A 57,671-nucleotide genomic window follows, 5' to 3' on the forward strand; every position below is an offset into this window, starting at 1 on the left:
GACCCAAATCCTTGTTTTGCCATAATTTCACTTAATACTATTGTAGGAATTACGGTACCGAACAAATTTATATCAACTACTTTTTGGGTATCGCCAAGTTCAATATCGTAAATGGTTTGATCTGGTTTCAAAGTGGCTCCGGGAATGTTACCTCCTGCCAAATTAACCAAACCGTCCAATCTCTTAAACTGAGTGATTATAGTGTTCTTCAATTCGGTTAATTGCTTTTCATTCATTACATCCAAAACGAACAAATGAGCACTATTAGGACGAATTTCATTTAATTCCTTGCATTTTTCTTCCAGCTTGTCCAAAGATCTGCCCAAGAGCAATACCTCAGCTCCATTTTCTACAAGATATTTGGCAATTGACCCTCCTAAAGTTCCAGTTGCCCCGGATAAGGCATAAATTTTATTTTCAATCGAAAAAAGTTTACTCATCAATTCTATTTTTTATAATTCTATTTTATCAAAACCCAAATATAACATAAGGGCACAATAATAAACATAATATCCAATATTTACCCTCGGCCACTTACTCAAAGGTTTACAAAACTCACCCCCCCCTAGGTCCTATTGAAAATGCAGGGTCTCACTTTTTCGCCATGTTTAAACCTTCTATGGTCGTGTAATATTTGGTAATCATATTGGGTATCTCCCAATTTGGCAATTTACCTTCTTCCAAATACCGTAAATAATTTTGGGTTACTTGGGCAAAATGTGCCTCATGCCCAATTTTAAATTCATCGGGAATATTAATTTTCCACACATCCTCCGATACTTTCTCAGCTTTCGTTCCTGGAAATTTAGGGCTTATAGTCTGCTCAAGCGCATTGGAAATAAGATTATCAAAATTTTCAACGTCCTTGGATTTAATATATAAGGTGGGCTTATAATTTTCTTCCTTACCCTGTTTAATAATAAGATCACTTTTTGTACCCCTCATTATGCTATAATGGGTATCCCCGGTACCCTCGGGAGCTTCATAATTCCATATCACAGATACCTTGGCGTACTTACCCTTAATTTTATAAAGCATTTCCCCATTGCAATACACCTTAAGCTTATCACCATCGATGTCCTTTTTAAGATAATCGGGAAAACTATCCAATCCTGTTACCCTTCTAAATTCATCCAGAGTCAAAACTGTTGGCCAACGCTTGGCTTTAACCATCTCTATGTCTGTACGATCAATAATCTGATCCGGAAAAAGTTCCCATTGCACCAAATCCACCAAGTGGGTGGTTACATCCACAATTCCTTCACCTTCTTCATTCACATCAAAAAACCACGCCGGTCTTACCAATGGCTGGCCAGAAACATACTTAAAGAAGTGATGTACACTTTCTTTAATTATGGCAGGCTCCTCAGGACTTCCTTCCACAACTTGGCCAAATACTTCGGGCAACATGGAAAACTGTCTTTGCATACCGGTAGTAACTTCAAAACGCTCGGTCATTATATCATAAATCATGACCCCATTTTCTTCAGCTATTTTGAAGGCCTCTTCCAGTTTCTGGAACCCTTCCGAATTAATTACCAATGGCTTGTCCGCATAAACGTTCAATCCAGCTTTTACTGCGGCCAAAATATAATCAATCTTTTTAGAGTTTTTCCCTGCCACCACCATGACGTTACCGGGTTTATTGGCAATCATTTTTTCCAAATAATCATCCCCAAAATAACTATTCACTTTCCAATGGGTGGGGCTTTCCGACCTTGAATTATAGGCTTCAATTTTACTCAAAAAATCGCTTACCTCCGGCCCTTCGGGCGCAAAAACATAAATGGTGGAATCTACCGCATTATACATTGTTTTTTGAACTAGGGCGGCATGAAAATGCCCTGGATCCAATGTCATTAAACTTACTTTCTCGGCAGCACTATCAGCAGTTGCTTTCACTTCTTCTTTTTTTTGACCACAGCTAAGAAATAATACCAAAAGAAAGGTCGAAATACTATACTTCATTTGTTGATTTTTTTGTGAATAATTACAAATCCTACCCTGGCTAAAGGTCTTTTGACCAAAGGAAGGATGATTTTTTTGCATCATTAAATATATAACATGTTTCCTAAACTTTCACAAAGTCGGTCCCATAAGGTTTTCTTTGGTTCCTGTACAACATGGCATTGGCTTTGTCATCATTAATAAACATTTCTTTCTCGTTGTCCCATTCCAATTTTCCATCGAATTGCATGGCAATATCACTGATCAGACAGGTTACACATGCCTTGTGCCCTTTTTCAATAGGTGAAATTGGGGCTTTTCTTGTTTTAATGCAGTCCAACCAGTTCCCGTGCTGATCATCGATCTTCTCCAATTGGGTTTCGTTCTCACCAATTACCGATTCCAATATTTTTGGATCGGAAGCATTAAGAGCCTTACTGCTCTTTTCCTGATCCACGGGGTCGGAGGCTGAAGCCTGATAATCCCCTCGGGACACAAATATCCATCCGTCCGTACCCTCATAACGTATTCCGTTGGTATAACCGCCACTGGTGTAGACCGTAATTCCGTTGTCATATTCATGTTTTACAAAGAAATCTCCATGCACATTCCACAGTCCGGATTTCGGGAATTCCGCCAAAGCCTCTACAGATTTCGGCCCAGTTAATTCGGTATCCATTCCCCATGCCGCGGAATCGTAATGGTGTTGTCCCCAACCCGTGATCATTCCTGCACCGTAACTCCTTAGGCGAAGCCAACCCGGCCTACTGTAATCGTTCTGCGGGTGAACGCCAATTTCAGTGTACGGAACCTCTGGTGTTGACCCCAACCACATATCAAAATTCAAATTTTTGGGCACTGGCATTGCAGGTGCATCCGGTCCGGCCGGATCACCGGGAAGACCTATCTTAACGGTATGTATTTTACCAATGCGCCCATTTCTGACCAACTCGGCAGCGACCCTGAATTGGGGCATTGCCCTTTGCTGTGTTCCTACCTGAAGTATAACTCCCGTTTTTTGAACGGCATCACGTAACTGCTGCCCTTCCCTTACCGTAAGCGATGTTGGTTTTTGAAGGTATATATCCTTTCCAGCTAAAGCCGCTTCCATGGCAGGCTGGGAATGCCAGTGGTCCGGAGTACTGATTACCACGGCATCTATGTCCTTATTTAGTAACATTTCGCGATAGTCATCATAGATTTTAGTATTCATGTATTTTTCCTTCCCCGTTTTCTCCTTGTAGAATTTGTCTACCAAAACCTTTGCATCGGCAGCCCTTTTGGAATCCAGGTCACAGACCGCGACATATCGGGATTGATCAAACCTAATAGTATCGTGAATATCATGGTCACGGGCAATACGTCCACAACCAATTTGCCCAATATTAATCTTGTTGCTAGGTGCATTTTTGCCAAATACACTTGCAGGAACTATGGTCGGAAATCCAACTACGGCCGCAGTGGTCAATAAAGAGTTATTAATGAATTTTCTTCTTTGCATCTTTTTTGATTTTAAATTAATTCACAAATTATTTAGTTGAAAACATGGGTATCCCCCCTGCCCCTTTGTTTAATTATTAACAATTTTGGGCATTTCCGCAAAACTCTTCCAATAAGATTCCGCTTCCTCAACTGTAAGTTTGCCATCGAAAACCACCATCCTATATTTTAGACTATAATCTTTATTGGGCTCAATTTTCCATTCCTCGTGACGTATCGGGCAAAACTCAAAAAACATATCCCCCCTGCCCCCATTTCCATCAATGGGCCATATACCCATTGGTTCTGGGTGGGACCTATTTTCCGGATAACTTAAAAACAGGACACCATTGGTCCCCGCACCATCCACGGATTCCCCTGTTACCATACACCAGCGGGCGTTGGTGCCATCTGCAGTTAGGCGATCGTTGCCTTCCGAAGTAAGCACCGTACAATTATCCTTATGCCAGCGCTCTGTAAACCTCATCCCTAAACCTCCTCCATATCGATAGGCTTCAAATAGAATACCATTTCCTAAAGGGGAATTAAAATTAGATGTGTAATCTACCATATATCTATCTGGGCGACCCAAGTCCCAAACCTTAACGTCCAAATCTTCGTTCAAGGCTATTCGTTTATCCGCGGAAGCTTTTAGGTTAATATGTTCTTGACGGGCGTTGAAACCCCCATACACGGCCCCGGAATATGTATCATTAAAATCCTTAAAAAGCACCGTTCCTTGTCGCTCCACCAAATTCCAAAAATCGACCCGCTCCCCTTCAATCTGGGTATGCGTCCACGGCCCCCATATGCCATAATGATGGTAATGGTCTGGAGGTTGAATTCGGCTAAGGGTATCTCCCGAGGGAGCAAGCAAAGGATGGAGGTATCCGGATTTCCGAAAGATGGAATCCACACCTTCTGGAGGATAGGTCATTCCATATCTATACGTTAGCAAGGGTATGGAGCCTTTTGACAATTGTAGGTTTCCATTGCTTTTATTCAATGTTATTCCAGCAGAATCCGCTGTATTACCATCGGCTTTTTCAAGTTTATAATCGGCAATATTTTCAGGGGCATGTAAAAACCAAAGGGATTTCCCATTTTGATCAATTTGGAAAGGAACTTTACTACCTTCATAGGTCAAAGCCATACTATTCAAATCACCCCAGTCAAAATTGTTCAGGCTATCCAGCTCTAAGGAGACTGGCGAGGTTTGCGAAACCCCGTCATTAATCACCATTCTAAATCCATTCTCGGTCTCACTGTTACATGATAGCAGCAAAATTATACAACATCCGAAGAATATACGTTTCATTATTATGGTTTTAAGGATGGAAATTACAAAATCAAATTAACTCATATCAATTAGATATTGCGGAAAGGACTTTGGGTGAACCCGACTTCCTGAAACCCCATTTCAATTTCCGGTTATACATCTTAAATATACTTTGGTTTTAATCGCATATAAAGCCCTAATCCAACCTGCTCCCTATTTTCCAATACAGCAATTTCCGAAATTGGCTGTACATTTTATCATAGCAATAAGCGGTAAACCGATACCATGGTTCCAATTCCAACAAATCTAAATAATAGCAAGTTATTACGCAACCGATTGCATAAATATAATGATGCTTTTTAACGAAAAAAATAAATTATGTTCAACTTTTTTCTTTTAATATCTATTATTGCACATAATATTATTCCAATTTCTTCCAAGTGATTTGATAACTATATTTTATTCGTATTATTGTTGCGATTTAGGGCAACAATTAATGCTATGGATAAAAGAATAACCATTTACGATTTGGCCAAAACACTGGGTGTTTCAGCCGGAACCGTAAGCAGGAGTCTTAACGACCATCCATCCATAAGTAAAAAAACCAAGGATCGTGTAATTTCCAAGGCGAATGAACTGGGCTACAAAACCAATAAATTTGCAGTTAACCTGAGCAAACAAAAGTCGAACACCATCGGGGTCATAGTCCCCAAACTCAATTCCATCTTCATGTCGACCGTACTGGCAGGAATCGAAAAAATAGCCAATGAGGCCGGCTATAATCTGATTATCAGTCAGTCTTTGGAGTCTATGGAAAAAGAGAAATTAAATGCAAAAACGCTCTACGACAGTGGAGTTGATGCCCTTTTGGTATCCTTGGCCTACGACACTACCGACTTTGATCATTTTACAAACTACATTAGAAACAAAATACCGCTAATCTTCATTGATAGGGTACACAATTTGCCCAATTGTTCCACTATAATAATCGATAACAGATTGGCAGGATTTGAGGCCACCGAGCATTTGATAACACAGGGCTGCAAAAATCTCCTGTATATTAGCGGAAACCTTAAGCAAAATGTTTATTCAGAGCGATTGAAAGGGTTTCAGGAAGCGATGGCCAAGCACAATTTAGCATTTAACGATAACAATTTACTGGAATCTGACCTTAGTCTAGATAGTGTTAAACATGCTATGGCTCATATCAACGATCTCAACGTACCATTTGATGGCCTGTTCGTGGCAAACGATTCCTTTGCGGCACACTGTTTAAAGGAGTTAAGAAAAGAAAAATATAAAATCCCACAGGACATAAAAGTAATCGGTTTTAATAACGATCCTATTTCGGAACTTGTTACCCCAACTTTAACAACCATTAATTACCCAGGTTACGAAATGGGAATCTTGGCTGGACAAAGTGTAATAAGTCAGTTGAATGGAAGTATCGACTTACAGGCTGCCAATTCCATTACCCTTAGACATAAATTGATAATAAGAGAATCTACACTTTAATAAATATCTAAAATGAACAAAACAGTTTACTCCTTAATTACATTCCTTTTTGTTGGAACGATCTTCGCCCAAAGCCCAGAAGAATTGCCAATAGATGACCAATGGCTCGCCAAAATTGAATCACTTGCCCCTTCTGCACCCAGAGTTGCAGCGGAAACAAAAAAAATATTGGTTTTTTCGCAGCATACTGGATTCTACCATTGGACCATTCCACACAACGACGAAATACTGAAAATCCTAGCAAGGAAATCGGGAGCATTTGAGATTACTATTGCCCATGACGTAGATAGTTTTGATAAAAAAAATCTAAAGCAATACGATGCCATCATTTTAAACAATTCCAATCCCGCCGGACCTAAACGGGATTTGTTCTGGGATCTACTAAAAAAGAACACCACCTTAAACGACATCACCATTGCCAAAATGGCGGCCGAATACGAAAAGAATTTAATGGATTACGTGGCCAAGGGCGGTGGCTTAATGATCATGCACGGTGCAATCACCGTACAGAACAATTCCAAGGAATTCAGTAAAATGACAGGAGGTAGCTTTGACTACCACCCTAAACAACAGGAAATGCACCTTAAAGAGGTTGACCCCAATCATCCCATGGTTCAGGCCTTTAAAGGGAAGGGATTTACCCACGTGGATGAACCTTATTTTTTCAATAATGCTTATTCCGACTACAACTTTAGACCTTTACTGTATATAGAAGCTGACAAATTGGAAGGTTTACGCAAAGAAGTTACCAACAACACTATCTACGTGTCCTGGATAAAAAGACATGGCAAAGGCAAGGTGTTTTACAGCTCCCCTTCCCATAACGCCCAGAGCATGGATAATCCGGAATTGCTTCAATTCTTTTTAGACGGCATGCAATACGTGGTGGGCGATTTAAAATGTGATGATAGCCCTATAGGAAAACCTTGACCCAATCCCTTATCACTCAATAATATCATTAAAAAATGCGCACTCTAAAGGGGTGCGCATTTTTTATTTCGTGCTCTAAGCAGTCGCCCTATATGACCACTATTAAAAAGTACTATTTATTAAAATCGAAAAAGTTTTTGGCGTTATAATAGGAGATATCCGATACGATTCTTCCCAGCAATTTTTCATCGGCAGGCAATTCTCCATTTACTACATCTTTACCTATTAGATTACATAAGATTCTTCTAAAATATTCGTGTCTTGGAAAAGACAAAAAGCTTCTGGAATCGGTCAACATTCCTACAAAACAACTTAGAAGTCCCATATTGGAAAGCACATTCATTTGTTTTTCCATTCCGTCTTTCTGATCTAAAAACCACCATCCTGAGCCAAACTGCACCTTTCCCCTAACACTGCCGTCATTAAAATTACCAACCATGGTAGCTATAACTTCATTATCGGAGGGGTTAAGATTGTAGATTATAGTTTTGGCCAATTGATCTGTTCCGTCCAATTCATTTAAGAAACCGCTCAATGCACTAGCCTGTGAATAATCCCCAATAGAATCGAAACCGGTATCCGGCCCCAATTTGGACAATAGCCTTTTATTATTGTCCCGGATGGCTCCTATATGGAATTGTTGCACCCATCCTTTTTTATGATAAGTCCTTCCTAAAAATAGTAACACCTGAGCCTTAAAATATTGTACTTCATCTACAGTTAGCGCCTTACCATCCATAACTTTTTTAAATAGACTTCCTGCATCATAAGTCCCTTCCTTGAAATGATACAATTGCTCCAAACCATGGTCGGCCAGTCTTCCGCCCTGTTCATGGAAGTAATTAATTCTATTTTCCAAAGCAGCCAATAAATCATTGAAAGTTGTAATGTTGATATTGGAAGCCTCTCCCAATTTCTCCATATAGGCAACATATGAAGCTCCCTGCTCTATGGCAAATGTCTTATCTGGACGGAAGGTTGGAAAAACTTTTGGCGTAATTCCTTTTTTCTTTATGCTCTTATGAAATTGAAGGGAGTCTATAGATTCATCCGTAGTACACAATGACTCCACTTTTTGCTGCTGCAAAAGCCCAATGGTATTGTGGGAAGGTTGCTGCAACATGGCAGATGCTTTCTCATAAATTTCCTCGGCATTATCCGGCCCCAACAACTCTTGAATCCCAAAATAACGCTGCAATTCAAGATGTGTCCAATGGTATAAAGGATTCCTTACCGTATAGGGCACTGTCTCCGCCCATTTGAGAAACTTTTCCTTATCTGTGGCATCTCCTGTTATGTAGCGTTCGTTTATCCCAAAAGCACGCATAGCACGCCATTTATAATGATCACCTGCCAACCAAGCCTGACTTATATTTCCAAAAACCCGGTTATTGTCAATTTCTTGTGGAGGAAGATGATTGTGATAATCTATAATGGGCAACTCTTTTGCATAATTGTGGTATAAAGTTTTAGCAAAGTCGCTTTGCAAAAGAAAATCATCATTTATAAAAGTCTTCATCTTTATCCGGATTTAATTTTATTTCTTAATCTACGATCTTTTTCACTAAATGTCGCTCTACCCTTTAAGGCTATTTTCCAATGTGCTCATACAATTCCTCTGCTGTATACTCCATCCCGTCTTTAGACTTGACATCGCGAAGTTCCTTTATTTTTTCAGGCTTTAAACCCTTAGGGTTAACAGAGAATGCATTGGTCACATAGGATATTATATCCGATATATCCTTATCGGAAAGATTCTTATTGTACTTAAGGCCTGGCATTTGATGGTTCTCATCATATAATTCCCCTCTAATTTTGAGGGGACCTTTTAGACCATGTAGAATAATAAGCCCCAATTGTTCCAAATGCGTAGAAATATACTCTGACCCTACCAGTGGTGGTGCCAATCCGTTGATACCCTCCCCACTGGACGAATGACAGGAAGCACATATTTGACGGAACAGGATGGCTCCATTAGTCCTGGAATCGGCTCTTGCAATTTTTGTTGAATAAATATAATTAGGTTTGTCGTTTCCTTTTCGTTCCACGCTTTCGGTTGTTAGACTGGCGAGGTCCGAATCCTTAAGCTTATTAAATTGCCCGAGTTGGGAGTCAAGGGCAGTAAGAACATCTTCCGACCCACTGACAATTGCCTCCTGATAAATTTTCTTATCACTGTATTTATTCGCCAAATCGTAAATTATGGGAAAAAATACTTCCTGATCGTATTTGGCCCAAATCCCTAGTGTTGTTGAAAGGTACAGATCCAACATGGGGTCATTCCTTTTCAATAGTTCGGCAAAAAGAACTTTAGCTTTGGGAACATTTTTGTCAGAGGCATACTCTTCCATTAGGACTATGGCATGTGATGCAGCTTCGGGACCACCACTTTGAGCTAACTCTTGCAGGAAGTCGAAAGAAAGTGCATTAAGTCCCTTTAACACATAAAGGGCGTGCAGTTGGGACAATGGACTATTATTGCCCAAAGCCATTTCTCTTAGTTCTGGGAGGGTTTCCTTATTATTTTTATGTATCAGATATTGTTGGGCACGATCACGTACCCACCCATTGGTATCCTTAAGTGATGCAACCAACTTGGATCCCGAAAAAGTCGCAAGATCGGGAATGCTCCTGGCTGGTATATTTTTGCTTCGTACCCTTAAGATCCGACCATAATCCAGTATGGTATCCAATTTTTTCTGGGCCGATATCTTTTTTAAGTAAGGGCTCAAAAATGCATAATGCTGAATTACACCGCGGTGCATATCTACCACATACATATTCCCATCTGGGCCAGTGGCCAGATTTACAGGGCGGAACCCTTCATCCGTAGAAGCCAAAAACTCCTTTCCCTGCCACGCTTGCTTGGCCTCAACCCTATCCCCGTAAAAAGATAGAATATTTCTTTTGATCAAATTGACTTCGGGCACACATACAAAAACATTCTGGTCGTAATCTTCAGGAAACATCCCTCCCCTATATACCAATGGACCACAAGCAGCCGTAACATTAACCAATAGACTATCCTGGTCCAAAACTCCTTCTTCGTATCCCCGGTTTACAGAGGCGGCATGAAGGGGATAAACACGTTGATCTTTGGTCAAGGTCTCATCCACGCCTTTTTTGGGAACAAAATATTTATTACGGACCAATCTATTGGGCAGTATATGATCGCCCAATAATTGAGTGGAATTGTTATTGTAATAAAGTCGCCCAAAATTATCATGGGAAATACCCCATTGCCCTCTCTGGGTAGTAGGTTCCTTTTTCCACACTCCATTCTTACGCTGATATCTGAAATTAGATTTGGCATTGTAGATCCAGTTGTCCAAATTCATCATTAAACCATTGGGCTGGTGTTCCGGATTACCCACGGTAGCATAAAGTGAATCTACAAGAACCCGGTTTACCGGTTTATCATTCTCAATTTCCACAAACCACAGGTTAGGGGATTCTGCATACAAAAGTCCCCCGTACACCAAGGCCAAAGCTCTAGGCATTACCAAACTATCCAAAAATACCTTGGCATGGTCCATTATCCCATCCTCGTCAAGATCCTCAAGAATTTTAATAGATCCACTTGGCAAATCTTCCCCATCACCCTCTAAATTGACCATAAACCCAGCCATTTCGGCTACCCAAATCCGTCCCTTAGAATCGAAATCTATGGCAACGGGTGCTGTCAAAAGAGGTTCGGACGCCACCATTTCCAACTCAAAACCTTCTTCCACCGTATAATCCTCCAGTGAAATGCGAGGTTCATCATAGGAAGGTTTACATGAAATAATGGTAAATGAAAGGGAAAGAAAAAAACAAAATAATAACCTCATTAATTAAGTAGTTTGTAGTCTGTATGTATACTTGAAAAGGCCACTAAAATAATGCAGTGGCAATTAAAATACTAATGGATTAATATATATTTGGCAAAATGCAGACAAATAGGAGCTATATGCTCTTAATTTGGCTTTTATCCATTAATAATTAGCACTTTTCCCAAGGAAAGTTTTCCTTCAACATACTATGACAAAGCTGTTTTAGCCCTGTATTTTTTTAATCAACTCACTTATTTTGCTATCCGTTAAGGGCTTGGCAATAAAATCATTGACTATACCATATTGTTTGGCCTTCTCAATATCCCTGGAATCTATGGATGAACTTAAAATATAGACTTTAATGTTCTGCACATTGGAAAGTTTACTGAATTCATCCAAAAACTCCCATCCGTCCATTATGGGCATATTAAGGTCTAAAAAAATAACCTCAGGCAAACCCTCGTCAGATTCGAGCATAGTCACTATCATGTCCAAGGCTTCTTTCCCATTTTGAAAGACAATTATATTTGAAGCGAAACCATTATTCTTCAATAAAACTTTTGAGCCAAAAACAAAAATAGGATCATCATCAATGATACAGGTAGTATTAATTCCCATTCACTTTATAAATTATTATATTTTTTTCAATTCAAAAAAACCCATAGTCTTTTTAATCTATAGAATATGTTGGTTACCAATATCAGTAATATTTATTCATTTGGACATTAAGCACTTATTAAATAATTGTTAAAATATCAAACGGAATAATTTCCGGACATTTTCAAAAGTATTGCGAACATTATCCAGGGCTGTGATACCCAATTAAAGAATTTTAAAATATGTTGTGAATTTTGTCCCCTTATCCAATTCACTTTCCACCTCAATTTTACCACCCATAGCTTCAATTTGATTTTTACTGATAAAAAGCCCTATGCCACGAGCTTCTGGATGACTATGAAATGTTTTGTACATCCCAAAAAGCTTGGATCCATGTCGGTCCAAATCGATCCCAAGACCATTATCGGAAATACTTAAAAAAGCATAATCCCCAGCGCTTCCACTGTTTATATTTAGCACGACCGGCCGATCTGGAGATTGATATTTTATGGCGTTGGTAATTAGATTAAGTATAATACTCTCCAAATAGGCATGTACGGCGAGTACATTAATATCCTCATCAACCTCCAATTCTATTTGTGCATTGTTTTTCTTAATTAAGGAATCAACCGTTTTTAAGGCTTTCTTAACATTTTCCAATAAATTTTGGGTGGTTAAAGTCGAGCTTACCTTGGAATTTATTTCAACAATCTCATTCAGCTGGTAAATGGTCTCGTTCATGTTATCCGAAACTACCTTAATATTACGGTAGTATTCATTTTTATTTATTTTGGGATCATCTTGAACGGCCAAATCCAACAACATGGAAATATTGCTGGTATGTGATCTTAAATTATGAGAAACGATATGGGCAAAATTGGTGAGGCGGTTATTGTGCTCGGTAAGATTTTCGGTCAATTGCTTTTTATCCGAAATATCCTGTATCTGGGCCACCAAATGGGTAAATCTGCCTGCATCGTTCTTAACGGCAGATATAGCAGCATTTACCCAAACATAACTCCCATTTTTATGCACACAACGTTTCTCAAATTTAAACACCCCTTTGCCCCCACTTTCAATTTCTTTCAACATAGCTTCCAGCACCTCCATATCCTCTGGATGTGCCAAATCGAATATTGTTTTTCTAAGTACTTCGGCTTGGTTATATCCAAGTATTTCACATATTCTAGGGTTAACCTCTCGTAGCCTTCCCTGCAAATCTATGACCAACATTCCAATCGCTGCATGCTCAAAAGTTGTCCTAAATATTTCTTCACTAAATGAAAGCTCCAATTTCAATCTCTTTTCATGGTCAATATCTTGCATAAGCCCAGATATCCGAATGCATTTCCCATCTTTAAATTCTGGTACTCCTATATGACGAGCCCAAAACATTCCTTTTGACTTAGTTAATATTTCAACTTCAAAATCGAAACTTTTTCCATCCACTACAGCCGAATTTAAAATTTCGGCAATACGGGCCTGATCCTTTTTTCGCGCGTAATTGGCAATCGAGAATTCTAGCTTATGTGGTTCATAGTCATAGGCCTCTAGCATTCTTATTAGATTTTCACTCCAGACCACCTTATTCTCCACGGGTAAATATACCCATGAGCCAATTTTACCAATTTCATGGGATTGCTCCAGGAGGTTTTTATTTTCTATAAGGAGTAATTCGTTTTTCTTACGATCGGTAATGTCCTCTACCTGCGACAATAGGTGCATATACTCTCCCTTATCGTTTTTAATAGCTGACAAAGAGTGATTTACCCAAATAATATCACCATTTTTATGAATGAACCGCTTTTCCACTTTATAAGAATCCCTTTTTTGATCCATTACTTCGGACAATAAGGCCTGAGATTTTGCATAATCGTCGGGGTAAGTAATATTTACTAAGGATAATTTACGTAATTCTACCCTAGAGTAGCCAATAATACGACTGAGATTGTGGTTGGATTTCTGTAGATTTCCTTTTAAATCGATAAAGGCCATACCGTGCTGGGTATGTTCAAAGGTTTGCCTCAATTCCTCTTCCTTGACCGCTAAATCCCTCGTTGCCCTTGTCTTTTCATCTATATCCTGAAAAAACCCATATAACCTGGTACATACTCCATCCACCATTTCCGCAATTCCAATCGTTCTGGACCAAAATGACGTTTGGTCAGCTGTAACTACCTGTAGATCAATATCAAAGCCTTCTCCTTCTTCAGTGGCTGTTTTTATGGCCTGGATTAGGACCGCTCTGTGCTCTCCTTCCTGAAAAAAGAGATATACTTCTTCTAAGGTTGGGACATAATCCTCAGACACCTTTACCATTTTTTTAATTGTTGGGCTCCAATAAACTGTATTGGTTACAAAATCCAACTCCCAAATACCAATTTTCGCTGCTTCATTGATACGCTTCATTATGTCCGTGTTATGGGCCAATAGAAGTTCATTCTTTTTGCGTTCTGTTATATCTTGTACTTGGGACACAAAATGTATAAGGTCTCCCTGATCATTATGTATTGCGGACATGGATATATTAGCCCAAATAACAGATCCGTCCTTGTGTATAAACCTATGCTCTAACCTTATATATTTATGCTTACCATGAAACAATTCTTCTATAAAAGTTCGATTTATTTTTAAGTCGTCCGGATATGCAATTCGCTCCAGATCCATCTGCTGTAATTCAGCCTCGGTATAACCGAAAATATGGCAAAATCTTTTGTTGGCTTTTATCAATATATTTTGACCATCTATCAAAGCCATTCCCACGGACGAATGGTTAAAGGTTTGCCTAAATTGCTCCTCCCTAAACCTAATTTCCAATTGCACCTTTTTAATTTCATCAATGTCCTGAATAAGTCCATATAACTTAACACACTTATTTTCACTGTGTTCGGAGGCACCTATTACCCTTACCCATTTCAAATTTCCGTTCTGTGTTTTTAGCTGCAATTGCTCGTCAAACTCCATAGGTTTTAACAGGGACTGGGAAACAACCTTCTTTATACGTTCACGATTTTCACCTTCCAAATAAAAATCCAAGCCTGCTTCCAAGGTAGGGGAATAATCTTCCGACACCTCGTGTATTTGCTTATTGACTTTACTCCAGAAAATATTATTTTCCTCTTGATCAACTTCCCAATAACCGATTTTTGCAGCTTCACTGGAACGTTCAAAAAGATTCTTATACTTTTCCAACAAGATTTCATTGGTTTTACGACTATTTATGTCGTAATGAATCCCAGATACAATTTCGGGAAGGCCATCTTCACCGTATTTGGTAATCTCTCCACGGCTTAAGACCCATACCCAATGCCCCATTTTATGTAGCATTCTAAATTCTACCTCGTAAATACCATTTTCTTTAACATGATTTTCCAAGGAAATATCAATAGCCTCAATATCCTCTGGGTGAACCAGCTGTATAAAAGTGCCGTAGGTTAATGGTTCCAGCTCGGTTAAGGTATATCCGAACATTTCTGCCCATCTTTCATTACAGACAACATTCCCCGTTTTTAAATTACCTTCCCATATCCCTATATTGGCCCCTTTTACAACATTTATATAATGTTCTTTCCAAACCGTTAATTGTCTTTCATCTTCTTTGTATTTTTCAATACTGAAGGCAGAACCCAGAATGGCATGGGCAACCCCTGATTCATCCAATACCAAATTACCCCTTAAATTGAACCATAAGGAATCACCCTTTAAATGATTAAATCTTACATCTATGTTCAATGGATATTTTACAGAATTGCTGATATGCCTTTCACAGGCCTCTTGAATAAGTACTAGATCTTCCTGATTGATCAATGACAGGAAATTGACCTTTATAACTTTATTGGCCGTTGACGAATAACCTAGTAGTTGTGACAGCTTATAACTAATACCTCCCCTTTCCGGATTTATTATATTCCAACACCATATGCCATCCGTAAAATTTTCTTGGACGAGATCTAAAAAATCAGCTTCACTATTTAGTAGATCGCCAAATTCATTTTGTAAGGCAGTCATATTGCTTTTTGGCATAAAATCGTCCTATTTTAATTATAACGTTTCCTAAACTTCCTATACACATTCACACTGGAATTAGATCCAAAATTATGGTATTAATATCCAACAGGATATACTAATCCCAACTTGAACCAGTATTTACAAAGCAAGGTTGTGCCGTGCAGTTGGTCCACCATTAAATGGTTACTTAAAAGGAGAGGGGGGAATACCTAGTAGTCGTAATATATTTCTCTATTGCTATTGACTTAATATTATTCAGGTACAAACAGTGTATTTTCAAATATAAACAAAGAAATCGTTAACACTAAAACGATTTCAAAATTGTTAAATTATATCGGCCTTAAAATTTATATAAATACAATCGGATATATTTTCGCCGACGTAAAAAAAAATAGGAAATGGCCACAAAAAAAGATAGGTTATTTGAAAAACTCTCAAAATTTCCAACAATGTTGGACAGTCCTTTTTTATGGCCTATTAAGCTCTCCTATATACTTACATTGTCAGCATTAGGCAGAATTCCGACTTGCATTAATATTTCCATATAGGGACCTAATAACTATTTTCTCATATAAATCCTTATACTCGGTATCCTTACTCATTTGTTGAAGGGCAAATTGTTGGATGACCAATAAAGGCAACACAATATTTTCCCTGATTTTAACCGACTCCCTTGAAACCGATTCTTTTTCCATCAAAATCTTGGAATCTGAAATAAGCAATAACATTTCTTTGGATAGCAAATATTCCTCATGTAGAATTGTCCAGAAATCGCCATATTCCTTATCGTCCTTCATATAGCTGGTCAACTCAAAATAACATTTGGCCAAGGACATCATACTATTGAGCATAAGCGCCTTAAACAAAGGGACATCTTTGAACATTTTTTTCAAATCACCTAATCTCCCTTGATCCTTTAAAATCTTAATAGCAGTACCAATACCAAAATAACCTGGAACATTCTGCTTAAGTTGACTCCAAGACCCTACAAAAGAAATAGCTCTTAAATCCGTCAGCTCCAGTTTTTTCTTATGGCCTCTTTTCCCCGGCCTACTACCTATATTCGCTTTTTGGTAGTATTTTAAAGTACTTTTATCTTCCAGGTACGAGATAAATTTATCATGATTCTTTAAATCATCATATTTTTTAAAACTTAAATCGGACAAGGATTCCAACAATTGTCTGGATTCTTTGGAAATAATATTTTCCTTACCGAAAAAATTATTGGAAAGACCTGCCGTTAATAATTGTTCACAGTTATGTATAAACTGTTCCTTGGTACCATAAGTACTTGTTATTGTCTGCCCCTGAATGGTTAGTTGAATTTCATTATTGGCAATGTCCTTTGTTTGTGCCGCGTAGAACCTATGGGTTTTTCCTCCGCCACGGGCCGGTGGTCCTCCACGACCGTCAAAAAATATAGCCTTAATATTATTTTGATCACAAACGGCAGACAATTTTTCTTTAGTCTTGAAAATTTCCCAATTTGCCTTTACATATCCTCCATCTTTGGTTCCATCGGAAAACCCGAGCATTATGGTCTGCTTATTACTGCGCTGATCCAAATGCTTTATATAAGCAGGGAGATCAAACAATTGATTCATAGTATCTTCAGAACTTTCCATTCCTTTCATGGTCTCGAACAAAGGAATGATATCGAAGGTAATTTTATCAGAATCCCAACCACACCATCTAAATAGTCCAAAAACAAATAGAACAGAAAAGATATCCTCGGAATTACTAATAACATAGCGATTGCAGCCTTCTTCCCCATTTTTTTCCTGAATCCCTCTTAACTGGAGTATATTCTGGATGGTTTCGCGGACAATATCTTCCTCAAAGCTCTGTTTTTGTAGGTTGATATCCTTATGGAGCAGGATATCTATTAATTCCTGTTTATCCAGTTCATCAATATTATCAGAAATATATCCGTTCTCTTTAAGAATTGCTTCTACCACTTGCCTATGAACACTATGGTCTTGCCTAATATCCAAAGTGGCAAAATGCGTTCTAAATATTTTTACCTTGTCTATAAGATAATCTAAATCCTTTAGGTATAACTTGTGGTATTTATTTATCAATATCGACCTAATTTCAAGAAGTGGTTCTATAATTTCATCGTAGCGCAACACTTTACTGGCGTCGAACATGGTATTGTACAACCGTCCCCTTAAATTGGATATGACATCCTGCAGTTCCCTAAAAGTTAATTTTTGCTGCAAGTTTTTTACATCGTGATAATAACATTTCATTAGGGTGATACGAAGCTCATCGGCCACATCCTTGGTAATACTGGAAGTTACAAAAGGGTTTCCATCCCTATCCCCCCCAGGCCAAAACCCAAGTTTCATAATATTGTGATTATTAAAATCCATATCACCAATATTATCCTTGATGTAGGCATAAAGGTCACCAACTGCATCATAATAGACATTTCGTAAAATGTATATTATATTTTTGGCTTCATCCAAGGGAGTTGGTTTTTTAGCATTGATCAAGGAGGTTAGCCCCAATTGTTGGAGCACAAGATCAATGTCATTGATTTTATTTTCCAAAATCAGACTCCTTAAATTACTAATTATATCCAATACAGCCGGTGTATAAAATTGTGTAGGATGTGCCGTTAAAACGATACGAGCACTAAAAGTGGACAATTTTTCCGAAATCTGGTCCCAACTTTTATTTTTGTCCACAAGCTGAAAATAATCACCAATAGTCAATGAACTACTGTGTTTCTGAAGACTTGGAAAGGCTGCATCCTCAACACTGTCATACAACACAACTTGTCTTTCCACATACTGAATAATCCGGAACATAAAATCTATCCTGTCTTTTTCCGAATCTATCTTTGCATAGTTTTGAAAAAAAGTGTCCAAAATTTCCTGTGGATTTTTCCCTGACTTCAACCCCTTTTCGGCCTGATCCAATAATAATGGAATAAGCATTCCAACATTTTCAATATTTCTATACGGCAAATTAAGAAACAAGCTGTTATAAATATTGAACTTGTTATGGACCGATTTTTTAAACTCGTCTAATCTCTCTGATTGATGCATACATCTTTAATTACATTCTACATTATCAATTTCCACAAAATATGGAAACATGAATTTCAAAAATTAAATATCGGCATATTTTTAGATTTGAGGTAAGAATTATGCTCCAAACATCAAAATTTTATGGGGACACCTCAAAATCAATCCACTTCACAACAATAATTTTCCAAACGGATTACAACAGCTTACATTTACATTGTAATAATAGAAAAGTAATTTTTTCATTTTCATATAGTGTTCTCGTAAAAGAGCTTTGTCTTAATGGCAAGGCTCTTTTTAGTTTCTACCTATTTAAAGCCAGCTCTATTAAATTGCCTGGTTAAAAGGAAAATATAAGCGGATTATTCATTATTGTTATGTTTCTTAATTGCTAGTTTTATTAACCAGAAAAAATTGAGTAAAACTAATAGTAGATTGTTCTTACATTTTACTCAAGTGGTTCTTATTGTTTTATTATCGGTTTTCGTGAATCTCCGATTTAGTTCATTGATTTCTGCTTGTTATGTCTTGGCATTCATGAACCTTCGGTTTCTTTACGGGCCAATGAAACCCAACTTAGGAGGTTCATGAATACCTTATTCCAAAATATGTAGGCCATGAATAAATGGAAACCGCAGGTTCACGAATTCATATTTAACAAAATATCAAGCCATGAGCTAAATTATTTCCAAGGCTTCAATAATTCTTTGCGGCTATTACATCTCCACTATGGAAGAACGTCTACCCAACAATAGACTTTGAAAGCGATGATCAATTGTATTCGAAAACGGACAATGATTTTTCAACACTAAAAGGTTTACGGAACACAGAAACGGCCCATTTTCAATTTCATCTTAAATCAAGTGGTTTTCACAGTGTGTGACGTGGCTGTTTATCAAGGTTGACCTGGCTACTGCTTGCTCCTCTAAACCAAGATACACCGCACCTGGGTTTTTCGGCCAAGATCCTTTTTTAGGCGAAGCAAAAATTGAACTGAATACGAATTGTGAAATTGTTAATTGTAAGGTTTTCCTATTATTTTCAAGCTATAAACTTCAACCACGCCATTATTTCTTGTGTATGCAGTTGGTAATCACAAATCTCGGGTGGAATTCCTTTCTGTTCTTTTAATGATAAGGCAAATTCTTTCACGTCCTCCAAAGATTTAAAAGCACCACTGTTCACCAATTTTTCGGATAAAAACGAACCGATCAATGCCATGTCCGAAGTATTAAATTCAGGATGGTATTGTACTCCAAAAAATGAACCTTTTTTATAGTCGAATATCATGGCCTGTACATTGGAATGGGGATTACTGGCTAAAACCAGGGCGTTTTCGGGCACCTTTGCCACTTCATCATAATGAATACACAGTGCAGAATAGGTCTTTTTACGGTGGGAAGTCAAGGGAATTTTTCTTCCTAAAGGGGTGAGTTCAATTGGTTTGGAGATTCCAAACTCCAAACCGTTCTTGCTAAGCGCCACCTGCCCCCCTGCAACTACAGTGGCTATCTGCATGCCCCAGCAGCTGCCGTAAAACGGTACACCACTCTTGAAAACCTCATCGGCAAAATTTAATTGCTGTTGAACATCAGGGATATCGTCGAGAACACTAAGAGAGCTGCCGGTCCACAATACCCCATCATAATTTTTCAACAGTGCAGCAGTGGGCAATTCACGTGCCCCATCAGCCGGAAAGGCAAAATCTGTCTGTGCCTTTGGAACCAAGCCCTTCAGCATTTCCTGGAACATTAGATGATATGGTTTTATCCCAAAAGCTCCCCTTTGCAGGCGTGTTTGTTCGTTATTGCCTTCTACTATTAATAATTTCACCCTTAAAGTCCATTTATTTCACCGGATACAGCAGCTCTAAAAAGTTGCTCCAAATCCTTTGCGTTAACAGGTTTTGCGTTGGAAGGCGTTGATGGATCTTTAAAGGCCATTTCCCCTATTTCCTTAGCATCATCAGTATTAATATCTATATCTTTTAGTGTATGAGGAATGTTCAATTCTTTTCTCAAATCGATTATATAATGGATAATAGCATCAGTACCTTGCCTTTCCAGTCCAAGGACTTTGCTTAAATGCACCATTCTATCCTCAATGGCTGCCTTATTCTGTTTTAAGGCATATGGCAATATTATGGCATTTAACAAACCGTGTTGTTTATTGTAAATAGCTCCCAATTGATGGGCCACTGAATGAACGGAACCCAATCCTTTTTGAAAGGCCGTGGCTCCCATAGAGGCAGCTACCAACATTTGTCCCCGGGCCTCCAGATTTTTTCCGTCCTTTACTGCTATCGGCAAGTATTTGGCTATAATGCGGATAGCTTCAATAGCAATACCTTCGGCCATTGGATGGTATCCCGGAGCGCAATATGCCTCAATAGCATGCACCATGGCATCTACCCCCGTCCAGGCCGTTATATGTGGAGGCAAGCCCAAGGTCAATTCAGGATCGGATATCACTATTGCCGGTAACATTTTAGGGTGAAAAATGATTTTCTTGGTATGCTTTTTTTCATCCAAAATCACCGATGCCCTACCTACCTCTGACCCTGTACCAGCAGTAGTCGGGACAGCTATAATGGGCGCAATTCCGGCTAGGTCGGCATAACTCCAATTATCGCCCACATCTTCAAAATCCCAAAGCGACCTGGTCTGTCCGGACATAAATGCGATTGTTTTGGCAGCATCAATTGCAGAACCACCGCCAAAGGCAATAACTCCGTCATGTTTATTTTTTACATAATGGGCCACCCCGTCGACAACATTCTTTTCGGTCGGATTTCCTTGCACATCACTGTATACCGTAAAATCTAACCCGTCCTTTTTTAAAATGTTTGTGGTTTTTTCTACAATATCCAATTTTACCAAACCCTCATCAGTAACAAATAAAGGATTCTTGATTCCCAATTTTTGGCATGCCTGTGATATCTCATTTATTCTACCGTTTCCGAACCAGATGGTGGTAGGATAATTCCAATTTGTATTTGCTAATTGCATTAATTCTTATTTTTTAATTCAATAAATTGATTTATAAACTTTATTTCCCTTTTCGAAAATTAAACGACTTCACCCGTGTAACATGGTCGTAGCCAATTTTTGACAGGGTAACGCCCTTTCCCGAATTTTTTACACCCGTCCAGGCCAAGGCAGGATCCAAATAATCACAGCGGTTCATATACACAGTACCGGTTTCAATTTTCTGTCCTAGATCAATAGCGCGATCCTGGTCATTGCCCCATAAAGAGGCGGTAAGTCCGTATTGGGAATCATTCATCAATCGCAATGCTTCCTCATCGTTCTTAACCTTCATTATCCCTACTACAGGTCCAAAGCTTTCCTCGGTCATTACCTCCATAGTATGATCTACATTCACCAATACATGAGGGGATAAATAGGGAGTATCTCTTTTGGATGCCGCGAACAGGGATTCCGGCACCAAGGACTTTGCACCTTTACCCAATGCCTGTTCTATTTGTTTTCTTACGTAATTGGCCGCATCAGTCTTCACCATTGGTCCCAGATTGGTCCCTGAATCCAAAGGATTTCCTAATTTGTATTGCTTTGTCAGCGCTACAAATCCGTCAACAAACTTGTCATAAAGTGATTCGTGGACATAAATTCTTTCAATACCACAGCAGGATTGTCCACTGTTAAAGAATGCCCCATCCACCAAATTTTCCACACTAATTTCCAAATTGGCATCGGCCATTACGTAGGCGGGATCTTTACCTCCCAATTCCAAACCACATGGAATAAACTTGTTCAGCAGCGATTTTTGAACAGCAATTCCACCCTGTACGGAACCGGTAAAATACACTCCGTCAATTCTGGTATCGGCAATTAATTGGGCCGTATGTTTATGGTTTAGGTGCAATATTTGAAAAACACCTTTAGGAAGTCCCGCCTTTACTGCTGCTTTGGCGTATCGTTCCGCCACCAAAGGTGTCTGGAAAGAATGTTTTAAAATCACCACGTTTCCTGCCATTAGAGCGGGAACAATAGCATTTACTGAGGTTAGGAAAGGATAATTCCAAGGGCTTAGCACGCTAACGACGCCAATGGGAACACGTTCTACCCATCTTTTATCCGGGTTGGTACTATCTACCACCTTATAATCGGCTAAAGCCTCTTCAGCAGCACCGATCATATAATGGGCACGGTCCGCAAACCCTTTTATCTCCCCAGGGGATTGACCCAAGGGCCTACCCATTTGCCAGGTAATTTCGAGGGCAATGTCATTTTTATCCTGAACAATGGCCTCCACGAAAGATGTAATATACTTTGCACGTTCAGCAATGGATAGATCGGACCACAATGGAAAAGCACTTTGGGCCATACTTAATGCCTGCTCAATATCCTTTGGACCATGTTCTTCAGCTGTATAATAAATACTGCCGTCTATAGGTGATATGGTGTTTATCATTTCTTAAATTATTTCAAAATAACGATTTAATTGCCAGTCTGTTATGGCTCCAAGTTGTTGCTGATCTTCCCATAGTCGGGTATACGCATAATGATCCACAAATATATCACCAAACAAGTCTCGAGCAATTTTTGAATTCTTAAACTTCTCAGCAGCATGTGATAAGGTCCTGGGCAATTGAAGTTCCTGAGGAAAATCTACATCATAGGCGTTACCATCCACTGCTTTGGTTGGTTCAATTTTATTCTCTATACCCCATATTCCGGAACCAATTGCGGCCGCCAGCGCCAAATATGGATTAATATCGGCTGCAGACACCCGGTATTCCACTCTTTGTGATTTTTCCGATCCCGGGATGGCCCTAAGTGCACAAGTTCTATTGTCCATACCCCAAGAAGCAGCCGTAGGTGCCCAAAAACCAGGAATTAGTCGGGTATAGCTATTACAGGTAGAGGCCACCATAGCGAGCAATTCGGGCATTAATTTTTGTTGACCTCCAATAAACCAACGCATAACGTCTGACATTCCCTGCTCCTTGTTTTTATCATAAAAGGCAGATGAACCATCCTTGTTTTGTAAAGAAATATGGATATGTCCGGATTGACCGGGATAATTGGAAGACCATTTTGCCATAAAGCAGGCCATCAAATTATTTTGTTGTGCCCAAACTTTTATAAAGTTCTTAAATAGAGCCCCATTATCGGCAGCCCGCAGAGCCTCGGAATATTCAAGAGCTCCTTCGAGCACTCCTGCCCCAGTTTCTGTATGCAGGCCTTCCAAAGGCATTCCCATCTCCTGGGCAAGGCTCATTATTTCGTGGTAAAAATTGGCATGGGTAGAGCTTCGCAATATGGAATATCCAAAATTACCCGGTGTCATAGGCTCCAAATTATGGTAGTTCTTATCGCGAACGGACTTCGGGGTCTCATTGAATAGGAAAAATTCGAACTCAAAGGAGGCACTCGCCGTATACCCAATATTCCCCAATCTATCCAAGGTTTTACGCAGAACAGATCTAGGGCATACACTAGCAGCATTACTCTCGGAAAAATCAACCAAAAATATAACCGATTTAAAATCTTCCGTTGGCAACAGTCTCATACTGGACGCATCTATAGTAGCATTGGCATCCGTAAAACCATCTGCCCAACCGGTAAAGGAATCATCATTGTATAAAACATCATTGGAGTCCCAGCCAAAGATCACACTGCAAAATCCGAATCCCTTGTCCAAAGCTGAAAGGAATTTTTTGGAATTTACATATTTCCCACGAAGTACGCCATCAACATCAACCACAGCCAACTTTATATTTTCAATCTGATGTTCGTTAATGTATTTCTTTACCGATTCCGGTGTTATTTTTGGTTCTTCCTTTTTCATAGGTCTATTATTATTGTTTTCTATTGGCCCAATGAAACCCTCGTAATGGACAGTAAGGTTTCACTCGACTACTTTTTGGTTGATTTTTCAATTCTTATTATATAGTGCCGTTTTAAGAGAATGGTGTATTTATACTACTTCAGTTGTTGTATATCCAAGTTTCCAATCTATAATTGCATGTTGACAAGAAGATCTTATATAAAAATATTGATTAATGTCCACCTCTACGTATAAAATCTAGTTTTTTACTAGAGCTTTTTTCGTTTCGTGCTCCAGGGCAAATTCTTCCTCGGGGGAGAGTATCAATCGATGCCTACCTTTAAGTCCAAAGTATACCAAACCTATTATTAAATAGCCTATGGAATTAAAAACAGCAGTCCTATAGGATTGATCCTGCAGCTGAAAATATATGATTACACTTGCCAGAAAAATAGTGGTCCAAGCACCAACCTTCCCAAAAGGACTAACATAAGGCCTTTCCAGTTCCGGCTTGTTTTTTCGCAATAACAAAAAAGAACCGCATTGTAGAATATAGGATAACATGGCACTAAAAACAGCGATGTTCAATAAAGCCCCTCCAATAAAGACCTCACTTTCATTTCCGGCCAAAAATTTGGTAACCATCAGAACCACAAAACCAATAACCGATCCTAAAATCAAAGCGGTATAAGGTGTTTTTCTTTTGCTATGGGTAAGGGACAGCAGTACTGGGAAATAACCTGCCCTAGAAAGGGAATAGATCTGTCTCCCAAAAGCGAAGATAATGGTATGGAATGATGCCAAAAGTCCAATGGAAGCAACCAAGGCCAAAAGTTTGGCAATGTTATCCCCATACAACACTTTAAATCCGTCCAATAAAGGTTCCCCGGATTGGGAAAGGGCAAAAGAACCCAAAGGTATTGAAGCATTAAGCCAAAGGATTAAAAAAGCCGAAATAATCAGCGTAATGATTCCGTAGGTCAACCCCTGGGGCATATCCTTTTTGGGATCCACGGATTCTTCTGCCGCCAATGGCAATTGTTCAATGGCCAAAAACAACCATACTGCAAAGGGCATGGCTTTGAGAGCTCCTTCCCAGCCAAAGGGGAATAATGAACCTCCTCCTCCAGGCAAATGTTCGGCAGTACCTTCGGCACCTGCCTTAATATCCAAGGCATAGGTAGTAAAATCGGCACTTCCAATAGAGGATACCCAAAATATACCCAAACAGCCCAAAGCCAATAGCGTGAGTGCTACAGTAAATTTAAAGGAGAGTTCCACTCCTACTATGTTCAAAAGGGTAAAGATCGTATAGAATCCGAACCACCAAAAAGGCAGAAAATCCGGTGATGTTTCAAAAATGCCCTGCATATAATTACTAAGAAAAAACACGATAACGGCCGGCGTAAGAATAAATTCAAGGTTTTCCACCAGGCCTGTAAAGAATCCGCCCCAAGGTCCCATGGCCGATCTAGCAAAAGAATAAGCGCCACCGGTATGTGGAAGGGCAGGAGACATTTCTGCAACGCTCTGGGTAAGCCCAACATACATAACGGCTACAATACAGGTAGCTACGAACATACCGCCCCATCCACCTGAAGCCAGACCCAAGTTCCAGCCGGAAAAATGCCCCGATATCACGGCTCCCACCCCTAAGGCCCATAAGGACCAAACACCTGCATGGCGTTTAAGTTCCCTGGATTCAAAATAGGATTTATCCATTTTCTTGTACTTCACGCCTTTGCTCATATCAATTATTTAGGTTTTGGTTGGACTATGCTGTTGACTAATATACAATGAATTAAAAAAAATAACCCTTTGAAAACCGAACATATATTCTACATATCTAATCAAAAAACCATAGAAAATTACCTTTTCTATGGTTTCTACAATGATTTGCCCTATGGACTAATAAATTCTTAAAATAGGCCTATTTTAACCCCTAAATAATGTTTGGTTCACAATCTAATATCATCTATACGTACAGGTCTTTTTTCCTTTAATGATTTTATGGCAGCTAGGCCAATTTGTAGCGACCGCAGCCCATCATTTCCATCCACTGGGACGGCCTGGCCATTTTTTAGACTTGCCACATAACTCGCCATTTCGGATTTGTAAGCTGCCGCATACCTTTCCAAAAAGAAGTGTAGGGGAAGTGCCCCATGGATTCCCTTATTTGTATAAAGGCGATGAGAATTTTCATAATTATTGTCTGCCTGCGCCATTCCCTTGGATCCGAACACTTCTATTCTTTGGTCGTAACCATATGCGGCCTCCCTGCTGTTGTCTATAACCGCCATAGTGCCGTCCGTATAGGTCAAGGTAACAACCGCAGTATCTATATCCCCAGCCTTACCGATCGCGGCATCTACCAAAACTGCTCCCTTGGCATATACCTCTTCTACTTCCTTGCCAACCACAAAACGCGCCATGTCAAAATCATGAATGGTCATGTCCAAAAAGAGACCTCCTGATTTTTCAATATAGCTTACAGGTGGCGCACCCGGATCGCGACTTGTAATTTTCACCAAGTGGGGCTCCCCTACGGCACCCTCTTTTACTAGTTCATGAACCTTCCTAAACTCTTTATCGAACCTACGGTTAAAACCTAACATCAACTTAATATTAGTTTCCTTTACCACTTTCAAAACTTCAACGACCCTCTTCATGGATAGGTCCAAAGGTTTTTCACAAAAAACATGAATACCTGCTTTCGCCGCCATTTCTACATAATCGGCATGGGTATCCGTTGGGGAACAAATCACAACAGAATCGAATGGGGCCACAGCCAATAGCTCCTCATACGTATTGGTAATATGGGGTATCCTATATTCCTGTGCATATTTCCTGCATTCTTCCATTGGGTCCATAACGGCAACTACTTCCACATGTTCCATCTGAAGCAAGTTTTCCAAATGAATCTTTCCTATCCTTCCCAATCCTGCTACGGCGAATTTAACTTTTGTCATCGTTTTATATTTCTTATTGATCGTTTCCTGAAAATTCAATTGACTAAAGCCCCAAGGATTTTATATAATCCCTATTGGCCTTTGCACATATTTTTGGATTTCCCATGCCTGGTAAAATATCTTGTTCCACAACGATCCAATCGTTGTATTTCATTTCTTCCAATAATTTTACAATGGATTTAAAATCTACAGATCCTTTTCCCAGTTCACAAAACACCCCTCTTTTTATGGCATCAAAGTAATCCCCATTTTCTGCTCGTGAAGCTTGGGCGGCCTCGGGACTATAATCCTTGAAATGGACATGCCATATTCTTTTGCCATACTTTTTAAGGGCCTTTACAGGATCACCTCCTCCAAAAGCGTAATGTCCCATATCCAGACACAATCCCAATAACTGTGGATCGGTCAAGGCCATAAGTTTATCTATTTCTTCAGGGGTTTCTACATATCCCGCACAATGATGGTGGAATACCGTCCTGATACCATAGCTATCCTTCACGGCCCATGCAATCTTTTCAGCACCTGCGGCATATACTTTCCATTGTTCTTCCGTAAGCCCCATAGCGGGTTTAATTCTCCCTGCATTTTTGGTACGTTCCGGAACAGATCCGTTATCATCGGCCAATACAATAAAAGAATTTTTATAACCGGCATTGAACATAAGTTCAGCCACTTTTAAGGCAGAAGCAACACCCTTGTCGTGATTGTCTATTTGGGCCAAAGCCACTGGGACAAAAGCTCCCAGCAGATCCAAGTGTCTTTTATCCAATGCTGCTTTTAATAGGTTGGGTGTAGTAGGCATGTATCCCCAATCGCCCAGTTCGGTACCTATATATCCTGTTTCCTTTATTTCATCCAACACCTGTTCAAAACCGATCTCTTCGGATTTTTCTTCCAGGTCAAATTCCAAGGCGCCCCATGAACAAGGAGCATTAGCAATTTTCATCATTCCCTTTTCCTATTAAAATTTTCTTGACCAAATGTTCGGCCATCTTTCTATAATTACCTTGGTCTGTGTGAAGAATTCTATGGCATGTTTGCCTTGCCCGTGCAAATCACCAAAAAAGCTATCCTTCCAACCACTAAACGGGAATTGGGCCATAGGGGCAGCAACCCCTATATTGATACCAATATTTCCAGCATCGGCCTCATTTCTGAACCTTCTGGCATTGGCCCCACTTCCAGTGAACAAACAGGCCATATTTCCATAATTCCCGCCATTTACAAATTTTAGGGCATCATCTATATTCTTCATGGATATCAAACTCATTACTGGACCAAAAATTTCAGTTCCTATAAGTTCCTTGTCCAGGGCCACGTTTTCCAAAATAGTAGGGTTCAGGAAGTTTCCTTTCTCATATCCTGAAATGGAAGCATTTCGGCCGTCCAATAGCACTTTTGCCCCTTCATCAATTCCTTTCTGGATCAATCCCATTATCCTTGCCTTGCTTTCCGGAGTAATAACAGGCCCCATATTTACTTCCCTGTCAAGGCCATATCCAGTAGTTCGGGATTTAACGGTTTCGTAAAGGGCATCCTTGATCTGTCTTTTTTGATCGTCTACAGTAATAATTGTGGATGCGGCCAAACACCTTTGGCCTGCACATCCATAAACCGAATCTGCTATGATTTTCGTGGACATTTCAATATCCGCATCGGGCAAAATTACCACTGGGTTTTTGGCCCCTCCTTGCGCCTGAACCCTCTTACCGTTGGCCGTACCCTTGGAGTAGATATATCTGGCTACCGGAGTACTTCCTACGAAACTCACTGCTTTAATGGCAGGGTGTTCCAGAATAGCATCTACTGAATCCTTACCACCGTGCACTAGGCTTACTAGACCTTTTGGAATATCCAATTGGTCAATAAACTCAAATATCTTCATCATGGTCATGGGCACCTTCTCGGAAGGTTTTACCACAAAGGCATTACCCGTAGCAATGGCATAGGGCAAGAACCAGAAAACGATCATACTGGGAAAATTGAACGGAGTTATGCAAGCTGCCACACCTAAGGGCTGCCTTATCATCATCTCGTCTATTCCCGTAGCAATGTCTTCAATAACATCGCCTGCCATAAGCATGGGTGTTCCACATGCCACTTCAATATTTTCTATAGCCCGCTGAATTTCCCCAACAGATTCTCCGTAAGTTTTGCCGGATTCCTTGGTAATAATCTCGGCAAGTACCTCGGTATTATCCTCCATTAGTGTTTTTAAGCGATATAGCACCTGAACCCTTTTCAACACAGGAACTTTGCTCCATTCCTTATAAGCCTTTGTTGCTGCCTCAACAGCCAGATCAACATCCTTTTGGGTTCCCTTACCAAAAGGCACCTTTGCCAAGACCTCTTGCGTGGCCGGGTTTACAATGTCCTTTGTTTCTTTGGAGGTGCTTGGAGTCCAAACACCATCGATATAATTTTTTAGAATTTCCATTTTTTTAAATATTTAATATTTTCGATAATAGTGCTCCTATTGGTTGTTCCAGAGCAAAACATAGATTAGAATAGTAACGGCGCATAACCCAATGGACATGGGTATGGTATATTTCCAGGTGGTCAGATTTACTGCTCCGACATCCGTAATTTCGTACTTGTTATTATTGGGATAGAAGTAGGATACAGAATACATTATGGCTACGTTCAACAAGAATTCTATCCCCCATAAATGTACGAAATGAATGCCATGGGAGGTATAGCCCCAAGTCATAAAAACATAAAAACTTAGTCCGAAAATCAGGGCCACTTTAGCGCCCATTGCCGAGACTTTTTTCATAAAGAAACCTGCCAATAGAATGGAGGCAATAGGAATAAAAAATATACCATTCAGCTCCTGCAGTAATTGGTACAGTCCGTCCGAAGCATTGGCCACCATTGGGGCGGCAAAAATGGCCATAATCGCTAATATGGCAGAAGTTACCTTTCCAATCTTTACCAATTTGGTGTCACTTACGTTTTTGGATATATGTTTCTTATAAATGTCCATACTAAATAAGGTAGCAACAGAATTCAAAACAGAGTTAAAGGTGCTCAATACCGCTCCCATGATTACGGCTGCAAAAAAGCCTATCAACCAAACAGGAAGCACCTTTTTTACCAGTTGGGGGTACACGGAGTCTTGCTGGTCAAAGTAGGTATCTTGAAAATAATAGTAACAGATTACCCCAGGCAACACAATTATTAAGGGAATCAAGATCTTAAAAAGACCGGTTATCAAAAGTCCCTTTTGGGCTTCCTTCAAATTTTTCGCCCCCAAGGCCCTTTGGATGATTGTCTGGTTCATTCCCCAGAAATAGAGCTGATTAATGATCAAACCCGTAAACAACACTTCAAAAGGCAATACAGAATCCCTTGCCCCTACCACATTGAATTTTTCGGGGGCATATTTGTACACCTTTACCAATCCGTCCCAAATGTTGTTATCCCCTATGGCCATCAATGCCAATATTGGTATTAAAAGACCTCCCAATAAAAGTCCAAACCCATTAATGGTATCGGAATAGGCCACGGCCTTTAAACCTCCAAATATGGCGTATATAGACCCTATGAACCCAATAATGACTACTGTAATCCATAGCCCTTCAGATTTACTGACCCCTAGAGCCTCCGAAACACCAAACAGACTTTCAATACCTATTGCTCCGGAGTACAAAACAATGGGAAGTAAGGTAACCACAAATGAAAAGATCAGAATGGCTGCTACCATAGTCCTAGTTAACCCATCAAATCTACTTTCCAGAAATTGCGGTATGGTGGTCAATCCCATTTTCAGATACTTGGGAACAAAAAAAATGGCTGCTATTACTAGAGCTATAGAAGAGGTAACCTCCCAGGCTATTACAATAAAACCATTGACATAGGAATTACCGTTCATCCCAATAAGATGTTCCGAGGAAATATTGGTCAGCAACATGGAACCCGCTATTACGATTCCCGTTAAACTTCTACCTCCCAAGAAATAACCATCGGACGATGTTAAATTGGTTTTTCTAAGGCTGTACCAGGTAAAAAAGGCAACCCCTCCTGTAAAAATCAGGAATGACGTTAAAATAATGATGAGTTCGGAATTCATAAGGTTGGTTGGTTACGGTCTATAAATAATATTTTTGGGTTTTCTTATTTTCCCTATATGTTTCCAAAGATTTTTTAACGCCACTTTTCTCAGACACTTCGGCTACTGCTACATCCCACCAGGCAAATCCTGGGACAGCTTTCTTACGATCCACCTCAATATAGATCACCGTGGTCTTGTCTATGGTTTTTGCCTTTTTCAGGGCGGCATTTAATTCCTTTACATTTTTTACTTTAATCACATGGGCTCCCATGCTCGCAGCATTGGCCGCATAATCGATAGGCAATAATCCTCCGTCCAATTGATTGGTCTCCTCATTTCTGTACCTGTAATAAGTACCAAAACCTTCGCTTCCAAGAGAACTGGACAAGCTTCCAATACTGGAATAGCCATCGTTGTTTAATAAAACAATTGTCAGTTTCTGTTTTTCTTGGATCGATGTCACGATTTCTTGGGACATCATTAGGTAACTGCCATCGCCCACCATCACATATATCTCACTTTCGGGCCGTGCCATTTTAGCCCCTAATCCTCCGGCAATCTCATAGCCCATGCAAGAATAACCGTATTCCAGATGGAAGCCTTTGGGGTTTCTGGTCCTCCACAATTTATGCAGGTCTCCAGGTAGGCTGCCTGCGGCACAGAGAACTATATCCTCTGGGTTGGAAAATGAATTTACGGCTCCAATCACTTCCCCTTGAAATGCGGGCACTTCATTTTTTTCGGCATAGATATCCCCTACAAATTGATCCCAGCTCTTATTAAAGTCTTCAACTTTCTCACTATAATCCGCGCTTACCTTAAAATTGGACAGCTCCTTATCCAAGGTTTCCAATACGGCCTTGGCATCCCCTACCAAAGGAAGTGCTCCATGTTTAAAGGAATCGAATTCCGTAATATTTATATTGATAAAGCGGACATTGGGATCTTGAAATGCGGATTTGGAGATGGTAGTAAAATCGCTATATCTTGTACCGACCCCTATTACCAGATCGGCCTCCCTTGCAATCTCTATGGCCCCTGGCGTTCCTGTTACCCCTGCTGCTCCGAGATTCTGCGGTACGTTATAATCCAAGGAGCCTTTGCCCGCAAAGGTTTCGGCAACGGGGATTCCCGTTCTATTGACCAATTTTTTTAAAATAGCGGTTGCATCGCTATAAATAGCACCACCACCGGCAATAACCATAGGTCTTTTACTTTCTTTGATTTGTTGAATTGCCCTTGCCAATAGCGTTTGATCTGGCATGGTTCTACCTATATGCCAAACACGTTTCTGGAACATTTCTACTGGAAAATCAAAGGCTTCTGCCTGAACATCCTGTGGAATACACAAGGTAACAGTTCCTGTTTCTGCCTGGGAGGTGAGTACCCGCATTACTTCGGGCAATGCCGTAATAAGTTGTTCTGGTCTATTGATCCTGTCCCAATATTTGGAAACGGGCTTAAAACAATCATTGACCGATATATCCTGGGTTACATTGGATTCCAATTGCTGCAATACCGGTGCAACCTGTCTTGTGGCAAATATGTCACCTGGAATCAGTAGTACAGGAATCCTATTAATAGTGGCAGCCGCAGCACCTGTGAGCATATTGGTAGCTCCCGGACCAATAGATGATGTACAGACAAAGGTTTGCAACCTATTCTTTACTTTGGCAAATGCTGCTGCCGTATGCACCATTCCCTGTTCGTTCCTGGCTACGTAATATGGGAAATCCAAGTTTTGGTGAAGTGCCTGTCCTATTCCCGCTACATTTCCATGTCCCAAAATCCCCAAACAACCTGCAAAAAATTTATTCTGAACGCCATCGCGCTCAACATATTGGTTCTTTAGATATTCAATTGTGGCCTGGGCCACCGTAAGTCTTTTTGTTTTCATCGCTTATAAAATTAAAATCCGCCCTTCACCTTTATAAAGTCCATGGATTCTTCCAAGGTTGGCATAAAGTTGGCACAACCCTTTTTAGTAACCACTTGCGCACCACTGGCATTACCCATTCGGCATGCCTTTTTTAAATCCCACCCTCGTAGTACTCCGAATAGGAATCCGCTGGCAAAGGCATCACCTGCACCCAGCACATTCAAAACCTCAACCGGAAACCCGGGAACCTCCTCCCTGGAACCATCCTTTTGGTAGATACTGGCGCCTTTTTCCCCTCGCTTTACAATCAGTGTCTCTATGCCAGAAGATAGCAGTTGCTTAATGGATACATCTATATCCCCTTTGATTTCCGGGGCGGAAATCTGCTGATCCTTTATGGTCACTTGTGAGGAATGGATCAGGGTGGCGGCAAGAATCTCCTCTTCGGTTCCAATTGCCATTTTCACTCGTGGCAAAATAGCCCTCACTGTCAACCCAAATGCCCTGTAATCGTGCCATTGGTCCGCTCTAAAATCCAGATCCAGAACTACATCAACATCATTTCTATTAGCGATTTCCGTGGCATAAAAAGTAGCACTCCTAGTTGGTTCTACATTTAGCGCGGTACCATTGATCAACAATATTTTGTAGTCCGGAATATTGGCTTTGTCCACGTCATCAATATCCACCTGACTATCGGCCGCATTATCCCTGTAATACACCAAGGGAAATTTATCCGGAGGCTCTATTCCCAGAACAACCGCACTACTCCTAGTCCCATTTTTTACAGGAATACAATGTGTATTTACCCCTTCCCCATTCAAGAAATTTAGGATAAACTCACCAACCTTGTCATTACCTACCGCGGTCAAAAGACTGGCATTGACCCCCAATCTTGCACATCCCACGGCTATATTGAGCGGAGACCCTCCCACAAAGGCATCAAACCCCTTTATATCATTAAATGGCGAACCAATATTCTGTGAATAAAGATCAATACTAGATCTTCCAAACGTGATTACGTCAAACTTTTTATCGCTCATTTTAAATTATTGTTTATTCATTTCCGCTGTTACCAAGGGCAATCTTTTGTCTTTTGAGGTCCATGAATTGTAAATCCATTCATGGTCAGGGTCTGTGGTATTGGCCAAACATTGGTCCGTGCCTGCCAAGAAATTAAGGTAGTAGCAATGAAATCCGTGTTCCGCTACCACAGGATGAAAACCCTTGGGTATCATTACCACATCGTTATGTCTAGGTCTAACAATCTCGTCCAAAGACCTATCCTTGGTATACACTTGCTGAATGGCATATGCCTCCGGTTTTTGGAACTTATAGAAATACGTTTCCTCCTGTATTGGCTCCAAAACGGTACCTTCTGCGTCTACTATGCGTTCATCATGTTTATGGGCCGGAAAGGAACTCCAATTGCCGGAAGGAGTATATACTTCACGCACCACTATTTTACTGCAACCAAAGCCCGGTGGCACCAGATCATTAAACTGTCGGGTAGCATTGTCACCACCAAAAATAACCACGGGTGTATCCTCTGGAGTTACGAATTTTGCAGGAAAATCTTCATCAACCTTGCACCATCCGTAACCAATATCCAGAGTATCGCTCGTAGCCGTTAATGTAAATTTGCTGTTTCGTGACAAATAAAGGGTATGGGCCACCCCACTAAAAACATCCTTTCTGCCATTTTTTGTCTCCCAGTTTCCCTTATCGCTTTCCACCCTAAAATTGCCACTCAACAACACTATTACCAATTCGTTATCCTTGGTATCGTGCTGCCATGTTTCCCCCTTGGTCATTAACCTTGCCTCAAAATTGAGATATTTCCAATTGGCCGATGCCGGGGTAATTTGATGATATATACCTTTTTTGGATTTTGGTTTTATCTGCAAATGTGAATTATGTTCCATGATTTTTAATTTTAAAATTTTATGTCGCTTACTTTCCCGGTGGCACCCAATAGATCGAACTTTTCGAGCATAAATTTTTCGTACTCCCCCATATAAGTCTTCCCTGGGATAACCGGGTCGAAAAGCTCCGGAGTATCCCTAAAGAATTCCCTATGCACCCTGGTCCACAATAGTCTGGTATCTGTTGCTATATTGATTTTACAAACTCCATAGGCAATGGATTTGACAATCTCATCGGGCGAAACCCCGGAGGCACCTTCATTCAAATTCCCCCCTGCCTTGTTGATCCGTTCTATTTCCTCCAAATTAACGGCAGAGCCACCATGCAACACTATAGGAAAATTGGGCAATCTGCGCTGAATTTCCTCCAATATTTTAAACTGAATACCGTCTCCTCCAGAAAACTTATAGGCTCCGTGACTAGTACCTACTGCAACCGCCAAACTATCACATCCTGTTAATCCCACAAATTCCTGTACTTCGGACGGCTGGGTATATTTGGCATGTTTTTCGTCCACGGACAAATCATCTTCCACCCCACTCAACACCCCCAGTTCCGCCTCTACTACAATGTTCTTTTTATGGGCCTCCTCCACTACTGCCTTGGTCCTTTTTACGTTCCCATTAAAACTATCATGGGAGGCATCGATCATAATGGAGTCATAATCGTTGGATTGTATTGCATTAAAAGCATGTTCCTCGTTCCCATGATCCATGTGCACCGAGAATACTGCTTTGGGATGTATTTTGGAGGCCGCGGTGATCATGGCCATAAGCATTTCAGGATGGGCGTAATTCCGTGCTGCAGGTGTAATTTGCACTATAAATGGTGCATTGGCCCTTTCCCCCGAGCTAAAAAGTCCGTGGACCTGTTCCATGGTAAAAACATTGACAGCTGGAATGGCAAACTTGCCATAACAATGTTCAAATAATATTTTGGGCGAAACTTGCATGCAAAATTTAGATATAACTATTTATAGCCTTAATTTTTTATACAAATAACAATAAATAATTGATGTTTCGAAGAATTCCGTATTAAAAGTCTATGCAAAGGTTTGCATAATTACAGAATTATTTCTCTCGAGGGCAGTAATTAATTTCCCTTGGAAGAAGCCCTTATTACGAGTTCCGGTTTAAAGACTTCCTTGCGGAACTCCAGTATGGTATTCTTGTTGTTCAAATGACTCAATAAAATTCTGGCAGAGAGCATTCCCATACTATAAACGGGTTGCCAAACGGTAGATAGGGAAGGTGTAATAAACGTGGAATGCGGTTCATCATCAAATCCTAAAACAGAGACCTCCTCGGGTATTTTCAAACCCATTTTTTTGGCGATGTGCATTGCAGAAATAGCGATATTATCGTTGTAGGCAAAAATGGCGTCCGGACGTTCCTTGAGTTCCAATAATCTTTTTGTTGGTTTTATGCCATCTTTATGTGAAAACCCTGGTACGTGAACAATGTAATTGGCATTAATGGGTATGTTGTTTTTTTCCAGTGCATCCAGATAACCCTGAAGCCTATGTTCGGTGGTACTCAAATTCAAGGGACCCCCAAGGTGGGCAATGTTCCTGCAGCCGGTTCCAATTAAATATTCTACTGCCTGAAATGCCCCATGATAATCATCGACCAATACTTTATCCGCTTCCAATCCAGGACAGTCCCTATCAAAAACCACCACAGGGATGCCGCTTTTTTGAAGCCTGCGAAAATGATCAAAATTCTTGGTTTCAGATGATGGCGATACCAAAACCCCATCTATCTGAATCTTTGACAGCTTTTTTACAATGGTCATCTCTTCTTCATAAGATTCATTGGACAAGCAAATCATGATATTGTAATCGGAATTAACTATCACATCCTGAATACCGGTAATTATTGCCGAAAAAAAATGTCCAGTAATTTCCGGCACTATAACCCCAATGGTATTGGATTTTTTTTGCAGCAGGTTCAGCGCCAGAAGATTGGGCTGATAATCCAATGCCTCCGCCAGTGCCTTTACAGCGTACTTGGTTTCCTTTTTTATTGCTGGATGATCATTTAAGGCCCTAGACACAGTGGATGGAGCAATGTTGAGCTCGCGAGCAATGTCTTTAATAGTAACGCGGCCCTTCTTCATAATAAATTGTTATTTTCAATTCTAACTTCCCTTTTCATATTCACATTAATCACAAGATGTCAACCCTATGAAACTGAAAATTGCAATCCAGCCAATTATAGTCCCAAATAAGGGAATAGCACATTTAAAACAAAATACAACTAAATTTCAAAATGAACTCATGTGGGGGAGCTCAAGAAAAATAAAAAAGTAAGATACACAGAAGCATCTTAAAATAAAATGTATTCGAAATTATTTTCATTTTCCTAAATAAAAAATAAATTTCTTTAAACAATAAGGGCGAGCAAAAATTTGCCCGCCCTTATCCATAATAAATAGTTGTCTATATTCTAATACCCTTGATTCTGCATTAAGAATCCGTCAATTCCCGAAGCTGCATCAACGGCACTTTGTGGAATGGGGAATAATCGTTTATTAGGGTCAGAATCATTCTTCTCGGTCCAAGAATCTTCGTAAGTGCCAAAGCGAATTTGGTCCCCTCTTCTAAAGCCTTCCCAATATAATTCAAAACCGCGTTCTCTAAGTAAGACGTCCAGATCCATAGCTGATAGTGCTGGGGGTGTTTGATCTGGCCTAGCGGTTCTTGCAGCACGTAAAAAATTCACATCGGTCAATGCGCCACCGGAATCCCCTTTTCTTAATTTGGCCTCGGCCCGCATCAAGTAAATCTCGCCAAGTCGCATTAAGACAATGTCAACACTGCTAAAATGATTACCATTGTTTGACGTACGGCTAAATTGGTACTTCGCGCAGCGATATCCTGTATTGTGGTAGGAACCTTCCGTGGTAAAATCGATTTCCAAGGTATGGTCTATGTAACCCACATCCCGAGCGGGACTATTTCCTGTCCTTAGCTGTAGCGGATAAATACGCACACCGCCGTCACAGGTAAAGAATTTTCCATCTTCTCCTTTTCTGGGTCCCCATGTAATACCTCGAATTACGCCTCTGTCCATTTCAAATTCTACAGGAACTACACAGTAATAATGATCTTGATCATTTAAAGGCGATAGTCCTGTTAAATCCCTTAATTCCTCCGGAACCATTGTATTTTCCTGAAAGAACCTTGCATCGGCCTCGGCCGGATCAACATCACCATAGGCATCTACCCAATATTGATAAAAGTCTGGTGTAAACGCCGGCCCATCCGTACCATCGGCACTAGGGAATTCAGGTCTTGGAAACATATCGCCGGAAACAGACCAGTAGGACCAACGGCTATGTTCTTCCCTTAGCTGTCCTCTCTGGTCCAAGGCAAAAATCAATTCTGGATTACTATTATTCTCATCATTAAAAAGTTCAAAATATTCGGGAGATATTGAAAAATTTCCTGAGTTTATAATATTATCAGTATACCGAATAACTGCGTCCATATCTTCTTGTGCAAAGTTTGGCGTACCATAAGGATCTCGATACACAGCGGCATTGAGGTGTAACCTTGCCAAAAAGCCCCAAACAGCAGCTTGGGTAATTCTCCCTGGTCCCCTATCAGTATTGATAATATCAACTACGGAAAGAAATTCGCTTTGAATATAATCAATAGCTTCCTGCCCACGGACTACTTCAGAAAGTTCACTGGAAATTTCTTTCTTGAGAGCCAGTCCCCAACTATCTAACAACAACATATTTAAATAAGCACGCAGTGCAATCATTTCTGACAAAGCCGAAGCAGCTGCAGTATTACCTTCCTCAGCCAAAGGTCTTAAGACTTCTATTGCTGATAAGGTTCTTGAGATATTCGTGGTTAGCTCGTTCCAAGCGTCACCAATCAAATCATTTGTCGGTGTAAAGCTGTGCTGGTGTGTAGCAATAAATTTTCCACCATCAAACCAATCTTCCCCTCCGCGATAGGGCAGTATGGCCTCATCTGAGGGAAGTAGTTGTAGCCCATAATAATTGGTGTGCCGCCACGTCTGAGATATATACCCGTATGCCGGTGCAATAGCACCGCTAATGACTTCTGCTTGGCTACCAAATTCTGCCTCGTCTAATCGTTCTTCTTGTAAGTCGGTACAGCTCCACTGCAGCAAGAATCCGAGAGCAAGTGTTATAATTACTATTTTATTTTTCATGTTAAACGAATTTTTTTGATTAAAATGATACATTTAAACCTACTAATAATGTTCTAGGAGACGGATAGGTAAAACGATCGATCCCGAAAGTTTGAATTCCATCTGTTGCACTTCCTGTATTAACTTCAGGATCAAAGCCCGAGTAATCGCTTACTACAAATAAATTTTGTCCGGTTATGGTCAGTCTCATGTTGCTAATCCAATCGGCGAGACCAATTTTTGAGGAGTTAAGCGTATAACCCAATGTGGCGTTATTAAGTCTTAGGAAACTACCATCTTCCAAATATCTGGTAGAAACTTCGTTAGAGTTCGTATCAACCTCATTTGGGAACTCGACAGCGAAATCAGTTGTATTAAGGCTTCTTGCCAATTGCCCTCTAGAGAACAAGGTCATTGCCGTATGATTATAAATTTTATTACCTGATACCCCGTTAAAGTTAAACCCTAAATCAAAATCCTTGTAATTAAACTTAAGATAAAAAGCATATAACACATCTGGTAGCGCACTACCGGCGACGATCCTGTCATTGTCTAAAGATTCACCATCGGGCACCACGTCAGTAAATAAATTTTTGCCATCCGCGCCGATACCAATAAACTCTTTCATAAAGAAGGCCCCAATGGGTTCATTATTTATGTAGCCATTAATAGTGGCTCCCGTTTGGCCGGCACCAGATGCTGCACCTGTTGTGATAACTGCAAATGGCGAATTTTCTACCTTATTAGCGGTATACGTAAAGTTCCCACCTATATTATAGGTGAAGTCCTCAGTGAAACTACCTCTATAATCCAATGCAATTTCGAACCCTGTGTTTTTTATTTCCATACCCTCGAGGTTTGTCCAAATCTTTTCCGTAGGCTGAATGGGGTCTGTCCTATTAGAAAAATTGACTACATCACTGGTGACCTTACTAAAGTAATCCAAGGTACCGGAAAGTTTGTTTTGGAACATCCCAAAATCTAAACCAATATTGGTCTGTGTAGCAACTTCCCATTTCAAATCTGGGAAAGCCGTTCTTACCGGTACGGTTCCAAAAGGATAGTCAGCTAATGAAGTTTCGTTTCCAGTTATGGGATAGGTATCATTATCTAACTTGGAATCTTTATAACTGGCCAAACTAACCTTACTAGGAATACCATCTTGATTACCCGTTTGACCCCAACTGGCTCGTAATTTTAAAACGCTGAATATTTCATTATCAGTCATGAAATTTTCTTTGTCAATATTCCAGCCAAGGGCCAAAGATGGGAAGTATCCGTATTTATTGTTGTCTCCAAACTTAGAAGAACCGTCGGCTCTCATGGTTGCCGTTATCAGATATTTGCTTGCATACCCATAATTTATACGCCCAAAGTAGGATTGTTGCTCATTTATATAAGCCTCTGAATTTAATGTGGTTGGAAACACATCAGTACTGATCTGGTCTTGATATCTGGGTTCTATTCCATTATCTGCGAAGCCTTGAAGTTCCAAACGTTTGTATTCAAATGTAGTTTCTTGATAAGAGTGCCCACCAAGTAGTATAACATTATGGTCTCCTTTTTCAAAGACGTACGTTAAGGTGTTTTCAATTAAAGTATTACTATTAACGGTGGCTGCTGTATTCAAAAAACCGTTTTCAAAACCTTCAATAAGGTTAAAAGGCGTTCGTTGATCATCTCTGTTTGTAGAGATGTAATCTACACCTAAGTTCATTTTATAAGTTAGACCATTCACAATTTCAAAAGAAGGTAGAATATTAGCCAAAATACGGTTACTTACCGCTTCATCTGTATATATTCTATTTCGTACTAGAGGATTGATGCGTTCGTCAAAAAAGCTTGGCTCACCGTTAGTCAATGGTGGGAATGTTGGATTTAATGACAGCATGTCAACAACCGTTTCCCCGGCATCAGGTCTTTCGTTTACCGTTCTTGATGCGGTTAAGTTCAAATCTACGTTAAAACGACCCTGAAGTGCTTTTTGGGTAAGGTTTACACGACCTGAATAGCGTTTTAAAGAACTGTTTTCAAAAGTTCCCTGTTGATCATCCAGACCAGTAGAAACATAATAGGAAAACTTGTCGGCAGCGCCACCGCTCATTGAAAAGTTGACGTTCTTGGAAACACCTGTTCTAGTAAGTTTATCTTGCCAGTCCGTATTCGCGCCACGATCTAACAAGTTACCACCAACAGAGGCCACCTGATCTCTAAATTCATTTGCAGTAAACACATCCATTGGATTTGCAATAGTGGAGAAGGCTGTAGAAACGTTTAGGTTCATTTCCGTCTTACCCGCTTTTCCTTTTTTGGTGGTTATTACAATAACACCGTTGGCGGCACGAGCTCCATAAATGGCAGTAGCAGACGCATCCTTTAAAACATCCATGGAAGCTATATCCTGGGGGTTAATAAAATTAAGCGGATTGGATGCTAAACCGGTACTTGCATTGTCAATTACAAAACCATCTACAACAAAAAGCGGAGTTGTTCCTGATCGTAAACTACCTACACCTCTAATTATGATGTTTTGGGACGCACCAGGTTCCCCACTTACATTGGACACATTCACACCTGCTAATTTACCTTGTAATAGCTGGCCCGGATTGGCTACGACCCCTTGGTTGAAATCCTCACTTTTAATCGAACCAATGGAACCAGTTACATCGGATTTTTTTTGCGTTCCATAACCTACAACGACCACCTCGTCCAATAGAGATGAGTCTTCTTGAAGTTCAACACTAACATTGGTTTGACCGTTGAGAGGCATTTCCTTGGTAGCATACCCTAAAAACGAAAAAGCAAGGATGGGATTTTCACCCGATACTTGAATGGTGAAATTCCCATCAAAATCGGTAGTAGTTCCATTGGATGTTCCCTTTTCAAGTACCGTTGCACCGGGTAGGGGAATATTCTGTTCATCGGACACCGTACCGGTAACAGTGGTCTGTGCCCATGATGTCATGGCTGTGCCTATCATTAAGGCCAACATCAAAAATTTCAGTTTCTTCATATTTTAGTAGTTTAAATTAGTTTTGTCATAACCAATTTAACACAAAATTAAGGATATCGGAATCTTAGCGTCTTAAAAAACAATGCAAAGGTTTGCATAAATAGAATTGGGAAGAAATTTCTTACGGATATAATCATGCTTGTCCAAACTGTGATTTCCCGACCTGCACATTAAACCCATAAAAGGCTGATAACCAAGTGCAAAGCAAGCTACAGACTATCCTGCTGCTTCTCAACTTAGATAAAAAAAATCCCTATAATCAATTTCCAAAGACCCATAAATTCATTACCGATTAATAAGCGTAATTGGTTATTCACAGCAAAACTATATAATTGGAGAGTGGAAAATTGAAGGATTTTATGATTTTACCTTGGCTTTACGTTTTAATAACAGCGGCGTGGTTTTGTTAAAAAAACTCTTTATGGGAGCAACATATATAGGTATAGTCAAGATTGAACTTAGAGCGTACTACTGGAGTAAAATTTTGAATTTTAGCATTATTGGCTTCATTCTACAACACTTACGTGATATTTCGTAAAATAGCTTTCCAACAATCCTTATACAGTACCGAGCACACATTATTTTTGGCGCGGTAACCATAACTTAACTTTGTAAAACCTTAACCAAGTGTTTTGATGATGCATAAAGTGGCCCACGCTAATTTAGCTCGAGCAATTAAGACATAATTCTATATAGTATATGGGTCAAAAAATAACCCTAGCGGATAGTCGATAAGGTTTTCTTAAAGAACATATAAACCCTTTGAACTATGTGTAAAGTAAGCCTTAAAAGTCAAAAGTATAGAGCACCCCAAGGGTAAGGGTCGTCCAAGTAGCATCATCCAATTTGATGCCGGTATAGGAAAGATTCACTTCCGTTTGTGCCCCCATTAAGTAACCTATGGTTGGCCTATAATATAATCCACCGTCATTCCCATCGTTTATACCTATGGCCTGACCAACATCGGCCCCAAGGGAGAACGAATTGGATGTCCATATTCTTACAGAAGCAGCGAGGGGCATAAATTGAATGTTGGGTAGATCCTCTGCAAAGAGGTCCCTATCATATTTTTCCGGAAATCCATTTACGAAACCTACCATGACCCCAAGGTCCACTATTTCGCTCAAACCCCAGCGATATCCCAGATCCACTCCCGCAACTAGGCTAAGTTGATCCTGGAATTCATCCAATGGCAGACCCCCATGGATGCCTATTTTCATGCCTTCCTGGGCATACGAGCCTAGACTTAAAAGTGCAAAAACAAAAATTGTAAGTACTTTTTTCATAAATGTTGGTTTTTATTGGTCGGTATAAATCTAGTGTCTTCCTTAGACCAGACCACATTTTTGTTGTAAAACCGGCAAAAACGGTTGTGGAGGAATGGATTTTCAAATAACTCCGTATGTCCCGAGCTTAATAAAGAGCGGTTTATGCGAACGGTAAAGTTGTAAAGCGAACATATAATAGCGTAATTAGTAAATGTGATATATTCAAAATATCTTTAAAGACTGATGGTTTAATGCCTTTGAATCCGGTTACAAAAAGAATTTTAATAAATGAAAAAAACAACCGCTATTATATACTTCCTTATGGTTACCACTTTGTTTGGACAGAACAAACACTTCCAAATTGCAGATGGAGTTTTAACCCACCAAGACCTGTTTAATGCAAACATGACCCCAGATATATCCTGCTATCGCATCCCTGCATTGGCCACCGCACCAAATGGGGATATTATTGCTGCCATAGATGAAAGGGTGCCTTCCTGTGGCGACCTAAAATGGAGCAAGGATATTAATATTGTGATTAGACGAAGTAGCGATAATGGAAAAACATGGTCGGCAATAGAAAAAATTGTGGATTTTCCGCTAGGCAGATCGGCTTCCGATCCCTCTATGATAGTAGATGCCGTTACCAACGAAATATTCCTTTTCTACAATTATATGGATTTGGATAAAGAAAAGGACGTATACTATTTACATCTTGTAAAAAGTGCAGATAACGGAAAGACCTGGAGCCAACCGGAAGATATTACTCCTCAAATTGCAAAGCAGGAATGGCATAACGATTTTAAATTTATCACCTCAGGCCGAGGAATCCAGACCCGATCTGGCACACTCCTACACTGTATGGTAAATCTAAATAACGGGCTTCATGTTTTTGGCAGTAAGGACCATGGAAAATCCTGGTTCTTTATAGATACTCCTGTGAGCCCTGCTGACGAATCCAAAATTATGGAGTTGGCCAATGGGGATTGGATGATCAACGCCAGGGCGAATAAAGAGGGGAAAAGATATGTGCATATTTCCAGTGATGATGGAAAAAGTTGGTCAACCCGACCGGAACCTAGCTTGATCGACCCGGGTTGTAATGCCAGTATAGTACGCTACACCTCCATTGAAGATGGCTACAAGAAAAACAGGTTGTTGTTCTCCAATGCCAAAAGTGAAAAGGGACGTGTTAATATGACGGTTAGAATAAGTTATGACGAAGGCGAAACCTGGTCTGAAGGAAAAACAATCTATAAGGGAGAATCGGCCTACTCATCCATGACCATAATGAACAACGGGAATATAGGTTTGTTTTTTGAACAGGATGATTACCAGAAAAACCCTTTTGTGAGCTTTTCGCTAAAATGGCTGACAGACGGAAAAGACAAATACAGAAGACCAAAAAACAAAAAGAAATAGACAATTATTGAAACAGATTATTTATTACGCGATTCCAATAATTTCATAGGGACCTAATAAATTGACATATCGAAAAATATTGGATATATTTATAACAGTTTCCACCAAATTAGTGTTGTAGCAATTTGTTGGTTGTAATTAGAAAATAACAAACTGTACAATGTCCAATATAAAAGACTTAGCCGATTATGACCATCCTGTTTCGGACCTGTTCCAACTGCCAAAATCAGCAGCGGAATGGGAGCAATACAAATTATCCGATGAGCAGCTGGCCCACTTTAAGGAATTTGGGTATGTATCGGGCATAAAACTTTTGGAAGATTGGCAGGTAGATTTGTTAAACCAGGAATTAGCAGAAATAATGGACCCAAATCATCCTGCCCATCATCTGTTCTACGAATTTCATAGTAACGAGTCCCAAGACCCTAATTCGGTTTTATTTCATTCTTTGGGTCATTGGCGTATTGCCCCGGGCTTACATGATGTGCTTTGGAACCCTGCCTTTATTATGGCAGCCCATCAACTACTGGAATACAAATCAGTAAGGTTTTGGCACGACCAATTATTTTGTAAACCTGCCCGGCATGGAGGCGTTGTTGCCTGGCATCAGGATTACTCCTATTGGACCAGAACCATTGCAATGCAGCATCTTACCTGTTGGACAGCATTGGATGACGCTACTACAGAAAACGGTTGCCTACATTATATCCCCAAAAGCCATAAATGGGGACTTTTGGATGCGCCATCCCTTACGGGCGACATGAATGGGCTTATGCAATATCTTAGCGAGGATCAAAAAAAAGAATTTAAGCCAACTCCAATCGAATTAAAAAAAGGGTATGCCACCTTTCATCACCCCTTAATGGTACATGGCTCCTATGAAAACAAGTCGGAAAGAAGTAGAAGGGCATTTGTCCTTAATGTATTTGCCGATGGTACAATAAGCAATACAGACGATGAGCTTTTGGCCGGAGTCCCCAAAGTACCAAAGGGACAAAAAATGGAAGGAAAATTTTTCCCATTACTTTATTCGAAAATGAAACAAAATGTTCAGCGTTGAAATGCTAATCAAACCTTTAGTAATCTTATTATGAAGCATGACCCAAGGCCCTATGTATTGGCCGAAACCAATTGGAAAACCGTGCGAGAGCAAAATTATACCGTTGCAATATTGCCTTGGGGCGCCACCGAGGCCCACAATTACCATTTACCTTACGGAACAGATAATATATTGGCAGAAAACGCAGCCATTGAAGCTGCTAAAAAGGCCTGGTCCAAGGAGGCAAAGGTAATAGTCCTGCCCAATATTCCTTTTGGAGTCAATACCGGACAAATGGATGTTGATCTATGTATAAACATGAATCCAAGTACGCAAATGGCACTTCTAAAGGATGTGGCACAGGTGTTGGAAGTAAATAAAATCAGAAAACTAGTAATCATAAACGGACACGGCGGGAACAATTTTAAACAAATTATTAGGGAACTAAGCATTATACATCCTAGCATCTTTGTTTGCTCCTTAAACTGGTGGCAGGTAAAAGATGGGGGCCAGTTTTTTAAAGAGCCTGGAGATCACGCAGGGGAATTGGAAACGGCAGTCGTAATGCATTTAAAGCCAAATTTGGTGCTGCCCTTGAACGAGGCAGGTGAAGGAATAGCCAAAACGTTCAAAATAAAAGGATTAAAGGAAGGATGGGTTTCCGCCCAACGTAAATGGACTCAGGTAACAAAGGATACTGGTGTAGGAAATCCAAAAATGGCCAATCCGGAAAATGGAGCCAACTTCTTTAAGGCAGTGACAAACGGCATTGCCGAATTTTTAAGGGAACTCCATGAGGTAGATGTTGATGATATGTACGAATAACAATATTTTTTAATTAAAACTTCACTTGATAATTTAGGAGGTCTATCCAAGAATAGGACACCTTCCCTAATTAGGAACATTTTCCAATTCCTGTAAAACGGGTTCGTTTTCCCTTTTTAATTTCCAACGTCTATGACTCCACAACCACAACTCTGGAGCACTAATAATGGCCTGCTCCAATTGTTGGGCGTATTTCTCCAGTATTTCAAAATTGTTCCTTATTTGAGGGTGATCTTCTATGATCTTAAATTCTAATTCGTAATAACCCCTTTTTAATTTTTTGAAGAACGGAAATAGGACCACCTGATCTGTTCTTTTGGCAATCTTATCGGCACCAACAAAAAAGGCGGTTTCCTGATTTAGAAAATTATACCAGTATTTGGAACTCCTTTTGGTTGGACTTTGATCGCCTATCATACAATTTAAGGTAAGTACCTTCCCTTGATGATTGGCTATAATGGTCCTAAATCCCTTGTCCGATTCCACGCAATTTACTCCAAACCTTTCCCGCATATTTTTGAACAATTCCTCAAAATATTTGTTTTTGATGGGCTTGTAAAACGTATTGGAACTATAGGGAAACATCAAGGGCAAAAAAACCAACCACTCCCAGTTGCCTTGATGACCTGTGTACATGAGTATACTTCGATCCTCATTTACATATTGCTGTATCAGCTCTGGATTCTTAATAAGTAAACGTTTTTTTATGGCCTTTTCCCCTATCGTCAACCTTTTAATGGATTCCACAAGGATGTCACAGAAGTGTTGGTAAAAATCTTTGGCTATTTGTTTTATTTCATCGTCACTCTTAGAAGGAAAAGAATTCCTCAAATTATGGTATACCACCTTTTTTCGGTATCCCACAACATGATATACCAAAAAATACATAAAATCGGAGACCATATAAAGGGCCCACATCGGAAGTAAGGAAATAGCGTAAAAGGGGAGAAATTTAAATCTAGAAAGGTATTTCATCCTGTTTTTGATTTAAGTATTCCAATAATATCAGCATTTACAAAACACTGTGTCTACAATACATTAAAAGGCCTGAAAACTAAATTTCTGCCCACCCACAGTGGCATCGGCCATAAGACCTGCCTTGGGCAGCACGAACACTGCCACCCCATCCTTGTATTTAGCGTTAAGCCCAATTCCCGACTTTAGGGCCACCGCCGATACTTCTGCAGCAAAGCTAAAATTACCCTCTTTAAATTCGTTTAAAGCAGCACTGTCCTCGAAAAAAATGACCTCAATAATGGCTTGCCCACCAGCCTGAAAGCCTACATTCAATTTTTTCAGCCCGGCCATCCCTATAACCTTACCGCCCTCATAAACCGCACCGTTGCCAGAGGCAGCTCCTACTACAAATCCTCCCTTACCCACGTTTGGAAAAATTACATAACCTGCAGACTCGTCAAAAAAGCGCTGCAATCCGGTATGGGCTTTTAGCAAGGCCTTTTTAGCCTTGGAAGCATCATTCATTATCTTTTTATCCTTCCTGGTCTGTGATGATAACGAAACCGTAATCAACATAGCAAAAAGTACTGTAGTCAATTTTAAGATTTTCATTTTATTGGGATATATTATTATTTGTACGTCAAAATTAAAAATACTTACCCCCCTCCATAACAATTGAAGCGGTAAGAATTTGTCAATACTGCTCAATATTAATCTAAATTAGTGATTTCTAATTGATTGCTCCTATTTAATAGCCATAAAAAGTACCTATAAGTTTAAGATATATTAAGATTTTTCCGCAGTAGGCTAAGCACCAAGTCAACAATAATCCGCTGCTTAAGTTGGCCAACAAGAACCTCTAATTGCAAGATGGAAAAATTCCATAGCAGCATTCCACAACTTCGTCTTAATTCACAAAAGTGACGAATGTCATTTACTAATATTGCCATATTTAATAACTTTATGATTGCGGGTAAAACCTAGCTTATTACAATAAGAAACCCTTTACTAAAAGGGGTCTTTCCCCTTTGGATATTTAAAATTGGATAACCATTATCCATAAACCTATAGAAGGTAAAATTCATTTACATATTTAAAAACCGGGAATTATGAGTGCTAGATTAAATAATAAAAGTATGATGGAGTGGCAGGACCCGAGCGAAATGCACGAGGCCAGTCGACAATGGATGTCCGAATTGAAATTCATTAGGGACGAACAGCTGTTCCTGAACGATTTGGTAAAATCCTACACCTTGCAATTGACGGATTCCGAGGTGTTCAACGAAAGCAAGGAAATTATTGGCGCCATATCCACTGCCGAAAAAGAGGTGATCGTACTGATGAAAAAGGTTCAGGCCCATGAAAATCAATTGCAGATCATGCTGGACGATATAGATCAGTTGAAAATGGAAAAAGCCTATACCGAAACACATTGGGAACTAAATTCGGAAATATCCCAATATACCCTTCACTATAGGGAACTTAAGTCGCGCCTTTTCAAATTGGTATCCAAGGTGAAGAAAAAGGACAAAGGAAATAGGTTGCTAAATTAGCAATCCCAATCCAAGTATTCCAACCTTGACTTCCCTAACGGGAATATCGGCCTTTATAATCCAACAAACCTAGGGTAAAGCCCCTAAAACTAGAAACTGGCCCAAAAACAACGATCTGGAGGCAATTGGTTTTTACTCCACATCTTTTAAAAGCCGAAAATAACTGGTCACTAAGGGTTAAATTAGCATTACCCAACATTTCCAATAATAACTTTGGCCGCTTCAAGTTAGTTTTAACAGATGAACAAAAATTGGAAGAAGGCTATTGCCCGATGGCACAAGATTGACCGAAGTGGTCAACACATAGATTGTTTCTGAATGTTTTTTTTTGGGCCAAAGCTTATTTATGGAAGGTTTTATCACGGAATTGGAGATAAATACAGGGTTGCATTATCGAAACCGAATTATAAATAATCTCTTTGTATTAAATTGTTTTTTATTCTGAATTCTATTCTACTTATAGTCTATTTTTGACTTAAAGAATTAAATTTGCCCAATACTGTAAACTACAAGTAATACCTTACATTTTGCAAAATTTTTTCTTAGTTCTAGCTGTTTTCGGAATGGTATTGGCAATTTCATTTTTTGCCAGAAAGTCCGTTAATAGAAATTCTACCTTCTTTTTGGGGGCATTTTATACGATATTCTCTATTTATACATTTCAAACCTACGTCATTGAATCCGGTCTACTTTTAAAGTTCCGCTGGTTTTATGTTTGGCCCTTACCCCTATATAATTTAATAGCCGCACCTATATTTTTTTATTTTCTAACATTGATCAAAGATGAATTTGTTTGGCGTTGGCGGTATTTGCTTGTATTTGTGCCCTTTATAATCGGTTTTGTTGATGCGTTGAATGTTTATGCCAAACCACAAGAGGTATATGATACCATTATCAATAATGCGTATTTAAAACCAGGCGAAAGACTTGCAGTACAATATGGATTTTTAAATATAAACCAACATTATGTAATGCGGTTTCTATGGCAGTTTTTAGCATTGATCGGCCTATTGCCTTTATTGTTGGATTTTATTCGAAACCTATTGAAGGAAAAAGATCGTAAGTTGCTTATTTGGGTAATTTCATTATATGTCCTATTTATTTTAATGTCCTTATTGGCGACAATGTTCGCATTTGAAAAATTGTTGAAGATCGATTTCTTACGTTCTACGGCACCAATTTTACGAACCGTCAATTTTGTATTTTATGTGGTGCTATTTGCCATAGGTATAATGCCCATATATTTTCCTTCTATTTTGTATGGGTATCCTAGGAGCAAAAAAAACAGAACAACACTAACAACTACTACGAAGGAAGAAGAAGAATTGAAGTTTGGGTTGGATGTTGACGGATTAATGAATCAGTTGGATACAATAAAAGAAAGTGGGTCATTCTATGAACAGGATTTTGATTTGACCAGTTGTGCCAAGGCATTGGAAATCCCACCACATCATTTATCCTATTTTCTAAATCAGCACTTAGGGCTAAGTTTTTCTGCGTATAGGAACAATATACGTATAGAAAAAGGAAAGACACTAATTGCCCTTGGGTATATGGATAGGAATACAATTGAGGCCCTTGCACAGCAATGTGGTTTTGCCAATAGAAGTTCTTTTAGTAAGTCTTTTAAAAAGGTTACCACTATGAACGTTACGGAATTTGCCGCTAATAATTGATATAAGCCCTTTTTATCTTTTTGGTAATCAATGTGTTTGGAATATTCCTGTAGAAGGTTTTTCAAGTGTGTTGCTGGGTGGGCTTATCAGGTCGCGCACAGTCGGTGTTTGTCAGGTCGCGCTTGCTTTGGGCTTATCAGGTCGAGCGCAGTCGAGGTTTGTCAGGTCGAGCGCAGTCGAGACCTCATCGGTATGTTATCCATTTCTACTGACCGGAAAGGGTCACCAATAATTTTTAGGAATACTGCTAATCAAGAATCCCAGTCGAGGTTTGTCAGGTCGAGCGCAGTCGAGACCTCATCAGTCCTATTATCGGTGTGATTTTTATTTCTACCGACCGTACAGGGTCACAAATAAATATTTTTTAGGAATACTGCTAATCAAGAATCCCAGTCGGTGTTTGTCAAGTCGAGCGCAGTCGAGGTTTGTCAGGTCGAGCGCAGTCGAGACCTCAATTGTCTTTCTCCGGATTATAATCGGAATGTGAGGCATTCCTACATTCCGCTAAAATTTGGAGAAGGTCGAATTGGCCGTTAGCCAGGGCCAATTTCTTTTTTCCACTCCATTTTTTCAACTTTTTTTCAAAGTAAATGGCTTGAACAACGTCATTGAATTCTTGTTCAAAGATCAATTCTACCGGTCTCCTTTTAAATGTAAAACAATTTTTGTTCGATCATATTTGGTGTTCGTGGAATCTTCTTGTCACATCATTTGTGATACCGGTATAGGTTAACCCGTCGGAACAAAGGAGTATGTATACGTAATAGGATTTCATAAGCTTGGCCATAAAAAGGTCTCGACTGCGCTCGACCTGACAGATTTATAAGTTAGTAATTTTTTTATCATAGACCATTATGGACTGTGAACGAATGGTAATCCAGGTTTTTTTTGGTTAAGGCTGCCCAAGAGGAGGTCTCGACTGCGCTCGACCGGACAGATTTATAAGTTCATGATTTTTTTATCATAGACCATTATGGACTGTGAACGAAAGATGATCCAGGTTATTTTTGGTTAAGGCTGCCCAAGAGGAGGTTTCGACTGCCCTCGACCGGATCGGTTAACTTGTTACTGGTTTCTTGGAACAAGAAGGTCTTTCGAGTGTAATTACCAATAACGATATAATCCAAAAGAATTCGAGGTTTGTCAAGTCGAGCGCAGTGGGGGTTTGTCAGGTCGCGCACAGTCGAGGTTTGTCAGGTCGAGCGCAGTCGAGACCTCAATTGTCTTTCTCCGGATTATAATCGGAATGTGAGGCATTCCTACATTCCGCTAAAATTTGGAGAAGGTCGAATTGGCCGTTAGCCAGGGCCAATTTCTTTTTTCCACTCCATTTTTTCAACTTTTTTTCAAAGTAAATGGCCTGAACAACGTCATTGAATTCTTGTTCAAAGATCAATTCTACCGGTCTCCTTTTAAATGTAAAACAATTTTTGTTCGATCCCATTTGGTGTTCGTGCAATCTTCTTGTCACATCATTTGTGATACCGGTATAGGTTAACCCGTCGGAACAAAGGAGTATGTATACGTAATAGGATTTCATAAGCTTGGCCATAAAAAGGTCTCGACTGCGCTCGACCGGACAGATTTATAAGTTCATGATTTTTTTTATCATAGACCATTATGGACTGTGAACGAAAGATGATCCAGGTTATTTTTGGTTAAGGCTGCCCAAGAGGAGGTCTCGACTGCGCTCGACCGGACAGATTTATAAGTTAGTGATTTTTTTATCATAGACCATTATGGACTGTGAACGAATGGTAATCCAAGTTTTTTTTGGTTAAGGCTGGCCAAAAGGGGGTCTCGACTGCGCTCGACCGGACAGGTTAACTTGTTACTGGTTTCTTGGAAAAGAAGGTCTTTCGAGTGTAATTACCAATGACCATATGGCGATATAATCCAAAAGAATTCGAGGTTTGTCAGGCCGAGCGCAGTGGGGGTTTGTCAGGTCGAGCGCAGTCGAGGTTTGTCAGGTCGAGCGCAGTCGAGACCTTATTGTCCAACTTATAAAATTATCACCAAGTCCTTCGAATCCTTGAGCGTACTATAAACACGTTAACCTGTTCATTTTTGACGCTCAATTCTCATTTTATGTGTCCAAATCGTATTTGGACACCTATTTATGGGTGAAAATTTAAAACAAGCCCTTATCAAAGTATTGCTTTCTTTCTTGTAATCGTAAATGCACTTAATTTACTTGTTTACAATCTCTTGTATTGTACGAAACTTCTTTCTTATTGTTCTTTTTATTGGCTATTGATGGTGTCCAAATCGGATATAGGCACATATTGGCCAACTCCCATATATATTATTCCCTTTTATGCTCCGTTCTTTACACATCAAAAAAAATATCAGCGTTTTCCTACTTAAATTATGGGCGCCATACACCAATAACAAAACAAACAATTAAATTATTTATGAAAAAGAAATTTACACATCCCCTACTTTTCCTTATAGCTTTATTGAGCTTCGGATTTTTACAGGCACAGGATGCATTTATTATCAATTTGGAAACGATTGAAGATGATAAATCAATGAACATCATTACCAATTTTTCTGATTACACTTATGACTATACGGTAGATTGGGGGGATGGCTCTATTGATACAAATATGAGCGGTAATGCATCTCATACTTATGGGGACAAGGGGCAATATATCGTAATCATTTCCGGTACTTTTCCACATATTAAGTTGAGCTCTGATGCTGCATTGGTATCTATGGAACAATGGGGCGCCCAACAATGGAAGAGTATGGAGGATATTTTTAGAAACTGTGATAATTTGGAATACAATGCCACAGATGCGCCAGATCTTTCTTTGGTTACCAATATGTATGGAATGTTCTACGGTGTAACTGCAATTAATGGGGATATAAGTGGTTGGGATGTTTCTAATGTTACCAATATGAGCTTAATGTTCTATGGTGCGGAAAATTTCAATCAGGATATTGGTTCCTGGGATGTGGGCAATGTGACTTATATGATGTCTATGTTTAGCGGTGCCACTTCATTTAACAAAGACCTTAATGGTTGGGTGGTGTCCAATGTTACGGATATGAACAATATGTTCTACGGGGCTACGGCTTTCAATGGGGATATTGGCAATTGGGACGTTGGCAAGGTTACCGCTATGAACCACATGTTCTACGGGGCTACGGCTTTTAACCAGGATATCGGTAATTGGAATGTAGGTAAGGTATCCCAATTTTATGTTATGTTTTTTAATGCAACGGCATTTGATCAAAATCTTGGCGGCTGGGACATAAGTAGTGCTGGTAGTATGTCCGGTATGTTTACCGGTGCCAAACTTTCCACGGCCAATTACGATGACACCCTAATTGGGTGGAGTACTTTGGATACCGATGCCGGGGAAACACAAATACCAGTAAATGTTACGTTCGGCGGCGGCAATAGCACCTATTGTGCTGGAGCATCAGCATGGCAAGAATTAGATGAAGACTATGGGTGGTCTATTGACGATGAGGGAGAGGATTGTTCTGAAACTACCTTCGTCACCAAGTGGAAGACCGGAGCCGATAATGACAATATAGAGATTACCACAGGTCTTGGCACCTTTGCCTATACCGTAGATTGGGGAGATGGATCCACAGATACTACAGTCTATACAGACGATGCTACACATACCTATGCCACAGCGGATACCTATACGGTAACCATTAGTGGCGATTTTCCGCACCCAAATTTTTGGTCAAGCCCTGTTGTTAATCGGGATAAATTAGTATCTATAGAACAGTGGGGAACCCAGCAATGGACGAGTATGTATGAAAGTTTTAGGAGTTGTAAAAATTTGGAATATAATGCCACGGATGCGCCAGATCTTTCTTTGGTTACCAATATGGTTTATATGTTCTCCGAGGCAACTAAATTTAATGGGGATATAAGTGCTTGGGATGTTTCTAATGTTACTAATATGGAGGGAATGTTCTCTGGTGCCACATCGTTTAACAAAGACCTTAATGATTGGGATGTTTCCGGTGTTGAACACATGTTCATTATGTTCTCTGAGGCTACGGCTTTCAATGGGGATATTGGTAATTGGGATGTGGGCAACGTTACTGATATGAGAGGAATGTTCTATGAAGCCACGTCATTTAACAAAGACCTTAATGATTGGGAGGTTTCCAGTGTTGTAGACATGTCCTTTATGTTCCAAGGTGCTACGGCTTTCAATGGGGATATTGGCAATTGGGATGTGGGCAATGTTACCGCTATGATAGGAATGTTCTATGGTGCCACGTCATTTAACAAAGACCTTAATGATTGGGAGGTTTCTAATGTCACCAATATGAACAGTATGTTCTCTGGTGCAGCAAATTTCAATCAGGATATTGGTTCCTGGGATGTGGGCAATGTTACCGATATGTCGGCAATGTTCCAAGGTGCTACGGCTTTCAATGGGGATATTGGCTCCTGGGATGTTGGTGAGGTAACGATTATGCAATCTATGTTTGAAGGAGCAACAGCATTTGATCAAAATCTTGGTAGTTGGGACATAGGTAGTGTTTTATTCATGGACGATATGTTTAAAGGTGCCAAACTATCCACGGCCAATTACGATGACACCCTAATAGGCTGGAACACTTTGGATACCTCCGCCGGGGAAACAAAAATACCAACAAATGTTGAATTCAACGGCGGCAATAGCACCTATTGTGCTGGAGCAACAGCATGGCAAGATTTGATCGACACCTATGAGTGGTCTATTACCGATGACGGAGAGGATTGCCCCTTCTTGCCTTTTATCACCACTTGGAAAACGGATAACCCGAACCAATCGATTACAATTCCTACAAGCTCATCGTTTTATTATAATTATACAGTAGACTGGGGTGATGGTTCTGAGGATAATACAACTTATAATGGTGATGTAAGTCATACTTATGCTGAACAGGGCATTTATACTGTGGTTATTAAAGGTGCATTCCCACAAATTTATTTTGCGAAAACTAACGGCGCTCAAGAAATAATATCCATTGAACAATGGGGAACGCAACAATGGAAGAGTATGTCCAATAGTTTTATAAATTGTTCAAATTTAGAATATAATGCCACTGATGTGCCAGATCTTTCTTTGGTTAATGATATGAATAATATGTTCTCCTACGCCTCTAAATTTAATGGAGATATCAGTGATTGGGATGTGAGCAATGTGACCGATATGAGTTATATGTTCCAAAATGCAACAGTTTTTAATCAGGATATCAGTGATTGGGATGTAAGCAATGTAACCAACATGCTTGCTATGTTTAGCAGAGCAACAGCTTTTAATCAAGACATTGGTAGATGGAATGTAAGTAATGTGAATAATATGCGTGCCATGTTTAATGAGGCAGCAGTTTTTAATCAGGATATTAGCGGTTGGGATATGAGCAATGTGCCCGATATGGTTTTTATGTTTTCTAATGCTACTGCTTTTAATCAAAATATTGCTGGATGGAATGTAAGCAATGTAACCAATATGGAATCTATGTTCAGCGGTGCTTCAAATTTTGACCAAGATATCAGCGGTTGGGAGGTGAGCAATGTGACCAATATGAGTTATATGTTTCAAGAGGCATCAGAATTTAATCAGAATATTGGAGGCTGGGATGTAAGTGCTGTAACCAACATGGAATCTATGTTCAATATGGCCACTAAATTTAATGGCAATATTAGTGATTGGAAAGTGGGCAATGTGACCAATATGCTCAATATGTTTTCAGAAGCCATTGCTTTTAATCAAGATATCAGTAGTTGGGAGGTAGGCAACGTGACCGATATGTCCGCCATGTTCTATAAGACCAGTGTTTTTAATCAAGACATTAGCGGTTGGGATGTCGGTAATGTTTCCGAGATGAGTTATATGTTCTCACGAACAACCGCATTTAATCAAGATATAAGCGATTGGGATGTTAGTAATGCCACTAACATGCGAGGTTTGTTTTCTAATGCTGCTGTCTTTAATCAGGATCTTAGTGATTGGGATGTAAGCAATGTGACCAATATGTCCAGAATGTTTCAAGGGACAACCCTTTTTGACCAAGATTTAGGTAGTTGGGATATTAGTAATGTAACGAATATGGAAGAAATGTTCGATGCAGCTGGCTTATCACAGGAAAATTACGACAACACCCTAATAGGTTGGAACACTTTGGATACCGCCGCAGGGGAAACACAAATACCATCAGATATTACATTCAATGGCGGTAATAGCACCTATTGTACTGGAGCAACAGCACGGCAAGATTTAATTAACACCTATGGGTGGGCTATTACCGATGGCGGAGAGGATTGCCCACTACCCTTTATCGGCAAATGGAAAACGGAAAGCGCAAATGAATGGATTACCGTCCCTACTAATTCAGAATACACCTACGCCTATACCGTAGATTGGGGTGATGGCTCTACAGATAGTAGGGTTTATGAAGGTGATGTAACACACCGTTATGTTGATCAGGGCACTTATACCGTATCCATTTCTGGTATTTTTCCGCAGATTCGATTTGCAAACGATTATGACAGAGATCA

37 protein-coding genes and 1 pseudogene (2 of these 38 cut by a window edge) are annotated in these 57,671 nt (G+C 39.9%); 8 read left to right on the plus strand and 30 right to left on the minus strand.

The annotated features are described in order from the left end of the window. The 4 genes from MWU78_RS10835 to MWU78_RS10850 all read right to left on the minus strand — a co-directional run. Positions 1 to 440, minus strand: the 5' portion of a protein-coding gene (locus tag MWU78_RS10835) for an SDR family oxidoreductase (RefSeq protein WP_246997753.1). It extends 379 nt beyond the left edge of the window; the window shows 440 of its 819 coding nt (coding positions 1-440); its start codon is at positions 438 to 440; its stop codon lies beyond the left edge, outside the window. Positions 441 to 591: 151 nt separating this feature from the next. Beyond that, positions 592 to 1,968 carry a putative oxidoreductase C-terminal domain-containing protein gene (locus MWU78_RS10840; RefSeq protein WP_246997754.1) on the minus strand — a complete coding sequence of 459 codons (1,377 nt, stop codon included), beginning with the start codon at positions 1,966 to 1,968 and terminating at the stop codon, positions 592 to 594. Between the two features lie 103 nt (positions 1,969 to 2,071). Continuing rightward, positions 2,072 to 3,448 (minus strand): Gfo/Idh/MocA family oxidoreductase, encoded by a 1,377-nt coding sequence (locus tag MWU78_RS10845; protein ID WP_246997755.1) that lies wholly within the window; start codon positions 3,446 to 3,448, stop codon positions 2,072 to 2,074. A gap of 69 nt (positions 3,449 to 3,517) precedes the next feature. Next, a complete protein-coding gene (locus tag MWU78_RS10850; RefSeq protein ID WP_246997756.1) occupies positions 3,518 to 4,744 on the minus strand; it encodes a PmoA family protein in 1,227 nt (408 codons plus the stop codon). Between the two features lie 462 nt (positions 4,745 to 5,206). Between MWU78_RS10850 and MWU78_RS10855 the strand changes: the two genes are divergently transcribed. Together MWU78_RS10855 and MWU78_RS10860 are read left to right on the plus strand one after the other, a co-directional pair. After that, positions 5,207 to 6,220 carry a LacI family DNA-binding transcriptional regulator gene (locus MWU78_RS10855; protein WP_246997757.1) on the plus strand — a complete coding sequence of 338 codons (1,014 nt, stop codon included), beginning with the start codon at positions 5,207 to 5,209 and terminating at the stop codon, positions 6,218 to 6,220. A gap of 12 nt (positions 6,221 to 6,232) precedes the next feature. Continuing rightward, on the plus strand, positions 6,233 to 7,150 hold the full coding sequence (locus tag MWU78_RS10860; protein ID WP_246997758.1) for a ThuA domain-containing protein: 918 nt from the start codon (positions 6,233 to 6,235) through the stop codon (positions 7,148 to 7,150). Between the two features lie 112 nt (positions 7,151 to 7,262). Here the strand turns inward: MWU78_RS10860 and uxaC are convergent, their stop codons facing one another. The 22 genes from uxaC to MWU78_RS10970 all read right to left on the minus strand — a co-directional run bounded on the left by uxaC (position 7,263) and on the right by MWU78_RS10970 (position 43,691). Continuing rightward, positions 7,263 to 8,669, minus strand: coding sequence for a glucuronate isomerase (gene uxaC, locus MWU78_RS10865; RefSeq protein ID WP_246997759.1), 1,407 nt, complete (start codon positions 8,667 to 8,669; stop codon positions 7,263 to 7,265). A gap of 70 nt (positions 8,670 to 8,739) precedes the next feature. Next, positions 8,740 to 10,980 carry a c-type cytochrome gene (locus MWU78_RS10870; protein WP_246997760.1) on the minus strand — a complete coding sequence of 747 codons (2,241 nt, stop codon included), beginning with the start codon at positions 10,978 to 10,980 and terminating at the stop codon, positions 8,740 to 8,742. Between the two features lie 204 nt (positions 10,981 to 11,184). Further along, entirely contained in the window at positions 11,185 to 11,580 is a 396-nt protein-coding gene (locus tag MWU78_RS10875; protein ID WP_246997761.1) for a response regulator, read from the minus strand. A gap of 204 nt (positions 11,581 to 11,784) precedes the next feature. Then, positions 11,785 to 15,582 carry a sensor histidine kinase gene (locus MWU78_RS10880; RefSeq protein ID WP_246997762.1) on the minus strand — a complete coding sequence of 1,266 codons (3,798 nt, stop codon included), beginning with the start codon at positions 15,580 to 15,582 and terminating at the stop codon, positions 11,785 to 11,787. A gap of 494 nt (positions 15,583 to 16,076) precedes the next feature. After that, complete coding sequence (locus tag MWU78_RS10885; protein ID WP_246997763.1) at positions 16,077 to 18,623, minus strand: phosphoenolpyruvate carboxylase; 2,547 nt, start codon at positions 18,621 to 18,623, stop codon at positions 16,077 to 16,079. A 1,020-nt stretch (positions 18,624 to 19,643) separates the two neighbouring features. Further along, on the minus strand, positions 19,644 to 20,435 hold the full coding sequence (locus MWU78_RS10890) for a type 1 glutamine amidotransferase (protein WP_246997764.1): 792 nt from the start codon (positions 20,433 to 20,435) through the stop codon (positions 19,644 to 19,646). Positions 20,436 to 20,437: 2 nt separating this feature from the next. Next, the gene (locus MWU78_RS10895; RefSeq protein WP_246997765.1) at positions 20,438 to 21,610 is read right to left on the minus strand and encodes an iron-containing alcohol dehydrogenase; all 1,173 of its coding nucleotides are present in this window, start codon (positions 21,608 to 21,610) and stop codon (positions 20,438 to 20,440) included. A gap of 40 nt (positions 21,611 to 21,650) precedes the next feature. Beyond that, on the minus strand, positions 21,651 to 23,036 hold the full coding sequence (locus MWU78_RS10900; RefSeq protein WP_246997766.1) for an aldehyde dehydrogenase family protein: 1,386 nt from the start codon (positions 23,034 to 23,036) through the stop codon (positions 21,651 to 21,653). A 3-nt stretch (positions 23,037 to 23,039) separates the two neighbouring features. After that, positions 23,040 to 24,416: a glutamine synthetase family protein gene (locus tag MWU78_RS10905; protein ID WP_246997767.1), complete on the minus strand. Its 1,377-nt coding sequence runs from the start codon at positions 24,414 to 24,416 to the stop codon at positions 23,040 to 23,042. Between the two features lie 237 nt (positions 24,417 to 24,653). Next, positions 24,654 to 26,144, minus strand: coding sequence for an amino acid permease (locus MWU78_RS10910; protein WP_246997768.1), 1,491 nt, complete (start codon positions 26,142 to 26,144; stop codon positions 24,654 to 24,656). A 209-nt stretch (positions 26,145 to 26,353) separates the two neighbouring features. Then, positions 26,354 to 27,364 carry an inositol 2-dehydrogenase gene (gene iolG, locus MWU78_RS10915; RefSeq protein WP_246997769.1) on the minus strand — a complete coding sequence of 337 codons (1,011 nt, stop codon included), beginning with the start codon at positions 27,362 to 27,364 and terminating at the stop codon, positions 26,354 to 26,356. Between the two features lie 43 nt (positions 27,365 to 27,407). Then, positions 27,408 to 28,313 (minus strand): sugar phosphate isomerase/epimerase, encoded by a 906-nt coding sequence (locus MWU78_RS10920; RefSeq protein WP_246997770.1) that lies wholly within the window; start codon positions 28,311 to 28,313, stop codon positions 27,408 to 27,410. A 12-nt stretch (positions 28,314 to 28,325) separates the two neighbouring features. Then, the gene (locus MWU78_RS10925) at positions 28,326 to 29,801 is read right to left on the minus strand and encodes a CoA-acylating methylmalonate-semialdehyde dehydrogenase (protein WP_246997771.1); all 1,476 of its coding nucleotides are present in this window, start codon (positions 29,799 to 29,801) and stop codon (positions 28,326 to 28,328) included. Between the two features lie 36 nt (positions 29,802 to 29,837). Then, entirely contained in the window at positions 29,838 to 31,436 is a 1,599-nt protein-coding gene (locus MWU78_RS10930) for a solute:sodium symporter family transporter (protein WP_246997772.1), read from the minus strand. Between the two features lie 19 nt (positions 31,437 to 31,455). Further along, complete coding sequence (iolD, locus tag MWU78_RS10935) at positions 31,456 to 33,315, minus strand: 3D-(3,5/4)-trihydroxycyclohexane-1,2-dione acylhydrolase (decyclizing) (protein WP_246997773.1); 1,860 nt, start codon at positions 33,313 to 33,315, stop codon at positions 31,456 to 31,458. Between the two features lie 11 nt (positions 33,316 to 33,326). Continuing rightward, on the minus strand, positions 33,327 to 34,340 hold the full coding sequence (gene iolC / locus MWU78_RS10940; protein ID WP_246997774.1) for a 5-dehydro-2-deoxygluconokinase: 1,014 nt from the start codon (positions 34,338 to 34,340) through the stop codon (positions 33,327 to 33,329). A 6-nt stretch (positions 34,341 to 34,346) separates the two neighbouring features. Further along, positions 34,347 to 35,222: a 5-deoxy-glucuronate isomerase gene (iolB, locus tag MWU78_RS10945; RefSeq protein ID WP_246997775.1), complete on the minus strand. Its 876-nt coding sequence runs from the start codon at positions 35,220 to 35,222 to the stop codon at positions 34,347 to 34,349. A gap of 11 nt (positions 35,223 to 35,233) precedes the next feature. Beyond that, on the minus strand, positions 35,234 to 36,175 hold the full coding sequence (locus tag MWU78_RS10950) for a class II fructose-bisphosphate aldolase (protein ID WP_246997776.1): 942 nt from the start codon (positions 36,173 to 36,175) through the stop codon (positions 35,234 to 35,236). Between the two features lie 140 nt (positions 36,176 to 36,315). After that, a complete protein-coding gene (locus MWU78_RS10955; RefSeq protein ID WP_246997777.1) occupies positions 36,316 to 37,341 on the minus strand; it encodes a LacI family DNA-binding transcriptional regulator in 1,026 nt (341 codons plus the stop codon). A gap of 329 nt (positions 37,342 to 37,670) precedes the next feature. Next, the gene (locus MWU78_RS10960) at positions 37,671 to 39,413 is read right to left on the minus strand and encodes a RagB/SusD family nutrient uptake outer membrane protein (RefSeq protein WP_246997778.1); all 1,743 of its coding nucleotides are present in this window, start codon (positions 39,411 to 39,413) and stop codon (positions 37,671 to 37,673) included. Positions 39,414 to 39,432: 19 nt separating this feature from the next. Beyond that, complete coding sequence (locus tag MWU78_RS10965) at positions 39,433 to 42,405, minus strand: TonB-dependent receptor (protein ID WP_246997779.1); 2,973 nt, start codon at positions 42,403 to 42,405, stop codon at positions 39,433 to 39,435. Between the two features lie 785 nt (positions 42,406 to 43,190). Further along, positions 43,191 to 43,691, minus strand: a complete 501-nt coding sequence (locus MWU78_RS10970; RefSeq protein ID WP_246997780.1) for an outer membrane beta-barrel protein — start codon at positions 43,689 to 43,691, stop codon at positions 43,191 to 43,193. A 270-nt stretch (positions 43,692 to 43,961) separates the two neighbouring features. Here MWU78_RS10970 and MWU78_RS10975 point away from each other — a divergent pair, with 270 nt between their 5' ends. The 3 genes from MWU78_RS10975 (at position 43,962) to MWU78_RS10985 (ending at position 46,959) form a co-directional block, all read left to right on the plus strand. Beyond that, a complete protein-coding gene (locus MWU78_RS10975) occupies positions 43,962 to 45,095 on the plus strand; it encodes a sialidase family protein (protein ID WP_246997781.1) in 1,134 nt (377 codons plus the stop codon). A 160-nt stretch (positions 45,096 to 45,255) separates the two neighbouring features. Next, entirely contained in the window at positions 45,256 to 46,155 is a 900-nt protein-coding gene (locus MWU78_RS10980) for a phytanoyl-CoA dioxygenase family protein (protein WP_246997782.1), read from the plus strand. Positions 46,156 to 46,185: 30 nt separating this feature from the next. Beyond that, positions 46,186 to 46,959, plus strand: a complete 774-nt coding sequence (locus tag MWU78_RS10985; protein WP_246997783.1) for a creatininase family protein — start codon at positions 46,186 to 46,188, stop codon at positions 46,957 to 46,959. 66 nt (positions 46,960 to 47,025) lie between these two features. On the opposite strand, the gene MWU78_RS10990 is transcribed toward MWU78_RS10985, so the two are convergent. Further along, entirely contained in the window at positions 47,026 to 47,934 is a 909-nt protein-coding gene (locus MWU78_RS10990; RefSeq protein ID WP_246997784.1) for a lysophospholipid acyltransferase family protein, read from the minus strand. A 63-nt stretch (positions 47,935 to 47,997) separates the two neighbouring features. After that, the gene (locus tag MWU78_RS10995; protein ID WP_246997785.1) at positions 47,998 to 48,528 is read right to left on the minus strand and encodes a YSC84-related protein; all 531 of its coding nucleotides are present in this window, start codon (positions 48,526 to 48,528) and stop codon (positions 47,998 to 48,000) included. A 497-nt stretch (positions 48,529 to 49,025) separates the two neighbouring features. Between MWU78_RS10995 and MWU78_RS11000 the strand changes: the two genes are divergently transcribed. Both MWU78_RS11000 and MWU78_RS11005 read left to right on the plus strand, forming a co-directional pair. Beyond that, complete coding sequence (locus tag MWU78_RS11000) at positions 49,026 to 49,469, plus strand: hypothetical protein (RefSeq protein ID WP_246997786.1); 444 nt, start codon at positions 49,026 to 49,028, stop codon at positions 49,467 to 49,469. A gap of 527 nt (positions 49,470 to 49,996) precedes the next feature. Further along, a complete protein-coding gene (locus MWU78_RS11005) occupies positions 49,997 to 51,145 on the plus strand; it encodes a helix-turn-helix domain-containing protein (RefSeq protein ID WP_246997787.1) in 1,149 nt (382 codons plus the stop codon). 451 nt (positions 51,146 to 51,596) lie between these two features. Here the strand turns inward: MWU78_RS11005 and MWU78_RS11010 are convergent. Continuing rightward, positions 51,597 to 51,920: pseudogene (locus MWU78_RS11010) on the minus strand (GIY-YIG nuclease family protein). Between the two features lie 441 nt (positions 51,921 to 52,361). Then, entirely contained in the window at positions 52,362 to 52,685 is a 324-nt protein-coding gene (locus tag MWU78_RS11015) for a GIY-YIG nuclease family protein (protein WP_246997788.1), read from the minus strand. An 874-nt stretch (positions 52,686 to 53,559) separates the two neighbouring features. On the opposite strand from MWU78_RS11015, the gene MWU78_RS11020 reads away from it, so the two are divergent. Next, on the plus strand, positions 53,560 to 57,671 hold the 5' portion of the coding sequence (locus tag MWU78_RS11020; RefSeq protein ID WP_246997789.1) for a BspA family leucine-rich repeat surface protein. Its footprint extends 1,651 nt past the window's final position; only the first 4,112 of its 5,763 coding nucleotides appear in the window; the start codon lies at positions 53,560 to 53,562; its stop codon lies beyond the right edge, outside the window.

The organism is Arenibacter sp. F26102, assembly GCF_023015865.1.
GTDB lineage: Bacteria > Bacteroidota > Bacteroidia > Flavobacteriales > Flavobacteriaceae > Arenibacter.

Bases quoted from the DNA above. Each gene is read 5' to 3' on its own strand.
- MWU78_RS10840 (WP_246997754.1), bottom strand. From the start codon at position 1,968: ATGAAGTATAGTATTTCGACCTTTCTTTTGGTATTATTTCTTAGCTGT.
- MWU78_RS10845 (WP_246997755.1), bottom strand. From the start codon at position 3,448: ATGCAAAGAAGAAAATTCATTAATAACTCTTTATTGACCACTGCGGCC.
- MWU78_RS10850 (WP_246997756.1), bottom strand. From the start codon at position 4,744: ATGAAACGTATATTCTTCGGATGTTGTATAATTTTGCTGCTATCATGT.
- MWU78_RS10855 (WP_246997757.1), top strand. From the start codon at position 5,207: ATGGATAAAAGAATAACCATTTACGATTTGGCCAAAACACTGGGTGTT.
- MWU78_RS10860 (WP_246997758.1), top strand. From the start codon at position 6,233: ATGAACAAAACAGTTTACTCCTTAATTACATTCCTTTTTGTTGGAACG.
- uxaC (WP_246997759.1), bottom strand. From the start codon at position 8,669: ATGAAGACTTTTATAAATGATGATTTTCTTTTGCAAAGCGACTTTGCT.
- MWU78_RS10870 (WP_246997760.1), bottom strand. From the start codon at position 10,980: ATGAGGTTATTATTTTGTTTTTTTCTTTCCCTTTCATTTACCATTATT.
- MWU78_RS10875 (WP_246997761.1), bottom strand. From the start codon at position 11,580: ATGGGAATTAATACTACCTGTATCATTGATGATGATCCTATTTTTGTT.
- MWU78_RS10880 (WP_246997762.1), bottom strand. From the start codon at position 15,582: ATGCCAAAAAGCAATATGACTGCCTTACAAAATGAATTTGGCGATCTA.
- MWU78_RS10885 (WP_246997763.1), bottom strand. From the start codon at position 18,623: ATGCATCAATCAGAGAGATTAGACGAGTTTAAAAAATCGGTCCATAAC.
- MWU78_RS10895 (WP_246997765.1), bottom strand. From the start codon at position 21,610: ATGCAATTAGCAAATACAAATTGGAATTATCCTACCACCATCTGGTTC.
- MWU78_RS10900 (WP_246997766.1), bottom strand. From the start codon at position 23,036: ATGATAAACACCATATCACCTATAGACGGCAGTATTTATTATACAGCT.
- MWU78_RS10905 (WP_246997767.1), bottom strand. From the start codon at position 24,416: ATGAAAAAGGAAGAACCAAAAATAACACCGGAATCGGTAAAGAAATAC.
- MWU78_RS10910 (WP_246997768.1), bottom strand. From the start codon at position 26,144: ATGAGCAAAGGCGTGAAGTACAAGAAAATGGATAAATCCTATTTTGAA.
- iolG (WP_246997769.1), bottom strand. From the start codon at position 27,364: ATGACAAAAGTTAAATTCGCCGTAGCAGGATTGGGAAGGATAGGAAAG.
- MWU78_RS10920 (WP_246997770.1), bottom strand. From the start codon at position 28,313: ATGATGAAAATTGCTAATGCTCCTTGTTCATGGGGCGCCTTGGAATTT.
- MWU78_RS10925 (WP_246997771.1), bottom strand. From the start codon at position 29,801: ATGGAAATTCTAAAAAATTATATCGATGGTGTTTGGACTCCAAGCACC.
- MWU78_RS10930 (WP_246997772.1), bottom strand. From the start codon at position 31,436: ATGAATTCCGAACTCATCATTATTTTAACGTCATTCCTGATTTTTACA.
- iolD (WP_246997773.1), bottom strand. From the start codon at position 33,315: ATGAAAACAAAAAGACTTACGGTGGCCCAGGCCACAATTGAATATCTA.
- iolC (WP_246997774.1), bottom strand. From the start codon at position 34,340: ATGAGCGATAAAAAGTTTGACGTAATCACGTTTGGAAGATCTAGTATT.
- iolB (WP_246997775.1), bottom strand. From the start codon at position 35,222: ATGGAACATAATTCACATTTGCAGATAAAACCAAAATCCAAAAAAGGT.
- MWU78_RS10950 (WP_246997776.1), bottom strand. From the start codon at position 36,175: ATGCAAGTTTCGCCCAAAATATTATTTGAACATTGTTATGGCAAGTTT.
- MWU78_RS10955 (WP_246997777.1), bottom strand. From the start codon at position 37,341: ATGAAGAAGGGCCGCGTTACTATTAAAGACATTGCTCGCGAGCTCAAC.
- MWU78_RS10960 (WP_246997778.1), bottom strand. From the start codon at position 39,413: ATGAAAAATAAAATAGTAATTATAACACTTGCTCTCGGATTCTTGCTG.
- MWU78_RS10965 (WP_246997779.1), bottom strand. From the start codon at position 42,405: ATGAAGAAACTGAAATTTTTGATGTTGGCCTTAATGATAGGCACAGCC.
- MWU78_RS10970 (WP_246997780.1), bottom strand. From the start codon at position 43,691: ATGAAAAAAGTACTTACAATTTTTGTTTTTGCACTTTTAAGTCTAGGC.
- MWU78_RS10975 (WP_246997781.1), top strand. From the start codon at position 43,962: ATGAAAAAAACAACCGCTATTATATACTTCCTTATGGTTACCACTTTG.
- MWU78_RS10980 (WP_246997782.1), top strand. From the start codon at position 45,256: ATGTCCAATATAAAAGACTTAGCCGATTATGACCATCCTGTTTCGGAC.
- MWU78_RS10985 (WP_246997783.1), top strand. From the start codon at position 46,186: ATGAAGCATGACCCAAGGCCCTATGTATTGGCCGAAACCAATTGGAAA.
- MWU78_RS10990 (WP_246997784.1), bottom strand. From the start codon at position 47,934: ATGAAATACCTTTCTAGATTTAAATTTCTCCCCTTTTACGCTATTTCC.
- MWU78_RS10995 (WP_246997785.1), bottom strand. From the start codon at position 48,528: ATGAAAATCTTAAAATTGACTACAGTACTTTTTGCTATGTTGATTACG.
- MWU78_RS11000 (WP_246997786.1), top strand. From the start codon at position 49,026: ATGAGTGCTAGATTAAATAATAAAAGTATGATGGAGTGGCAGGACCCG.
- MWU78_RS11015 (WP_246997788.1), bottom strand. From the start codon at position 52,685: ATGAAATCCTATTACGTATACATACTCCTTTGTTCCGACGGGTTAACC.